Raw genomic sequence first — 57,671 nt, 5'->3', positions numbered from 1 at the left:
TAAATTTATGACCGCAGCTTATCTTAAGACAAAGTGAGCATTCATCAATAGCAGATTCTTACCCTACGTATCTCATCACTAACTATCTTTGTCATTAATGAGCATAAAACCAACTTGGCGAAAACTCTATGTAAGTGTTACCAACAAAAATCCCTCAGCATATAATGCTAAGGGATTTTGTTAATACGCAGCTATGAAGGTCACTGCTTTCAAGCAATACTAAAAAACAACTACTCGCCTAAGCGGCTGTCGCGGCAACTGCCAGCGCTACATTCACGCACACGATCATTTAAGAAGTTCACTCGCTCAGTTGTCACCCGAGTCGCACAGCCCATATTAACAAAAAATCCTTCATCATTATTATAACTACATTGGTCATTACGCTCGCGTATCCACGCCAGTTGTCCGCGCTTTAATTTGGATTTTTGCTGGCTATTTAACTGCTTAGCTAATTTTGCATAAGAATTATTCAGCTCTTTATCCGCTTCTAGATATACTTTCGTTAAACAATATAAACCATCGAAATCATTGTTGGGTTTATCACAGTTTTGCGCGCCCCATGACAGCATAGGAAACATAAAAGCCGCAGACGTTAGCAGCGCTAGAGCTGTTTTGCCTATAGAGTGCTTGATAATAGTCGCTTTCATCACGTTTTCCTTTTTATATATTGATAAAATTACATGCATTTATGACATAATATACCAATTAAACCAGAATAATGTTAGCAATTCTCTCTTTTATACTATTTTTTCTTATCTCAATTTATTCAATTGCCAGATATCTTGATTTTTTATCGTTAGAGATTAATAGTGATTAACACTTTTTATCACTTGGCATTAATAATAGTTAGCATAATAAAAAATGATGAGAATTTACTTATAAGACATTACTCACAAGATAATACTCATAAAAAAATCCCAATGCTCAGCACTGGGATTTTTTATGAACGCTTAAACTAATTAAGTTTTATGATAAGAAACTAAGCATCATACGGGTCGCGCAATACAATCGTCTCTTCGCGGTCTGGACCGGTTGAGATAATATCAACTGGGCAACCAATCAACGCTTCGATACGTTTGATATATTTTTTCGCATTTTCTGGAAGTTCATCATAGTTAGTGATACCAACGGTTGACTCACTCCACCCTTGCATCGTCTCATATTTAGGCGTGACTGACTCATAGAATTCAGCATCATGTGCACCTGCACACTCAGTCTCAGGCAGGTTATAACCCACACCAATTAGTAGCTCTTCAAGACCATCTAATACGTCAAGCTTAGTTAAGCAGATACCTGACATAGAGTTCAGTACCACTGCACGGCGTAACGCTTCAGCATCGAACCAACCACAGCGACGCGCTCGACCAGTAGTCGCACCAAATTCATGACCGACTTTAGCCAAATGCGCACCAACATCATCAAATAGCTCGGTTGGGAATGGACCACTACCGACACGGGTAGTATAAGCTTTAGTGATACCAAGTACGTAATCTAAGTACAATGGACCGATACCTGTACCAGTCGATACGCCACCAGCGGTCACGCTTGAGCTAGTAACAAACGGATAAGTACCATGGTCGATATCAAGCAATGTACCTTGCGCACCTTCAAACATCAGATTCTTGCCAGCCAGACGCAATTGATTAAGGTCTTCGGTCACATCAGTAACCATGCCTTTAATCTCTTCTTTCCACTCTTGGCAAAGCTTAAGTGTCTCATCAAAATCAATCGCTTCAACTTTATAATACTGAGTCAGTTGGAAGTTATGATATTCAATTAAGTTGCGTAGTTTTTCTTCTAAATCATCACGGAACAAGTCAGCAAGCTTGATGGCACGGCGGGCTACTTTATCTTCATAAGCAGGTCCAATACCGCGACCCGTCGTACCGATTTTGCCAGTACCGCGTTTTGCTTCGCGTGCTTGGTCAAGTGCCACATGATACGGCATGATAAGTGGGCAGTTCGGTGATATGCGCAGACGCTCACGTACCGGCACGTTGTTGTCTTCTAGCTCTTTCATCTCTTTTAATAATGCGTCAGGTGCTAACACCACGCCGTTACCGATGAAGCAGGTAACGCCTTCACGTAAAATACCTGATGGGATTAAATGTAGGATGGTGGTTTTACCATCGACAACTAACGTGTGACCAGCGTTATGTCCGCCTTGAAAACGTGCAACTGCTGAAGCTTTTTCGGTTAGTAAATCGACGATTTTACCTTTACCTTCATCGCCCCATTGGCTACCCAAAACTACGACATTCTTACCCATGATCAATCCTTACCTTTATGTATTGAGGTGTGTGCAATAACGGTTTAAAACCTGTGATAACTTTCGTTATCTTGATTTTAAAGACGTTAAAAAATGGTAATACTATTTAAATTAATGCTTAAATACTCTGTAACTGCCAATGATTATCTATAAAGCTCAAAAGATGCGTCATATCAGAGGGACAATCTTCTGCGTTCAATGGCATGGTGACGCGATAGCCTTGCTCACGTAAACTCTCAACCTGCTGTAGCAGTATCTGTCTCTGTTCTTGGTTCGCACTGCTCAATGCTTCATAGTCGACCAATACGATGATTGGTGCCTCAAGCTGCGTGTGTGCAAGCAAACGACTGACATCCATACTAAAACCAGTGGCTTCACGTGGCTGATTGATTGCTAACTGATTGCCGCTTTGCATACCATCGAAACGACCGCCACGTACCAGAGGTTGCGTCTCACTATTGATATAGCCGTTGAACACAATACCCGTGTGGTAATGATAGCCTGATAATTCCGTCACATCGATACTCACAGGGCATTGCCACTGGTCTTGTAGATGTGTTTTTAGGCGTTGTAATTCATTGATAGCAGTCGCGATTTGCGTGTCCTGCTGTGCAGTCTCTGACAATCTCGCCAATAGATTGGTAATATCATGACCAAAACGTGCCAAAGCATAAAAATCATCACCCATTGGCAATAACTGGCAGATACGCTTTAGCTCTGGTAGATTCTTATTGGCATATAAATGCATGAGTTGCTCAGTGTCATTATCAGACAACGCTGCCAACTCAGCCAAGCGTTTGAATATCGCCACATGACCCAAGTCTATATGCAGCGTCGCACTCATATTTAGCTTATTTATCATACCAAACAACACATCTATCAGCTCAATATCTGCGGCAAGTGAAGCACAGCCAAATATTTCAGCGCCGAGCTGCAAAGGCGTACGTGAGCCAAACAGCCCTAATGGCAAGGTATGAATTACATCACCTGCATAGCAATAACGCGCAATACCTGTGCCGCCCCAATGCGCATCAATACGCAAAATCTGCGGGGTAATATCCGCACGCAGACCCATCAAGCGACCCGTTAGCTGATCGATAATCTTGAAAGTTTGACGCTTTAAATCTTCTGAGGCGCCACTCAACAATGACTCAGTAAATTCAATCATTGGTGGATTAACCAACTGATAACCATGACCAATAAGCTGCTGAGTCAGCTGATACCTAAGCACTTCTTGCTTACGCGCATCTTCGAACAGCACATCCACCACCCCATCAGGCAACAACCAGCTATTGGCAACGTCGCTGGCAAAGTTGTTCAAATATGGCATGCTAGTAGAGGTAGCAGTGTTTTCAGCAGGCTGAGCCGCCGCTTCATTAGTCGTATTTAACTGGGCAAGTTTTGCAGAATCAGAACTGACAGACACAATAAATCCTTGTTTGGCGTATCGCTTACCAAAAACGCGGTACTGATGCGGTACTTAAAGGTTATATTTACAATTGCATTGACGCCATGCATTTTTATTTTTAACGCGCAACATCATTGACCCAATTATTTATAAACAAACTAGGTAGCCGCAAAAGGGTGAGTAATAAGTATAATTTAGAATGATAAGACGAGTATCTTTATGCGCTAATAAACGGCGTTAAATAATCAAGGCACTTTATGCTTTAGTTTAGCATAGCAGCCAAGGTTCGCCTAGTGACAATTAGCCACAATTACTATCTAATTACGTCTTATCAGCACTTAATCTATGAAGGTTATCTGTAGACTATATAAGTAATCGTTGACTCAAAAATGGTTACCATCATTTTATATCATAAAGAAAATAATGAGCAAAGTGAGAACAACGCCTTCGATACCGACTCATGGTACACTAAGCCATATTTTTATCTCGGAAGCCTTATGTCATCTGATTACCACCCAAACCCTGCCAACAATCAAGCCAATGTCTTAGGTACGGCACTTGCCAGCTGCTGCTTTGACCCTATTACCGGTTATTACCGCAACGGCTTTTGTCATACTGGCAACCATGACGTCGGTCAGCACACCGTATGCGCCAAGATGACCAGCGAGTTTTTGAACTTTTCTGCCAGTCGCGGCAATGATTTGATTACGCCGCTACCTGAGTATGGATTTTCTGGTCTCAAGCCTGGTGATTATTGGTGCATTTGCGCGTTACGCTGGGTTGAAGCTTTGGACTTTGATATTGCCCCGCAAATCAAACTAGAAGCTTGCCACGAAAGCTTATTGAGCTTGGTCGATATTGATACTTTGAAAAGTTACGCCCTTTAATAACGATCATTATTAACAACAATCATTATAAGTTCTGATTGTGACACGTTTTTTACTTTATAAAGGGAGGGTGTATGGAAAACAATAACGACCAGTTGATCAAAAAAACCGCGCGTATTGCACCTAACTCTAATATCAATCGTATTTACGCCGATATGAATGAGGAACATCTCTATCTAGACAATGACGACAGCTATATCTATGGCGATGCTGATACCACCACTGAGGACACCATCGAGACCATGACGGTCTACGATCCTGACTCTGAACGCTATGAGGATATTGACTCTTCCAGTGCCGATGAAGTCGTCAATTGCTATGCTTATTCACGTAAGACCGGTGAAAATCTCGATAAATTAGCGCTAAACGATGTTAGTCGTGCCTTAAATAATAATGGTCAGTTTATTTGGCTTGGTCTCTATGATCCAAGCCTAGAAACCATGGTCAAAGTCAAAGAAGCCTTTGGACTACATGAACTGGCAATCGAAGATGCATTTGCCGATCACCAGCGTGCCAAAGTCGAGAACTATGACAATGACATGGTGTTTGTGGTATTGCGTACCGCTAAGCTTGAGGACAATGTCATTCGCTATGGCACCACCGCGATATTTATGGGCAAAAACTACCTGATTACCATCCGTAATGGTCCATCAAACTCCTACGCACCTGTCCGTGAGCATTGTCATCGTCGCCCTGAAAAGCTGCGTATGGGGCCGATATTTGTACTGCATGCTATTCTCGATTTTATCGTGGATAATTATATGCCGATTACCGATCGTTTAGGTCGCTATTTGCGTGAGCAAGAACGTTACGTGTTTACCTATGAGTTTGATAAAGGTACATTAAAAAACCTTTATGAGCTCAAATCGCAACTCGTACATATGCGGGCGATTATTTTACCAGTACAGGATATCTGTAGTTTTTTTATCAATCATAAAAAAAGCGAGATGGTCTCTGGGTTTTCTCAGGCCGCTAAGCCCTACTTCCGCGACGTCAATGACCATTTGCTACACTCATTAGACGCCATTAACGGTCTAAACGAGATGCTGAGTGTGGTCATGAATACCTATATGGCCATGGTTAATATGGGACAGAACGAGGTGGTGCGTAAGCTTGCTGCTTGGGCAGGTATTTTAGCTGTACCGACGGCCATTGCAGGTATCTATGGGATGAACTTTGATTTCATGCCCGAGCTGCATTGGCAATATTCCTACTTTGTCATCATGCTCATCATTGGATCATTATGTGGCTATTTATATTACAATTTTAAAAGGCTTAAATGGTTATAACTAAAATTTATAGTTAATGTTTCATTGATAGTCAGCGTTCAGCTTTTAAAAACAGCATCCTTCATGGTGCTGTTTTTTCACTTTATTATTGATAATAATTCTTATTTGTAATACTATTCACATTTATTCTTGCTAAACTCTTGCCGCCATTTCTACTATTCCAACGCCATCATATACGATTGACTCGGTCAATAGCACAAATCCTACAACCGTCGGATTTGTATGGGACGGTTTTGTTATTTTACGGCTGGCTATAGCGCGGTTGCAGCGGTATTTGTCTCAGGACAAGTACAAGATAGCAGCGGCGTCAAATCATTGACTTATATGCATAATAACGAATCAGCCCAAGCGCTAACGCTAGATACTGACGGTTATTTTGATGATCGTATTTTATTAACGCTAGGTAGCAATACCCTTGTCTTAGAAGCCACAGACAATGCCGGTAATATCATACGCTCAACCAAAACCATCTACGTAGGCGATACGATAGCGGCAGGTGGTTCGCATACCGCTGCCCTGCGTGATGGTCAGCTATATGGTTGGGGTCGCAACAACTATGGTCAGACAGGACTCGGTCTGACCACAAAAATCAGCGATATTATGGGACATCCAGACACGCCGATGCTAATGAACAGCGCACCAAAAGACCTGATATCTATTGGCTTTAATCAAAATCATTCACTCGCTATTGCTCAAAATGGTCAAGTTTATAGTTGGGGCGAAGACAAATACGGGCAGCTGGGTCGCGGTGACGGAGGTCGTAATGACTGTAGCAAAACTGCAGACTGTCGTTTGGATATCAGCGCGATCGAAGGTATCGAAAATGCCGTCATGGTCGCACCCGGCTATAGCCATAACTTGGTATTGACCGAAGAGGGTACGGTTTGGGCCTTTGGTGCCAATGGACACGGTCAGCTTGGTAATAATACCAGCACCGATAGCAGCACCCCTGTCAAAGTTGACTTCTCAGCAGCCACAGAGGCAGGACATATCGTGCAGGTGGTTGTTAGTGGCAATAGCTCTTATGCCTTAGATGACAAAGGTCAGGTTTGGGGTTGGGGCAGCGATGCTTACGCCAACCTTGGCAAAGGCAAAGTCTGTAACACTACAACCAACTGTATCAACGTCAATGCAACCCCTGTACGTATTCATGTCATTAATGAAACGATTAATAACGCCATTAATGCTAAGACAGATGACGCCACTCAAAAAGCTGACGACCAACCCGCTATAGATGTAGAAAAAGTGACCCAATTGACGGCTGGCAAAGACCATATCTTAGCATTGACCAATAAAGACGCAGTGTATGGCTGGGGGTTAAATGCCACTAGTCAATTGGGCTACAATGGTGAGACATTTAATGGCAGCGAAAAGGCATGGGCAGATGTCATTACCTCACCGACCAAACTACCTTGGTTTACAGATAAAGAAGTTCGCCGCGTCTATGCCAATGGCAATGCTAGCTATGCGTTACTGGACAATGTCGCCACTAATAATGGCTCATCAAAAACGGATGGTATTCTCTATGCATGGGGCATGTTTGGGGAGACAAACGGCGCAGGCAAGACCATTTACAACGACCTAGATGAACCAACCAATAAGCTGCCGAATCTAAAGAATATCGATAATATGGCCATGGGTGCCATGCATCTAATTGCTCATGAAAAATCGTTTGACCAAGATAATAATACGCTGAAAACTGGTCATTTATTTACGTGGGGCTGGAGCTTTGAAGGCTCACTCGGCAACAAAGACACCACTCATATTTGGATGTATAACAACCCTATCCCAGTTGCTTTACCTAGTCAGCTATAAGTGCTTTAAGCATGACGAAGTAAACAGTGCATAGTTGGTTGAATTTCCTATCATAAAATTCTCAAACAAGCAGCCTCGTTTATGCTGCTTGTTTGAGTTAATACGCCTAACTATTGCGTGGTAGCTTATCGCATACTCCTCAGGATATCCTCAATTAAATCGACAGCCCTCTAAATAGGCTGACGATGAAGATACACCCTAACCCCTTATATTCCAGCCATTTCAGGTCAGCCCATGTTTTTACGATCAAACTCGTCAACCATATCAAATTCTTCATTGTATACATTACCTCCCATCATACGTAACACACTACTCAGTGTAAGTATCGCGCTGCTGCTCACTGCTTGTGGCGGTTCAGATGATTCAAATAATTCCAGTAATGATGGCAATACTAACGCACCCAACCCACCCACTACTCCTGACACTCCAGAAATCGATACCAACTGGCAGCCAGCAGGTGGCAGTGCTACGATTGCCGCCAATGGATCACAGCCTTTTTTGCAAATCATGCCCAATCTACCGAGCAGCTCTTTAGGCGGGGTATCGCCTGGACGTGAGTTATTTATCACCGAGTGGACACCAGCAAATGAGGGTCGCGTACTGTTCGATGGTGTGGGGCCACTGTTAAATGCCAATGCCTGTACCCAATGCCATAGCGCTGAAGGTCGCAAACCCATTTATGCAGTCAATGGTCAGCTGAGTGATGCGATTTTATTCCGGTTGGGTAATAAGCAAGGCCTGCCACATGCTTATTACGGTGAACAAATGCAGCATCAAAGTATTGCCACAAGTATCAATCCCGAAGGGAGCATGCGCTACGCAGCGATGCCCAGTCAAAATGATAAACCTGCTGGCATACAGTTTAGCTTTACTCCAACTGACCCTAATCAACCCTTAGGGAATACAGCGATTAGCGGACGTATCTCACCGCAATTGGTCGGTATGGGCTTGCTCGACCTGATTCCTGAAGCGAATATCATTGCGGCAGCTGACCCTGATGATAACAATCAAGACGGTATCAGTGGCCGCGTACATTGGGTACAAGATGGCAAACAGCAGCGCATTGGCCGCTTTGGATGGAAGGCGATTAACTCAAGCCTGCGTACCCAAAATGCCAATGCCATGTCGCAAGATATGGGTTTGACCACCTCGGTATTTATGGATCCTAACTGTACGGTAAATCAGCCTATTTGCTGGACAGCAGCGAATGGCGGCTCTCCAGAAGTTTCAGACAGCAGTCTAGATGCCGTGACCGATTTTATGACCGCTCTTGCCGTACCTGAAAGGCGAATAGACGATTTATCAGATTTTAATAAAGGAGCGCAACTGTTTGCACAAGTCGGCTGTGCTGGCTGTCATACACCCAAGCAAAAAACAGGCAATAGTGATCGCTTCCCGCTCCTATCACAGCAAAACATTTATCCTTATACTGATTTATTACTGCATGATATGGGCGCTGGACTAGATGACAGCGTAAAAGAGAAAAATGCAGAAAGCTTTGAGTGGCGTACACCGCCATTGTGGGGAATTGGCATTGTGGCACGTGATCCAGAAGCGCGGTTTTTGCATGATGGTCGTGCCAGCAGCTTGACTGAAGCGATACTCTGGCATGGTGGTGAAGCAGAAGGTGCAAAGACGCGCTTTACACAGTTATCCGCCACGCAAAAACAAACATTAATGACCTTCTTAAAGGGCATTTAACGCTCAAACAATAAAATGTGAGATTTAAGAAGGCAAAAAAGGGCTACCAGTGGTAACCCTTTTTTATGCTGCTATTTAATAGTTATTCACGGCGATGCTTGGTATGACTATCAGGCGCTTGAGCATTATCAGGTAACAGCGCTTTAATCGTTAAGTTTGCATGCTGTTTATCTAGATTGTCCTCTGGACGGCCAAACGTTTTTGCTGTCCAAGTTAATACTACGATAGAACCACTCAATAGCATAATGGCCACAGAAATTGTCGCCAGCAGCCATAAATGGAAATAGTCTGAGACTGCCTGTACATCAACCACCAAATGTCGTGACAATGCAGTAATCGCGATAAATATCAAAAACTGTACCGGCAGACGATGGGTTTTAAAATAAATACCTATCATGGCGAGCAGCTCAAGATAAATAAACAACATCAATATGTCTTTTAAATCCGCTGAGCCTTTTTGAACAATACCAACGAACTCTTTACCGGCGGTCCAAACGACAACCACACTGATTAGAAATAAAATAACGTAATGACAGACATCGACAAACTCTCTACCGATACCTTGTAGTCGCTCATGAACACCTACGTTTTTTTTAGCCATGTTTAGGTCCTATCAACTGAGATGTGGTTGATTTAGCCTGAGTATATATTACCTCAGGCCCCTTATTTATCGGCAATCAGTATTCGTATGACTCTCTTTTTAGCCGATATTCAAACCGGCAGATTTTTCAGCAGCATCAACCGTTTGGCGAATAAGGGTATTAATGGTCATTGGACCCACGCCGCCCGGTACAGGCGTATAAGCACTGGCGATGTTTTCAACACCTTGCAACTCAATATCACCGACGCCGCCATTATCCGTTGGATGAAAGCCTGCATCGATAACCACAGCGCCCGCTTTGATCCACTCCGCTTTAATCAATTCTGGCACGCCCACTGCCCCAACCACGATATCCGCACGCTTAATATGAGACTCTAAATCTTGCGTTCTTGAATGGCAAATCGTTACGGTGCAGTTGGCATTCAATAGCATCATCGCCATTGGTTTACCCAAGATGGCACTGCGACCTACAACTACGGCTTCCTTACCAGCAAGCTCGATATTATGATGCTCTAATAAGTGCATGATGCCTTGCGGGGTACATGAACCATAAGCGCTCTGCTGCATCGCCATACGACCAAAGCCAAGACAGGTCACACCATCGACGTCTTTTGCCAAGTTAATCTGCTCAAAGCAAGCACGCTCATCGATATGTGCAGGCACTGGATGTTGTAGCAAGATACCATGGACGTCTGGATTGCTATTAAGCTCATCTATTTTTGCCATCAGCTCTTCAGTGGTTGTCGCACTTGGCATCTCAACGCGTATAGAATCCATGCCGACACGTTTACAAGCATTACCTTTCATACGTACATAAGTCGCAGAAGCGGGATCGTCGCCGACCAATATCGTCGCTAAGCTTGGGGTACGTCCTGTTTTAGCTTTAATAGCGTCTACACGCGTACTCAGTTGCTGTTCTATTTGTTTAGCAAGTGCTTTACCGTCCAAAACGGTAGCAGATCCTTGGGCAGTTGACATAGTAACTCCAATAGAGGGTGCGATAAAAAAAAGAAAGACAGCGCCCGCAACTACTTGCATGCCTGTCTTATGCTTGATCAATGTATGATTAAGACTGATATTGTACCTGTCTGGGCTAAAAAATCCTAGCGTGAGATAAGACTTGGATACTTATAAATTTCTATCGCTCGCCAATCTAGCAATATCATGTCATTACCGATGCAACCTTGACAACCTTTACCGTTTTATAAGAAAGTCTACTCACAAATAAAAGCTAATAGCCGCAACACCTTATAAATAATCAACACGCCTTAATAAGCGATATTCTCACATTACTGAATCATTGAAACAAACACGCGATCGATTGCATCTACCGTTTGCGCGATTTCGGCAGTGGTTAAGGTAGGATGAACCAAAAACATTAAGCTGGTCTCTCCCAATTGTTTTGCTATTGGCAGTCTGTTTTCTGGACGCAAGCCTGTATCATCGAATGCTTTTTCTAAATATACCTCTGAGGCAGACCCTGAATAGCAAGGCACGCCTAGCGCATTTATTTCTTCAATGATGCGATCACGTGTCCAGCCCTCAGCTAGGTTATTTGGTTGCACATAAACATACAATTTATAATAGGCATGGGTAGAGTTTGGAAACTGATAATCTTGCTCTAATGTCGGCACCGATAGATAGCCTTTTTCTTCCCATTTAGCACATGCCTCTAATATCACTTGAGCATTAGCACTGCGCTTCGCTATCCAGTCACTCATATGTGCCAATTGAATACGCCCAATCACGCCTTGAATCTCGGTCATGCGCCAATTGGTGCCAAAGCTCTCATGTAGCCAATTATAGCCGGGCTGCTGCTCGGTCTCATAGACCGCCGCATAGCTTTTGCCATGGTCTTTATACGCCCACATTTTTCGCCATAGTTGCTCGTCATCAGTGGTGACCATACCGCCCTCGCCGCCTGTGGTCATGATCTTATCTTGGCAAAAACTCCACGCGCCAATATGACCGATACTGCCAACGCTACGACCTTTGTAGCGTGCACCATGAGCTTGTGCGCAGTCTTCAATGACATATAAGTTATGCCGATCTGCCAGTGCCATGATGCCATCCATATCACAGGGCCAACCTGCCAAATGCACACAGACGATGCCTTTGGTTTTGTCCGTCAATACCGCCGCTATCGACTCTGGAGTGATATTCCCTGTGGACTCATCAACATCCGCAAAAATGGGCGTCGCGCCTGCATTAACCACTGAGGAGATACTGGCAATAAAAGTACGCGGCGTCACGATAACTTCATCACCCACACCTATACCAAGTGCCTGCAATGCCGCGTCCAATGCCAAAGTTCCGTTACCCAATGCAATCGCGTATTTGCTACCCGCCCAATCAGCGAATTCCTCTTCAAACTGACGGCATTCTTGCCCTGTCCAATAATTGACCTTGTTGGATAACAATACTTGACTGACCGCATCCGCTTCTTGCTGAGTAAAACTAGGCCAAGGTGAAAAAGGAGTATTTAGCATGCGTTCCTCATCAAAGCGTGTTTTTATCGACGCTATTACCTGTGAATTTACTCATGGTCGCTTCACCATCAGCACTAATGCCATCTTTGATAATGACTTTTTTTACTGTTTTAACCAAGATCATAATGTCTAACCATAATGACTGATGATCGACATACCATGTATCGAGCGTAAATTTTTCATGCCAACCAATCGTATTGCGACCATTAACTTGTGCGTATCCCGTAATACCCGGACGTACACGGTGGCGACGCGCTTGCTCATCATTATATAGCGGCAGATATTCCATCAATAATGGTCGCGGCCCCACCAAACTCATATCGCCTTTAATCACATTCCATAGTTCAGGCAGCTCATCGAGACTGCTATTACGCAAGGTCTTACCAAATGCCGTCAAACGCTCATCATCCTCTAAAGGATTACCCTCTGCATCGATCGCATCTTTCATCGAGCGAAACTTAATCATCTCAAACGGCTTGCCATTTAGACCAGGGCGAGTTTGTTTAAATATCACTGGTGATCCTAAGTTTTTTTTGACTTTATAAGCCGTAATAGCATAAACAGGAGATAATATTACCAAGGCCGCCGTGGCCGCCGTGATGTCAAATAGTCGCTTTATCATTTTTCAGCCCGCCTTTTGTCGTTTACGCGGTCATCCCTATTACGTAAATAAAAACTTAAATAACTTTGCCACAATTGCTTGCGTTCAAAATTTGCAATGGCCCAGTCTCTTGCCTCAGGATATCTCTTTTCAAATTCCTTATCAGTAGCAGCAGCACTGATCGCTTCGGCGACAGACGACATATCCTTAAAATTGAATTTTCGACCACTGATACCTTCTTTGACACTATCCTTTACACCAACGACATCATAGGCAAAGGTTGGAACGGCGCAACTTGCTGCTTCAATAGCGACACTGCCAAACCCTTCACGATAGCTCAAAAACAAATGTAAATCAGCACACTGAAAAATCTCGTGTACATTTGGATTGGCTGGTATATACACACCTCTATTATCTTTGACAACTTTCTCAACGACTACTTTTCCTACGTCGTCTTCACAGTCTCCTATGAACATAAAGTAGACGTTTTCTGCTCTTAGTTTTTCGGATATATACTCAATATCTTTGAAGCCTTTATCATCACAAACTCGTCCTACCACGCAAATCACAAAGGTATTTTCAGGTATCTTGTACTTCTTTCTTAATACCTCTTTTTCTAGCTGAGCCATAGGTTGCAGCAAATCAGTATCGATGCCGTTAAATGAGCCATTATCAATGACAGTTGCCTTGCTTTTTTTGAGGATATTTTCTGCTAAGCATACGCTGAGCAAAGATTCAGAAACAAATAAAACCTCGTGAGATAAGCCAAAACTTAATATATCCAGACCCTGAAACACCCTCTTTTTTAAACCTGAAAAATTCTCATAGGCTCTACCCACGCTAAAAGCAATTCGTCTCTTTTGCAATGTAACAGCACTTGCGATACTCCCTAACAACAAGGCTTTAGGCGTTAAATAAACCACCACATCAAAACGATTCGATAGCATATAACGGGTTAAAAGCGCGAGTGACTGAGTATCTTTAAGCAAAGAAGGCTTACGCTGAAAATTTAAATTAATTACCTTGCCTATTTTGCGCTCACGTAAAATATCTAACTGCTGTTTATCGCCACCGCAGATTAAGGTGATATCAACATCCGCATGGTCTCTAATGTATTCAAGCTGATCGCGATATAGCACATTAAATGACACCGCATCTGTCATTAGAAAGCATATCTTTAATGTCATTTCAGCACCTCAATATTTTTTTATATTATTTTATCAGTGACATTTTATAAATAATATTATTTAGCACAAATACCATTTACCACTGACTGATGATGATTTCTTAGCGTATCAGATATTGTTAATTTATTTCTTTTATTGGCTATTTTTTGTAATAATCCTATCGAATCTAAAAAAGTGACTGTTGTCAGTTTTGCTGATAATTTCAAAGAACCTAAATAACTGTTTCCCTTATATTCACAGTACGTTTTAAAACTGTCTTTATAGGATCTGGTTATTTTAGATAATGATAAATTCCCTGCTTCTCTATAATAGTATAGTAAATCGGGCAATACCGCTAAATTTAAATCTTGATTTGAGATAGCTCTACACCACAAATCATAATCTTCAGACCTTGGATAATTTTCATTATATTTATTTCGTTCATACCAACTCTTTTTTGCCAAAACAGCAGCATGTACAATAGGATAAGCCGCGGCTATTTCTTTAAATTCCGTGTAAATTTCATCGACATGACGACAACCATAAACTTTATTAAAATTATCAATAGACACGACACCTGTAGAAACCAAATCATAATTTGGATTTTTTTCTAAAAAACTTAATTGAATCGCTAGTCTATCTGGATGAATGAGATCATCGGCATCCATGCGCGCTATATAATCATAATTAGCTTCTTCAATAAGCTGATTTAATCGAGCAGGCAGTTTTTTATTTATGCCATCAGCAATGACCCTTATTCTATGATCAGCCTCTTCAAAACGCTTGGCGATGGCCAATGACGCATCAGTAGAGCCATCATCAATTAATATAAGCTCCCATAACTCATGCGTTTGAGCCAATATAGATTTGATAGCGTCTTCTAAGTACGCTTCAGCATTATAAATGGGAATACCAATAGATATATATGTCTGATTTTTCATTAGAAAACCTCAAATATCGGATTGATAATATACGGACTCAAGTTACTAAATCTCGATGTCGTCAAGACAAAATACATGAGAAAAATAACGATACTCGCTATATATAAATAAATATTATTAATTCTTTTTAAAATCATAGGCAGTATCAAAACCAATGTCCATGTAAAATACGCAAGCAGCCTTTGAGGACCTGAAGGACTGGTACCCAACATCGCTAACGGTATGATAAAAACCACGCCTGATGCATAAAACGTTATGAGTTTTTGAAAATCTTTGTCTTTAATTTTATACAGATAACTGACCAAGATAATTAAAATCATGATAGCCGTGTAAAAACCAAGCGTTAAAAACCCGCCTGCTTCATCGGATGCTTTCGCATAGCCCTCATATCTATCGTTAGTAGAAGAAATATAAGCGACCAATACCCCACTTACTAATAGCGATCCTAAGAATGTTGCCAAAATCTTATATAAGGGTTTTATTCTTAAATTGACGATAAAATAAAATGGAATCATAAATAACGCGGTTACATGGAACAATGAAGCAATTGCACAAATCAGCAGGTATGAAATAAATCGTTTTTCTAACAGATAAGGAATGGCCAAGGTAAAGATCGCCATTGCCAATCCTTGACGCAGTCCATTAAAAGAAAAAGTATAAACGCCCAGCGTAATAAATAAAAATACGGAGAACCAATAATTTACGCTGTATTTTTTAATCACTCTAAGATAGCAATAGACAATAATTAAACTGGTAATAACAAGCAGCCAAAAATAATGAGTGGTCATACGTAATAACGCATACTCTAATAACTGATAACCAAACTCAATATCTTCATTGAACCTAAAGTACTCGGCATTCAATTGACTGTTGAAATTTCTCGTATAGTTTCCTGTATCCGTACCGACTCGGTAGCTACGAAGACCTGCAAACAATGTCAATATAATTAGCGGCAGCCAAAAAGACGTACGATTGAGAGATTTTTTCTCCAGTACGACCCAAAAAACAACAAGGCTAAGAACCAGCAGATATGGAAGCATTTAACCCTCTATAAAAGTAGATGTCGTCAATCTTATATAAATCGGATATGGTGGCAGGTTTACACCGTCTAGTATCTTTTGTACCGTCCAATACCTATATAACTATAGCCTTCCTATCCACCTCGATTTTTTTCTCATTCCGTCCAAACTACCTTGAAACAACTATAAATAAGAAGCAACTACTCTGTCACATACTCAAGTACTTTTGCATTAGTGTTTGCGCGTTGGTAGCAGCACTAAATCCATATAAATTCAGCGCTGCGGTTATGTCTTTTTCATTGGGCTTTGGCTGTTTAGACGCTAATAAGCAATCAACCCAATCCTTGGCTGAGTGAATCGGTAAAAACTGTACTAATCCAAGTCCTAAATCTACTTCAGGTGATACTTGGTCAGAAACTAACGCCTTTAACCCAACTGTTTGGCTCTCGACCAAGACGACAGGGAAACCCTCGTGCAACGAAGGCATAATCATATAGTCGGCGCTGGCCATTAATTCTGTGATATCCGTACGCATCCCCAAAAACTTGACCGTATCTAGGAGTGACTTATCTGCTACTTGTTGCCTGAGCCTCATATCCAATGAACCTTGTCCAACAATGTATAAGGTAAAAGCGATTTGACGTTTTTTTAACTGCTCAGCGATCTCTAAAGAAAACTGATGGTTTTTAACCTCATTTAGACGACCAACTTGGATGATTTTTAGCCCCTCATTGTCAAATTCTTGGTCGATATACTGTCTTGATTGGTTAGCGACTGTCATCATCTGCTGTATATCAACAGCATTGGGCAGTAGCCACACGTCTTTTATGCTGCCAAATAGGTAATTTGCCGCTTGTTCACCGCAACTCATTTTATCCGTGGCCAATTTACGATTGGTAATGAACGCCCATTGTTCATATATTTTTTTAACAATATTGGTTTTACCATTACTGGTACTATGAGAATGTGAAATGCGATGCGGCACGCCAGCACTTTTGGCAGCCAGCAGATGAAAAGCATTGTTTAATAGCATATGAGCATGAATGATTTGATAGTCAGGATGTTGTTTAAGGTAGTTTTTAAGCTTCCACATACGCGCTAATGAATGATCCGCTAAAATCGGTATAATCCTACCGCCCAGCGCTATTATCTCAGCATCATAGTCACCGACCTCGGCAGTAAAAGTGATAAAATCAAACTGAATCTGGCTATGATCTATATGACGATATAGATTCATAAGCATGGTCTCTGCCCCAGCCCGATCCATTTTTCCCACGATGTGCAGCACTCTCTGAATAGTCATCTCTTTACCTATTAAGAAGCCATAAAACCAAACGTATTTTTCAAAACTATTCTGAATCTGTCATCCCTTGACCTTTAACCTTTGCTCTTTTGTCTAGCGCTTGACGAAGCACCTGTAACATCAGCAAGGCAACTTGAGTCGGCATACGTACGATATTACTAATCATCATATTTCTTACGGTCAAATCGCTGTTATAACCTTTTAGTCGTAACGTTTTATCTGCTTTTTTAGCTTGTGCCAATGCAGCTGCTAAATAGTCATTATCTATACGAGTAAGGATACTCCAATGACTTTGTTTAATTTTATTGGCGAGTGTTTTTTTAGCCTCATCCGCTTGATATTCCTCTACTAAACTGATGACTTCTGCGTGGATAACGAAAAGGTCTAATAGTTTTTTATCTGTTGACCCTGTGATCGACGTGCCACGCTGTCTGTATAGATAAAAATCAATGGGCAGGTGATACTTAATATTAGTAGCTAAGCCAAGATGCCAATGAAAAGGCCAGTCTTCGTAGTACAGACCCACTGGGAACTGTAACGAGGCAGACCGCACTGCGCTAGATTTAATAAATTTGAGCCATGCAAAATGCGGTAAGCTAAAATATAAGCCGTCTATTTTGGTTGCCTCGAATGCTAAATTGCTAGCCGGATACGGTAGATCTGTCTCTGTAATGCCCTCTTTGAACGGTGTAAAGCCATATGTTACAACCTCTGCATTCGTGGTGAGCGCACAATCCACACACGCTGCCACCAAGCGAGTGTCTATAATGTCATCAGAATCAACGAACATTATGTATTTGCCTATCGCAGACTTGATACCAGTATTACGAGCCGCAGAAAGACCGCTGTTTTCATGATGCTGAATGACTTTGATGCGCTCATCTATGAGATGTGACGCAAGTGCTTGTTTTGAATCATCAGTGGAGCAATCTTCTACAACGATAATTTCAATATTCTGATAAGTCTGCTGCTTAATGGATGCCAAGCAAGCATCGATATATGACGCAACGTTATACACTGGTACGATGACACTCACTAATGGCGTTTCGATAGTCGTCATATCGCTACTAGCGCTTTTTTTAGGTCATCATACTCAGATATATCAACTGGCGACTCATCCATCGTACCGTGAGGCAGGGACAGAAGGCTATCGATGAATGTTGCAATATCAGCAATCTCATCCAACTCTAAAAACACCAGCCTTGGATGACCGCCTAACCAGTCCAACTGCGTCTGTCTTATCTTATGATTGGAGTTCGGAAGTACCAAGCACGGCATACCCGATAGCAAACATAAAATCATGCCGTGCAGCCGGTCAGTCACGACCAATTTTGCAGCACGAAACTGACTAAGCTTGTCAGTCAGTAATTTTGTGCAATGTGCCTCATCGAGTTGCGAACCACCAGCATGTGTATCGGTCTTTTCAATCTGATAGCCAGTATCTGCTAAGGCTTTGTCTATCATGGCGTATTGCTCAGCTGATAATGCGGCTTCTTTGTCATCTCGTAAGCAGCGCAAAATACCTGAAGGCGCTAAGCAATCTGTCGTACCCAGCACTGTGGCATTAGCGCTCATCACAATATCTGGTACGAGACCAATATGCACATTACTGTACTCAGCAAAAAGCTCGATGAGTTTTGCCGCTGTTATCGACTCTCTGGCAAAAACATGTATATCTGGATGATTGGCGTAAACTTTCACAATACGCTGCAAGGCACGTTTAGATTGAATAGAATCATTCCAATCTAGTGTCTGAGGAAAACAAACGATTCGATTGGCAGGAAATGACTTGATGACTAATTGGCGCAGCTCCTCAATATCAGGATACGTGCCACCCATATTACCGCCGCCAATGATAGTAACGATATCCGTCTCTTTTATTTGCTGTTTAATGGAATTGAGCACGAATCTGGTTTGACTGATAGCCACACTAACAACATCATAATCCGTCAGCACACGTTGCAAATACTGCTTTTGCGCGTGAGAAATAGCAATATCACCAATATTGCCATAGTCGGCGGCAAGAAAAATAAAGCACCGTTTACCAGTTGGTAACGGTAAACCTCTCGCCCCCATATAAGCGGCCAAGTGTTTTTTTAATCTGAGCGGAATGAGCTTTTTTATAGCAGCAATATTCATTTTTAATGCTCCCTTATTCGTTTCTCATTAACAGCTTCTTAACCCACATACGACGCCTTGAGCCAACAGGAAACAATCTATTCAAGTTAGGAGGCGGTTTACGTTTGAGTGCTTTTTCAATGTATGGCAGCCATTCAAGACCTCTACCCGTTTTAATCATCTCATGACGAATTAACTTCCAATCTATGCTGACAGCCCTGCCCTTTAGAGCCATTGATTTAAAAAGTGATGAGTCCATGGGCTCGCTAAAACATTGAGGGTTATCTATACCTGCAACCAAAAAGTTGAGACGCGTCCTAACACATTTCTCACAGCGACCGCAGTTACTATCATGCTTATCTCCAGCCCAACAGACACGTAAATTCTCTATACCCAATGGCCATGCTGCAAGCGCTTGAATCTTCTCTGAACGACTAAAGCCTGCACCATCATGAATGAGTCTAAAGTCGCCAGAACTTAGCAGCGGGTCAGTGATTGGGTGTGAGCCCCAAGGACTAATTAATACATCATAAGAATCACCACTACCAATGAGCCCAATTCCTGCATATCGTTTCAAGCCGCATAATACTGAGGCAATAGCAGCAGCATGATAGTCTTCCCAGTTGATGTCCCAAAGTCCTCGAATATTTGTCTCAACTGGCAATAGCTCGATATTGATATCTGCAAGTACTTTTGTCGCTATTTTTGCTGCACTGGCAAAGCCTTTTGTATCCTCTAAAGGTATATCAAAACCATGCACAAAAACCCCTGCTTTAGTATTTCGTGTGGCGTATCCTGCTCTGCCTGTCGCATGACGATAAGCGGTAAACTGAGCATCAACGCCACCAGAAAATGCAGCAATCGCACCATCTACTTGTACGTCGCTCTCTCTAATACGATCAACTTGTATATCAATCAAAAAATAACGCTCTGGTAACCACTTATTCCAAACATACTGTAGCTCTGTCAGGTTGGCTAATAGCTCATGCGACACGCTACCATGCACATGAATGGCTGCTCGCATCTGCATCGCGGGCAACAATGTGGCCAGTAAATAAGCATCACAATCATCGTCTTCTGGCATTGGCAAGTTCGCTGGATATACAAACCACAATACCTTCTCAATCATTTGCCCGTTAGCTGTTGTCTGTTGCAGCAAACAACAGCGCTTTTGGCCTTTTTCATCACTACGTAAAGGCTGAGGCAACAAATCAATATTAAGCATATTTTTTCACCTTTTCTTTAGACCAAGACAGTTGAAGAAAAACCAGCGTCATAACATACCAACGCCGTGAAAAACATAAAATCAATACACGAATGCCGCGGGCTGGATGTCGTTGATAATAATGCGGCAAACAGTTCTGATAAACGAAAGACTGGCGTATTTTAACTAGCTCTGCACGACGCTTTTTCATATCGATATGCGCCAAATTATTAAGTAAATATGGCAGCATATGCTCGACATAACTACGAGCAAAGTCCGATAATAGCACTTGCTTTTCAGTAGCACTGATCGACCAATCATGTATCCTGACTCTGGCTGTATAGTCCGCTTCAATGGATTCCAAAAGCCCTGATTTGTATTGTGAGCTTGTTATTGAGGTCGCATTTTCATAGTAGTTGTATGGACAGTCTGGCAGCACCGATAAACGATTTGCTTTGCTTAGACATGCGATATTAAAAATACCATCCTCACCAAATTTGACGTCGCTATCGAAGCGCAGCTCTGCGATTAAGTTTTTGCTATACACCTTGGTGCAGGCGTACCAATATATATGTCTATTCTCTGTCACTCTCAGTTGTAGCATTTCGATATCTTGCCGTGAGTATTCTGCCGCACTATTAGGACGCTCAATAACAGAGCCATCCAGCATCATGCGTTTATGACCAAATGCCAACATCTCGACATCTCGATCTACAGCTTGATCAAAGACAAAATCAAAATACCAATCATCAATGGTGTCATCCGCGTCTATAAAAACGATGTAACTGCCGGTTGCGATATCGAGCCCAGTATTACGAGCCTCTGCCACGCCACCATTTTTTTGATATTTCACCGTAATCCATGACCTAGCATTTGCCCAGCTATGCAATAGGCTAGCAGTATGATCTTTAGAACCATCGTCAATGACTATCAGCTCAATGTCGTGACTCTTTTTCGCAACGTCAATACTGTTGATGCAACGATCAATAGTAGCAGCGGCATTAAATGCAGCGATAATGACTGAAATCATAGTGAGCCTCTCAAGTTGAGACTTCTCATACATATCCTTTGTGACATTCAAAGCAGTCAAAAAACGTACCTACTGCTTCACTTCATCGATATGAACAAGACGCCGAAAAGCGACATAAATGATAGATAAACTGAGCAAAACCCCAACAAATGAGAAAAGGGCAATGGCTATCATATCTGACTCAAAAACGTAAAAACCTACATACAGCGCTGCAGCACGAAATACCACTGCAAACACTTCTCGAATCAAAAGGAATCGCTGTAAACGTAATGCTGGCAATGCCGCAGTACTCGCACCAGACACTAAGCTGGTCAAAAGCCAAATAGACAGCCACTGCGAATAACTACCTGCTAATGCCCACTCTGCACCGAACACTAAAGAAAAAAGATAATCACCAAAAACGAACACCGTACCGAATGGCACAATACCAACCACCAATAGAATCAACGTTACTTTTAATAAAAATTGATAAGCCTCAGATGAATTTGCTGTGATGGCACGCGTAATTTTAGGATAGAAAACCTCTCCAACCGCCTGACCTAACAGCATCGCGGGTGCACCAAGCACAAGAACAGCTAATGAATACTGCCCTGCAGAAGAGGCACTAAATAATGACGCTAACAAGATAGTTGGCAACCCTACTGAAGCCGCATTCAGGATACTTTGTGGCATACGATATATCGCAAAATCACGCTGCGATATGGCGGCATGTCGAACACCCTTAGTACCAAACCAATGACGGACATTTAATACACCTACTCTAGGTACACGAAGCATCTGCATAATAAAGTTTGTGAGCTGCCCTGCTATCGTCAATAAAATAAGTAACATCCCTGAAGGTGCTAGCATACCGCCTATCAGCTTACTACTATCTGTCACAAACTTGCTTTCCACATAAGCCCGAGCTTTCGCTTTAAATAAGCCCACTCTAATAGCAGACTGATCAGCGACAGAAAGAAAAGCACCGACTAATAGCGTTAATGGTATGAGATATAGCATGTTTGGCGTACTTTCCATACCCATCCAACTTGCCAAATGAAACTTACCGACATAGACAACAATGAATGAGAGGACAGCTATAACCACACTGAGCAATATAGACAGTCGGGCAACTGCCGCAGCATCCTCGTCACTGTCTGGCATCACGATTGCATTTGCATAGCCCATAGTGGCAATCGGAGTAATAATACTGACGATAGCAGTAAAGGCAGCAGCGATACCGAAATCCTCAGGTCTATATAGTCTGGTGAGAAATGGCATAAAAATCATAGCGATGGCCTGTCCAGCAGCAATCCCGCCACCGACCATGACCACATCTCGCACAAAGTGACTGGTTTTCAACCTGTTTATTATGCTCTGTATCGATGAAAATACTCCAGAGCTCATGACATATTGTCCAATTTAGTGACTCACAGAACTTGTAAGGAATTTATGACAGCGCGCCTCTCTCTATTAACCCATTTCATCTGTCAGTGTGGTATCTACTTTCTCTACCTCGACATCTTTATCAGATCCTTCTCGGTAACCTTCAACAAAAAACTTAAACTGGGTTTTCAGCCAGACCACATCCTGCTGCTTTGCTTTTTCTGCAAATTCAAATAAAATATTTTCGATATCTTGCAAAGGAAAGCTGTGCTCCATTGCTTGCATAATCAATGGATGAAAAGTAGGTTCGATATTGTCTTCACCAATGATTAACTCCTCGTAAAGCTTTTCACCCGGTCTCAAGCCAGTAAATACGATTTCGATATCGCCATTGGGATTGCTATCATCTTTTAGCTCACAACCTGTCAAACGAATCATACGTTTTGCCAGATCAACAATTTTGACGGGCGCGCCCATATCAAGCACAAACACTTCACCACCGAATGCCATCGCACCTGCCTGAATAACCAAACTGGCCGCTTCTGGAATCGTCATAAAATAGCGTGTGATGTCTGGATGAGTGATGGTGATCGGACCTCCTTGCTCAATCTGTTTGGTAAATAACGGCACCACAGAGCCTGATGACCCTAAAACATTGCCAAAACGCACCATGCTAAAACAAGTCTGACTGTTACTTTGGCTCAATCCTTGGCAGACCAACTCAGCCAAGCGTTTGGACGCTCCCATGACATTGGTAGGTCGCACGGCTTTGTCAGTAGAAATCAGTACAAAAGTCTCAACGCGAGCCTGTATCGCAGCACGGGCACAATGGTAGGTGCCTTTGGTATTATTGATGGTGCCCTCAAAGGGATTGGACTCAACAATAGGCACATGCTTATAGGCGGCAGCGTGATAAATCGTTTTTATATGGTTTTTTTCGAATATATTGATTAATTTTTTTTCGTTACTGACACTGCCGATGATGCTAATAATCTCAATATTTTGATAATCAGCATCCACTGTTTTTAAATTAACAAGTTCTTGATCTATGGTGTATAAAGCATACTCAGACTGTTCATATAGCACCAAGCATTTAGGCTTATTTTTGATGATTTGCCGACACAGCTCACTACCGATTGAACCACCTGCCCCAGTAACGAGAACGTTTTTACCCGTGATGTTTTTTTGTAGCAACTCCGCAACAGGTTCGACTGTTTCTCGTTCGAGCACATCTAATATGTCAACGGGTCGTATATGACTGACAGTTACTATCTCATCAGCAAGCTCACGTAAGCTTGGCAAGTCTTTTATCTTAACGGAGATACCTGACAGACTGTCCATAATCTGTTTTTTACGACCACGGCTCATAGAGGGCATGGCCAAAATCACCTGCGCCACATTGAGTTTTTCTATCAACCACGGAAGCGCGTGAGCTGCATATATTTGTTTGCCATGTAAATAAGCCCCAGTAAGCTGCGGGTCATCATCGATATACGCCACTACATTGTACTGATAAGAATGTCTCAAACTTTCTAGCAACTCTCTACCAGCTTCTCCTGCACCATAGATAATCACATTGTCACAACAGGCATTTGGACGACGGTTTTGACCTGTACCCTGTAGACGTTTCAGTAACGCGCGGATCATGAGCCTACTATTCCACAGCCAAATAAAAAATAGAAATAAAAATATAACGGGGGCTGAGCGCGGTATTGTCGCTGATGGGCTCAAATAAATGATGACTTGATAAACAATAATAAGTAAAAAAAACAGTTGCAGCACACGACCCATCACTGCATCAAAAAACCCTCGAGAGGCGCTGCGATAAAAACCAATAAGATATAAGCTAGCAACCGGCACGAATGCATAAAAAGCCAATGCTGCAAGACTGATATGAGAAGCCACATATCCTTGTCGTAGCATCAATGCCAATAATAGGCAAAAGATCGACATGGCAAAATCTATACTAAATAAGAGGGTGCTTTTAGTCAGGCGTGGTAATGACAATAAATACAGAGCCACACGCTTCGACCATTGATTAAAACCACTGGACGATTGATAAGCATTGTTTGACTCTGTTTTTATCAACATAATATCCACCCAATTAAGTTGGTTTGCTTATAAGCGACTACCACGCAAACTAGTGGTTATCTCCGTAGGCATAATGATAGTGATAGCTATATTTATCCATAAGACCCTGCTGTACATCATTGAGAATAATGCCATCTACTTGTACATTGGCTTTATTCATTTGCTTGATCGCATAAACCAGTTGCCCTTCTATTGAATGATTAAACTTCGTAACGATGAGTACTTTGTCTGCATGTTGCGCAAGTACCATAGCATCTGACGCCGCCAATATCGGGGGTGAGTCGATGACAATATAATCGTATTGAGTTTTTAATTCTGCCATCAAATGATTGAATTTTTCGCCCATCAATAAGGAGGTAGGATTATGCGGCTGCCGTCCGCGCGGTATGAAATCGATCAACTCCATACCAGTGGGATGAATAAAGCTTTCGACCCCTAAGCTAGAAACCTCACTGTCTAATCGAGTACCATCAATCGGAGAAAAATGCTTTTTATCCTGCAACAAATAATCGGCAAGACCATCATGTTGGCTCATATTAAACATTTTATGCAGCTCACCTAAGCGCATGTCACCATCGATGACCAAGACTTTTTTGTTGAGCTGGGCAAATACCTCTGATAAATTAGCAGCGATAAACGACTTGCCCACACCAGGGCTCTCCCCAGTAATCAATATGACTTGCGCGGGCTGCCCCACCGCTGTCCCCATTGGCATACCAAACATCAAATTGGTTCTTAAGCTTTTGATCGCTTCATAACTCAAACTACTGTGATCAACATGAGCGAGCATGCGAGGGGTGGTATTCTTCTTTTTACTCAACCTCGACAGTAAGGGTGAGCGTGGAATCGTTGCAATGACAGGGATGCCCGTAGTGGTCTCTAAATGCTCTGGATCTTTGACGACATTTCTAACAAGGTTCTTCAAGAGCACCAGCATCACCCCAAACATCATGCCTATCAATGTGGTCAGCATCAGGATTTGTAGTTTATTTGGTGCAATGGCATTAAAGGTACTGGTCGGTGAATCGATAATACGGGCATAGCCGATTTGACCAGCCTTGACGATTTTAAGTTGCTCATAATTTTTGAGCAGCGTCAGATAGATTTCTCGATTGATTGCCGTATCTTCTGATAGCTTCAGAAACTCTCGCTGTATTTCAGGTAGACCTGCAATGGTATTATCTATCTCTCTTGTTCTATTATTGAGCACTTTGAGCTGTTCATTAATTTGGATGACCAGTGGATGTTCTTCGGTATAATAAGTGGTCAGGTCTGCTTTTTTGAGTTTAAGCTCATTGAGCTGCTCATCGATGCGAGACTTCTCATTCAATAACAACTCGGCTTCTTTACCCACATCAATCGTGCCATATTTTTTACGAAAGTCATTAAACAATGCTTCAGAAGTCTCTAATTTTTCTTTTAATAGAGGTATCTGCGTTTCCATAAAGGCAAGTGTTTTGGTCGTTTCTTCAGAACCGCGAGATTGGTTTTGATCGACGTAAGATCGGACGATCTGATTGAGTATAGTCGTGATTTGCTCTTGGTTGGGACCCGTCATCGACAGCTGAATAATCCCCGTTTTTTGACCTTTTTCTTCAACGGATAAGGCGCCGTTGATAGCGTCAGTCGCAGCCTTTATCGTCTGCTTACTAATATTAATTGGGTAACCATCAGCAGGTAACTCTGTGACAGTAATATTAATCTGACCGTCCAACCCTTTGAACTGATGCGCCTGACCAAGCTGACCTTTGAATTCATCAAACCCATTGCTCAAAACAAACCCTGTAGCAGATTTTGTTAGTGTAAAAGGTTGGTTTAAGTACGCTGGTGATACATCAAATTGGCGGACTTTTACTATGCCATTTTCGGTATCAAGAGACACATCATCCGGTGTGTTTAATTGCGTGTAAGTACGATTGCTTTTTATTCTATCAAGATGACCAATATTGGGATCTGTTAGTTTAATGCGCAGGTGCAATAGCTCAACCACTGGCTCCAATATCATACGTGATCTTATCAGCTCTGCTTCTGTCTCCGCTTTGCTGACTTCTGCACCAACCAGCTCTGAGATACTCTCGCCAAGCGCCTCTATTCCTTGAGTATTTTCTTCAATCTGTATCAGCGCATCTGATTTATAGATGGGATTCACATAGCGGGTATACAAAAGCCCTAGTAAAAGCCCCAATATCGCCATGAGAGCGATAATTTTCCAACCACGCAACAATACTAAAACCAGCGCCATTAAATCGATGTCGTCATTGTTTTTTTCGCTCGTAGACGTTGATAGGTCTTTTGAATCCATATTATTCATAACCATATGCTCATCGCTCAATGTTGATCGTTTAATAGCATTCGCTGAACTTCAACGCTCTAATTGATGTCGCGTCGCTAATCTTGTCAGTCCATTGTTCAAGACTATCGATAATATTTTGTCTACTCTTTTCAAATGCTGAGTCATCCTGCTGATAAGGGTCAGCAATATCTTTATCAAGCCAATGCCCAATTCGAAAGATTTTTCCGCGACAGTGCGGCCACTGACTTTCAATCCATTTGGTTTGGCTGGTTGTCATAGTCAAAATTAAATCTGCCTGACTGACTAATGCTTCATCAATTTGCTTGGCGATATGAGCACTGATGTCTATATTATGAGTGGCCATCAATGCAACCGCTTTGGCATCAGCTGCGTGACCTACGAGCGCTGACAGACCAGCAGAGTCAATGTGCTTTTCTGGGTAATATGCCGTTAATATGGCAGCGGCCATCGGGCTGCGGCATATATTGCCAACACAAACGACCAATATCTGATCAAACGCTCGCATGACTGACTCCTATATCCCTGAAATCACATTGATTGCTGATGTTGAAGGCAGTATGGCGCTGATAATACGGTTCCAGCGCGCCAAGCCAGTTGGATCAACATAAAGGATGTCATTGGCTTGCATGTCAAAACGACTGGCCAAAGCAAAACTTGTGATGCTCTGCATGTCGACATAATAAATATTGGTGTATTGATACTTTGGATTATCCCGAACGATATATACTTTGGCCGCATTGGCCGTATTAGAATTCAATCCATTTGACTCACCTAATACATGCGCTAGGCTCAGCCCTTGCTCAGGAATAGCAACGGGCTCAATTTTGCCAAATTCTCCCAATACATAGACCTTATTGCGGCTTTGGCTATTGACATGAATAGCATCGCCGTCTTGTAAGTATATTTGATTGGCAGACAGCCCCATTTGATTTAATGATTGGATACCGAGCTTGTAACTTTTGCCTTGACGATTTAATACGATATGGTTTGAATCACCCGTATCAGTCGTACCACCCGCCATAGAAATAGCACCATATACTGAGATGGGCACATCTGCGATAGCAAACTCACCAGACTGCTTGACCTCACCATCCACAAAAAACTTACTACCACGGTAGTTGATGATTTTGACCTGAGGATCTGAGTATTTGAGATAGCGTTGAAGCTTGCTTTGCAAAGTGGCAGTGAACTGCGGCACACTGAGACCGCTGGCTTTGACTCTCCCTATTAAGGGGAATTGTATAAACCCTTGCTGGTCAACAGTCAGACTAGACGTTGAAGCATTAATATCTGGATAATTGGTCAGGATAATATTGAGAACATCCCCTTTAGCAATGCCATAGCTGACACGCCCAGATGTTTTTACTAAATGATATAAATCTCGATCAAGGATGACGGCTTCTTTAGGTGGTAGATTAGCCAAACTCAAAGGTTGAATATAGAATTGTAGACCGTTTTCTGCAGTGAATGTCCCTGACTCAGGTAATTTTCCAGACTGAAGTCCTGAATTTATTGTGCAACTGCTGAGCAATGCTGTCAGCAATAAGCAAGACGCACTCGCTATTAAGGAGCGCTTTTGTACAGAAATGAAATATTTATAAACCATAACAGTTACTCATATTTATATTCGTGAATCAAAAATAAGTGTCTTGCTGCTATCAATATATTCATAAAAAAGGATGTATTTATTGAATATACACCTAAACTATACATAACGCAATATTTATAAACATTGATGTAAGAACAATTTTCTTAGTTAATTTATTTTACGTAAACCCTTTTCAAAAAAGGTGTATAGCGCATATCGATAAAAACAAAAAGACAGAAAAATCTAAATAGGAAGACATATTCAAACGCGTTAGCAGTATTTCTTAGGGTTCATGCTGCCGAAAATAGAAATTTAGTATTGGTTATGTTGCTTAACTAATCTTAATAATATTCAAAAAAACCACTGTTTTATTAAAAAATAAATATAAGCATTTGTTTGCAAATATCTTAGTTTCGCAACACCCTAATCAAATTTTATTTTAAAAATCTCTTTTAACTTAGCAAACTTTCTTTTATTAATATAAAACGATAAATTGATACCGTTTGTAGATACTGGTTTGCGTGCTAAAGTCATCAAAATAGCGTAGAATAGTCAATCCAATTTTTTACATTGAGAAATGTAAACCCACCGACTCAAGGACATGATTATGAAAGATGAAAAATTACAGAAAGCCCTCGCCCGTATGGGTCTCGGCTCACGCCGTCAAATGGAAGAAGTCATAAAATCAGGGCGTGTTACTGTTAATAACGGACCTGCGACCATTGGTGATCGCGTCGAGCAAGGCGATGAGATTCGTGTTGACGGTCGTCAGATTAAATACACCTCTGAAAACGAGAAGCGTCGCCGTGTTATCGCTTACTACAAACCTGAAGGCGAAGTCTGCTCTGCTAAAGATCCAGAAGGTCGTCCAACCGTTTTTGAGCGTTTACCAAAACTGACTCATGATCGCTGGGTGATGGTTGGTCGCTTGGACATCAATTCAACCGGGCTATTATTGTTTACCAATGATGGTGAGATGGCGCATCGCTTGATGCATCCGTCTGGCGAAGTCACTCGTGAATATGCGGTACGTGTATTGGGTGAAGTCACGCCTGATATCGCTCGTGCGCTAACGGCTGGCGTTATGCTAGAAGACGGTCTTGCAAAGTTCGAAGATATCAAAGAAGGCGGTGGTGAAGGCGTCAACAAGTGGTATCACGTCCAGTTAAAAGAAGGTCGTAATCGCGAAGTGCGTCGTTTGTTTGAGTCACAAGGCCTAAAAGTTAGCCGTCTACTGCGCACGCGCTATGGTACGATTGCTCTACCAAAAGAGCTACGTACTGGTCGTTTCTTAGAACTCGACAGAAAAGACATCAATACCTTGACCGATCTAGTGAGCTTGCGTCCTCGTTATGGTACCGGTCTACATGGCGCAGCGAAAGAGAAGCAAGAGCGTATCAGAAGCAAGCCGCTTAAAGCGCGTCGCGCTACTGACAGTCGTAGCGATAGCCGCAGTGGTAGCGACAATCGTAACAGCAGCGCGAAGCCTAAAAGTAGTGCTAGCCCTGCCAGCCGTGGTACGCGCAATACTCGTGACCGCAACGACAAGCGTTAATCGCCTGAATCTAAAATGTAGTGTGACTTTGAATCTTCAATAGTTTTAAAGTAGACCACAAAAAAGCTGCCAATGATGAGTAATCATTGGCAGCTTTTTTATATAAGTTTTACAAAGAGTCGTTGTCAACCTGACGACTTATATTTAGCTATCGTGGCTATTAATATAATTCCTCATTACTCGTAGCTCTTGCAACTGCTGACTTTCCATTTGTTCTAATAATCTATCTAGACGCTGCTCAATATTATTAAAGACTTGCTGTAATAACTCACTGGCTTCAATCCTTTTATCATCACCAACATGATTGGTGCTTGTATTGATTTGTGCCAAATGATGATGCCTGATTAGCATTTCAGGTAGCCGAGTTTGCAACATCTTGTTTAATACAAACTGCTGCTCTGTTACCACAGGCGTTTTATGCTGAGCTTGTAGTACTGTTTGATACGCTTGATAGTGAGTCACTTTTTCATCGATACGTTTTAATTGGCGCAGCTGTGGCTCTGACAAATTTTTCAGGTGTTTTTTATTTAAATTTAGTTGCTGCCAACTGAGTTTGGACAATGACAACGGTGCATCATAATCCTGATAAGTGAGTACACCTGGCGAAATACCGACCGCTTTGTGCAGCGCATGCCAGCCTTTTTTACCCAAATAAAAGGTGGTGACGGTCGTCACAATGCCAATGCCTATTAAGATGCTCATATACCCTTACTCTTCATAGTTCAATCAAACCACTTTGCCTTTACAGTTTAATATTCTCAGCACTCACATTCTTACCAGTTGCGCCAGTTGGATTTTCAATCGCTTTAATTTCTATATCGGTATTAGCACTATTGACACTACTAACATTGCTATCGAGCTTTTCAATATCTGTCGTAGTAGCGGGATTATTAAAGCGTTTTTGTAGATAGCGGTTGGTCGCGAGCAGTTTTTGACCATCTTGGTGATAAGAGGCATTCAGTAAATCATCAAACTGAGTATTAATGGTACGCAATACATCTAATAGCGCTTCTTTTCCAGTCACATTAGAGTGCTTAATTTTGGTCGTGTCAGCGCGCGCGCCATCCCCCACATCTAAGTCGTGCAAGCGGCGATAGTCAGTTACAGCAAGTGGCACATGTCTGTCCATTAAATTTTGAATCATAATGTAGGTTTCATTGACCGTGTCTTTATCGTCTATCTTGCCATCATTATTGGTATCGCCATAAATGACCCGCAGCTTCTCCCCTTTTTCATTGATTTGGTCGAGTGCTGTTTTGACTTCAACGGGCAAGCTTTTTTCTGGGATGTAACCCAATTGCGGCATCGATTTGTACTCAAGCATTTTAGGCGCAGTCATTTTTTTAATACCACGATACCCCAGATATAACCCAGCTACTGGTAACACTCCATATAAAATGAACATGACAAACATCGCAGTAACTTGAGTCATTAGAGTATCCTAATTGTTGAATAAAATGGCTTGGCTAAATAGCTTGGTAAACTTCTTCTTATTTTAAATAGCTTATTATTCTAAATAAGATAGATGGTTATTATTAAACAAAAAAATAAGGCTCTATTAAAGCCCTATATTGTTATGCATTGCGTCGCTTGTGTGAAAACCGTGTTAGAGCGTGTCCTCAATTCAATCACAGCTCTGGATTATGTTAATTTCATAATGCCAATTAACAGCCATTAACTATTAGTAATTAACTTTTTGTCCGGCTTTTGACATAACGGTGCGTTGAAGCCAAACGATTCATCACTGTTTGGTGCAGCTCATCTAACAATTCATCAAGCTCATAATCAATCTCTAAAAACAAATCCGTCAGCATGTCACCTGCCGTCATTTTTCCTTGCACCATATTGTTTTTGGTACGATGGGGACTAAAGCGCTGTAGCTGCTCATAATGATGGAGGGCTTCTGGAATGCTCTCTGACACCAGCTTATCGATGACAAATTGGCGTTCATTATGTTGCTGTTGTTGCTGCTCATTGAGCTCACTGCTCCACTCACGATAGCGTTTCAACTTACCATTGATACGGTCTAGTATCGCAACCGCCTCGATGGGCATGGCATTTAGGGTGGCTTCATCGACCACATCAACAAGCTCAGTCATAATCGGGCAGCGTCCATGTTTGAGATACCATAAAGTATCGGGGTCAAAAGGCGGTCTATTGGTCGGGCGCATCTGAGCGCGATTGGACAGGTAGCGATCAGTCAAAGGTGTCGGCGTTCTGATATCACTCACTTGCGCCAAAGCATCACAAATACGTTCGCTGCGCTCAGGCGGCGTCAGTACAGAACGCTGACTGACAGCTTGATCGTTTTTATCATTGTTTATACTATTATTATCAGTCACCTCTATATCTTGACTGATAGCCATCTCCTGAGCATTTTGGGCTGCTAGCGTTGGCAGGTCATCTTGAGCTTGCCCAAATGACTTTAGCATTCTTGTCAGACTTACCACCATGACCTACCTTGCCCCTCGTCCCGTGCACGCTTATTGCGCTCGTATTGCATAGATTTATCCAATAGCGTATCTTAACAGCTTTTTACCGCGCTGCCAGTAAGCAAAATGTCAACACCTCTCATCCGCCCCCTGCTAAGCACACTATTATGAATGCGACCGACTACACCTCTGGATTCTTACTTGGGCTATCGCTCATCATCGCGATTGGCTCACAAAACGCCTTTGTACTCAAACAAGGACTCAAACGCGAGCACATATTTTTTGTCTGTTTATTTTGCGCGGTCAGTGATGCGCTGTTAATCTCTGCTGGCGTTGGCGGTTTTGGCGCGGTCACGACGCAATATCCGCAAGTGGTCAATATCGCAAAATTCGCTGGCGTTGTATTCTTACTAGGCTATGGATTGCAGAGCTTATATGCCAGTGTGCGCGTCACACATGCACTCACCGTCGAGGGACAAGTCGTCACCAGCTTAAAAAAAGCCCTGTTATTATGTTTTGGCTTTACTTGGCTCAACCCACACGTCTACTTAGATACATTGGTACTCGTTGGCATGGTTTCAACGGGTGCTAGTAGTAAGCTGGCATTTGCAGTCGGTGCAGTCAGCGCCTCATTCTTTTTCTTTTTTGCGTTGGGTTATGGGGCGCGATTACTCAAACCATTATTTGCCAAACCAAAAGCATGGAATATACTCGATGCTTTGGTAGGGATACTCATGTTGTATTTGGCGTGGCATCTGTACCGAAGTTAAAAACAGCGATAAAGGCAAAAGTAGGTGATAGGCTAAACCATTAACACAGCTCCTAAATATAAGTATAAGTACAAAAAAAGCCAAACACCTTGTATAAATGTGTTTGGCTTTTTGGAATCTGACACTTTTACTATTTACGATACTTTTTTACGCTTTTTAGGCTTAACGAAGGTTAAGTTCAAAAAATGCTCAAGCGAGTCATCAAGGACATCCAACCAAGGCTCTGGCAACTCAGGCGATAGCGTGCCTGTTAACGTAGAGCGATACGCCCTTTCTCTAAAGGTCATAATATTATCAGCTTTGTCTTTTTGCCACTCTTTTAAGATTTCACCCTGTTTTTCAACCGCAAATTCTGGATAATCGGTCGCATTGGTTAAATCACGAATATAAGCGGCTTGAAAGTCGATTGAGTCACTGACCGTCACGCACTTCGCGTAAGTTGCCAACCACTTTTTCTCATCTGCTTCACGGTGTACCAATTCAGGCAATTCGATATCGCCCATCATCACATCGCGTGCATACCATGCTTGAGCGTCAAACATATTAAAGGTGAAATACTGATCCTGCATACCTAAATAAATGAGCTTTGGGTTTGGCTGCCAAAAAATCCCTTTGTGCAAGTTGGCTGGATATAAGCAGTTATGCGTTTGCAGACGTAATTCATCGGGCATAAAGGGGAAATGAAACAGGTAACCAGTACACATAATAACGGCATCAAATTTTTGGCTGCTACCATCGGCAAAGTGCGCTACATCTCCTTCAAAATGGGTGACCAAAGGCACTTCTTTGATGCCCTCTGGCCAATCATAGCCGAGTGCTTGCGTGCGATAGCTGATAGTGACTGATTTGGTACCATACTTATAGCACTGCGTGCCAATGTCTTCGGCTGAATAACTACTGCCGATGAGCAAAATATCTTCGTCTTTGAACTCTAAGGCGTCACGAAAATCATGCGCGTGCAGAATGCGGCCGGGGAAAGCTTCTAACCCTTCAAAGTAAGGCATGTTTGGCGTGGAAAAATGACCCGTCGCTACCACGACATAATCAAATTCTTCCACTTCTTGCTCATTGGTTTTATGATTCATCACCGTCACGGTGAATTTTTGCGTGTCATCATCAAATGACACCCAACGTACTGGGCATTCAAAGCGAATGTATTTTTGGATATCTTGTTTATCGATACGCCCCATAATGTAGTCTTTTAGGACTTCACGCGGTGGGTATGAGGGAATCGCTTCACCAAAATGCTCGTCAAACGAATAATCAGCAAACTCTAAGCACTCTTTGGGACCATTGGACCATAAATAACGGTACATACTACCGTGAACAGGCTCACCATTTCTGTCTAATCCTGTGCGCCAGCTATAGTTCCACATGCCACCAATAGCGTTTTGCTTTTCATAACAAACTATCTCAGGTAAGTTTTTTGCGCCAGCCAAACGAGCTGCTTCAAAAGCGCGTAATTGTGCTAAACCACTTGGACCTGCACCTAAAATAGCAATTCTTTTATTACTCAAGACTAACTCCTATGATAATAGTTGTCTCTCCACTGTAACATATTTTTATGAATGGTGTTTTTTCGAATACTTTTGGTGATTAATTGGCCATAGCTTAAGACATGACTATTCTCCAAAAATGGCTTCTAACCGAATCTTTGGTTTTTAAATTTGATATGAGTTAACACGTGCTTTTCATTAGGGCGTATTAAATATGCATAAATCGGCACTGTCAGTGCTAGGGTTGAATACTGAACACGCCCATTAAGGAATAAATCAAAAAATTGACGGACAAACATAACGTAGCAGCGTCATTACACTAAATCAGGAAATAAAGTGCGTAAGCCATTAACGATAATTTCGATAGAAACTGCCGCCAATAACATCCCCATAATTCGGCTCATGATGTTCAATCCAGTATCACCCAGCAAGCGACTGATACGACCTGCCGCCATCAGTGCTAGATAACAAAACAGACTGATAAATAAACCAGCAATCAATATGGCAGATACTTGCAAAATACCAGAGACTTGTGAAGAATAAATAATCACCGTCGAGATACCACCTGGTCCAATCATCATTGGAATAGCGATAGGCACAACTGCTGCAGCCATGGTGGGCGGCGCGTCTTGTACATGGTCAACATCGAAGTTTTCTTGATCGGGCTTCACGGGATTACCGTCGCCATTCATCATATTAAGAGCAATCAAAAACACCAAGATACCACCTGCCAGCTGAAACGAGCCGATAGAAATACCAAGTGCTTTTAGTAATGTCTCGCCTGCTACCGTAAAGAAACTAATAGTGATAAAAATCGTCAAACAAGCAACACGCGCCACTTTGCGTCGATTATTCATTGAATAACCACGGGTCAAATCCAAAAATAACGTCAAAGCGCTAAAGGGATTAATCAGCACCATAAAGGCTAAGATTATCTTGATGATTTCAGTATTCACTGAGCGCTCGCTTGTCTATTAGTCAAATCGGGCAAAAAGATAAGGTCATCGTGCGAGTGCAACGATGACCCAATAGATGGTTAACAATAACTTTGTAGCTTATATTGTATCATAGGCAGATAAGCTAATTAAATCATTAACTTTGCTTACCTTTCTGGCAGCAGACTATCAACGAAAATAGAGGCTCAACATTGACCTATCAGCCACTATTTGGTGGGTAAACAACCTCATAAAGCCTAATCGCTAAAACAGGTATGTGGAGACAGGCATGTTGAAAATCATGCGCTAAAATCAAGACCGATATCTAATGCCGTGGTACTGTGCGTCAAATAACCCATGGCAATAAAATCAACACCCGTTTTTGCTGCTGCTTGCACCGTTTCAGGAGTAATACCACCTGAAGCTTCTGTTCTAGCACAACCTTTACACATCGTTACTGCCTGCGCTAGTATTCCAGGGGACATATTATCTAATAGCACCAAGCTCACACCAGCATCTAATGCTTGCGCTAGCTGCTCTAAAGTATCCACTTCTACTTCGATGGGAATTAAATGCCCAGCGAAGTTTTGCGCTTGTTTAATCGCAGTCTTGATATCACCAGCGATAGCAATATGATTGTCTTTGATTAAAATAGCATCATCCAGTCCCAGACGATGGTTGCGCCCGCCGCCGCAGCGTACCGCGTACTTTTGTACAATGCGCAAGCCTGGAATGGTCTTACGTGTACAAGTAATTTGCGCAGGATACTCTGCCACACTATCTACAATTTTTCTCGTATCTGTCGCAATACCACTCAAGTGGGTCATGAAATTGAGCGCGGTACGTTCTGCTGTCAGCAAATGGCGGGCATTACCACGAACACTAGCCAAGACTGTGCCCGCGTCAACCCATTCACCATCAGCAACGTGAGCCACAAACTCAATCTGAGAATCAACCATCGCAAACGATAAACGTGCCAAATCCATACCACATATCACGCCTGCTTGCCGCGCTTTAATCTCTAGCTTTGCTTGCATATCGGCTGGAATGGTGGCTTGTGATGTGACATCTCCGCGTCTGCCCAAATCCTCAGTTAGCGCAGCTTCAACCAAAGGTCTAAGCAATACCTCATCCAATGCTGGTTCTTTTTTAACTATCATCTTTAACCCTTAAATAAACGTGGCGTTGATATATGCTTATGCAATTAAACTCAAAATGAGCATAAATATAGCGTAAAGTTAACAGCCTCGCAAGGAACCGTCATCATTTTGTGCAGCCGACAGGGTTTTATAATCATCAAAATAAAGATAGCAAGGTAGTCTATCGACGCCTATTTACGCTTAGGCAACTTACTATCCATCAATAAGCTTTGTAGTTCAATATCATGACGAAAGCAATAAAGCTTGGCAGGGCGACCACGCTGGGCGCTACTACTCTGTCCTGTTTCCATCACAAGTTTTTGTGAATCTAGCAAACGACGGAAATTTTGCTTGTGCAAGCGCACTCCTGAGAGCGCTTCTACGCTTTGTTGTAATTGTGACAAGGTAAATACATCTGGCATCAAGCCAAAAATAAGCGGTCGGTATTCAATTTTGGCACGCAGCCGTGAAATAGCCGTTGCAATCACTCGGCGATGATCATAATACATCGGCACGCCAATGAGCTGTGACCAGTTTTCAGGTAGCTTATTCTGATGGCTCGGTTGGTGAGCACTTTGATGAACGCTTTGATGATTCATTGAATAGCTGGGTGGATAGTTTGGTGCTTCCGGTATCAGCCCCGCTTCATACAGCATCTCATAGCGCAGTAACACATGCTCAGCGACCCACTCTCTATTTTCATAATGCTCATAGGCTATGTATTCATTATCCGCATTTTCACTTGTGGGCATATCACCCACTAAGAGCGCTTCACTTACACCCCAACATAGACCAATACGCTGACGGCGGCGCTGCTGAATGCCTGAATCTTTAGCGCTATCTGCCCAACTCAATAATGCTGGCACAATATTATTCATAATGATGCTAGGTATGCCATCCAAATGATTTTCCCAAGGAAAGTAATCATACCAATCGCGCCACAATGCTTGGCTTTGTAGCTGCGGCGTTTGTGTCTCTTGCACCAGTCCCAAATAGCTCACGTAGACCAGTGCGTGACCATCAACATTGCGCCTATTGGTATCGACAAAGGTATAGAGTTGCTCCAAATAACCAAGTGGTTGCTGTGTTTGCTCCTCAACCCATTGGCGCACACCCGCTTGCAATGAGCGATGCAACGGCATCAATGGACCATTGGGTAACAGCTTTCCTTGATCAACGGTTAAGACCCGAGCGGTATGCTCAGTAATGGCGACTAGCACAGCCACGACTTCTGTGGTGCCACTACCTTGCTGATGCGCGTGTGAATAAGACAACGTCATGACTTTAGTGATTACCTTTTATTTTAATTATTAAATAAAGCTCAACTGCTAAGCTGTTGACCATTTGCTCAGTATAGCTTGAATCAACGATTATCATAGTTCGTGGTTGTAATTATATAAAATGAGTCTTTATAAATCATAAATGTACAAATCATAAATGTATAAAAAATACTTGTATTTATGCTCAAAATGAGCATAATTAAAACATCTGACTAGCCAGCGATATTAATTGACTGATTTTTAGCGGCATATTGATTGTCGTTACTGCCTAAAAGGTTTGCATCTATGAAAACTTATCCTTACGACGCGCCCATCATGAGTAATGACAATCGCATTGCCACTCAAATGAATATTGAATATGCCAAAGCTAAAATGCCAGCAGACTTGCCGCGTGCTGAACGTCTCATAGTCGAGGAAAACATTAAACAGCTATTAAATGCGCATAATGCAGTATTGGTCGCCCATTATTATGTCGACCCCTTTATTCAGGATTTGGCATTGGCAACGGGCGGTTGCGTGGGTGATTCGCTGGAGATGGCACGCTTTGGGCAAGCGCATAGCGCCCAGACGTTAGTGGTCGCTGGCGTCCGCTTTATGGGCGAATCCGCAAAAATCTTAAGTATGGAAAAAACCGTACTGATGCCAGACCTAGAAGCCGAGTGTTCGCTTGATTTGGGCTGCCCTGCTGACGAGTTTTCCGCATTTTGTGATGCTCACCCTGAGCGTACAGTCGTGGTTTACGCCAATACTAGCGCCGCCGTCAAAGCCCGTGCCGATTGGGTGGTGACGTCATCGGTTGGCATCGACATCATTCGCCATTTGCATGCGAATGGTGAAAAAATTATTTGGGGTCCTGATCGCCATTTAGGTAAATATATTGCTGCTGAGACTGGCGCAGATATGCTGCTTTGGCAAGGCTCTTGTCTGGTACATAATGAGTTTAAAGCGACCGAGCTGATGCAATTAAAAGAGGAGCATCCAAACGCTAGGGTATTGGTGCATCCTGAATCCCCTGATAGCGTGGTGGCGCTCGCCGATGTGGTCGGCTCGACCAGTAAGCTGTTGCAATCGACTTATGAGATGGATGCCGATACCTTTATTGTCGCCACCGATTTGGGTATTTTGCACGAAATGCAAAAGCGCTCACCACATAAGCATTTCTTGGCTGCGCCTACTGCGGGTGAAAGCGCCAGTTGTAAGAGTTGCGCATTTTGTCCATGGATGGCAATGAATGGTCTAAAAGGTATTGAACAGTGCTTGATGCAGCGCAGTGGTGAAGTTTTGATGACGCCTGAGCTGGCAGTCGCGGCTAAAAAGCCTTTGCAACGTATGCTTGATTTTGCCGAATCACAAAAACAACGTGTGGCAACGAGCGGCGATATTGTCAAAGACCGTGAGTTATTTGCCAATGTCGGGGCTGCCTAATATGAGCACGGCATTGACAGCGGAATCATTAGGTCTCGATAGCCCTGCTGCTATGGTACAAACTGACGTACTTATCATTGGCGCGGGATTAGCGGGCTTAAGCACAGCTCTAGCATTACCAAAATCGCTGAATATTACTGTATTGAGCAAAGCCGCCTTAGAGATTTGCTCCAGTCATTATGCCCAAGGTGGCATCGCGGCAAGCTTGGATAAAGAGGACTCTGTCGCTGACCATATTGCCGATACCCTAATCGCTGGCGCAGGGTTATGCGATGCTAATAATACCAGCAGCATTTTAAGTGCCGGGCAACAGGCAGTGCAATGGCTGTGTGAGCAAGGTGTGCCTTTTACCCAAATACCGCAAGAAGATAATACAAAACCTTTCACCGAGCTACAGACTGAACTACAAACTGCCGACTTACATTTAACCAAAGAAGGCGGGCATGGTTGCAGGCGGGTCGCACATGCGGATGATGCGACTGGTCGACACATTATGGAAGCCTTGACTATAAAGGCGAAAAACGCTGCCAATATCACTATTTCACCTTATCATGAAGCGCTGAGCCTTTTAACAAACAGTGCCAATCCAAATAAGCAATGCCAAGGGGCACAAGTTTTCGATCATAATAATCAACGACAACTGACTTTTTATAGTCGCGCAGTCGTACTGGCTAGTGGTGGCATGGGTCAATTATTTAAGCGTGCCAGTGCACCAAATGTCTGTGTCGGCGATGGGGTTATGATGGCATGGCAAGCGGGCTGCCGCTTAGCAAATTTAGAATTTATCCAATTTCATCCGACGGGCTTAGCAATGGCAGACAGCAGTTTTTTAATATCTGAAGCACTACGCGGCGAAGGTGGACGGCTGACCTGTCCGCAATCTGGCAAGCGCTTTATGTTAGAAATTGATGAGCGAGCAGAATTGGCACCACGCGATATAGTCGCTCGCGCCATCGCTGAGCAGATCAGTAATAACGGACTTGGCTACGTACATTTAGATGTCAGTCATTTGCCAGACCAATTTTTACGGGAGCATTTCCCACAGATTTATCAAACATTATTCAACCTCGGCATTGATATGACTAGGGAACCTATCCCCGTTGCCCCGACTGCGCATTATAGTTGCGGTGGCGTGGTTACTGACGCCAATGGTGTAACCGATGTGACAGGGCTTTATGCAGCTGGCGAAGTTGCCTATACAGGTTTGCATGGTGCGAATCGCTTAGCAAGTAATTCACTTTTAGAATGCGTAGTCGTTGGGCGCAATATCGCTGCTGACTTACCGCGATATTTAAAAGCATTAGAAAATCTAAATCACGTTACCAGTTATGATCACTCAGATTTATTAGCAACTGCCATTTGGACAGCACCAACGCTCAAAGATATTCAAACTATTAAGCTTCCTTCTTCTCCTACCATTCTATTTAATTTATCTCATTGTGATGACACTGATATCATTACCCATGATTATGCTGGCAAAATAGTCACAGAATTGAAAGTTTTAATGACTTCCTATATGGGTATCACCCGAAATGCCGAATCATTAGAGCAAATGTTAATACAGATACAGCAATGGCTTGAAAAAACTAGGTTAAATCAGTCCAGTATGAGTACTTTAGATAGTACTATCACTGCTAATGAGCTGACACTATTTCAATTAGCACGACAATTACAATTAGCCACATTGGTTATTCAGTCAGCTTATCAGCGTTATGAGAGTCGCGGTGGTCACTATCGTCAAGACTATCCACATTTGGCATCCACACCTCAAACCAGTGTGATTGCGCCATTATCGAAGTTGAGAGAAGCTGACAAAACAGGTAGCAAAGAGGGTGGCATTGATTGGCTGCTTCAGCCTATAATCGATGACACAGAGGCTAGAGTGGTAAATACAGTTGCTAACATCTAACAGCAATTGGAAGCTGCCACTCTAGCCATGACAAAACGGTAATCCACCGTTTTCTATTGACCTCAAAGTGCTAAAAACATGGCTTCTGATTTACGATTTGTGATCGTTCTAATGTTAGTCGTCAGTTCGGTTTGGGCGATACTTGCCCTACCTCGCTTACGTCAGCGCTTACCGAAAATCTATTTAATCGCACGCTCATGGTGGCTCATGTTAGCGGCGCTTTGCGCGTGTTATGTTATCGCTAAGGTAACGGATCATAGCCAACCCTTACAGGCTCACACATACCCTTACCAGTGGCTGCTCATCGCTTTTTTCGTTTTAATTGGTCTGCGTGGCGGCTATGAGATCAAACGCTTATGGTGTCTGCGCAACAAAGCTGTGCTGATTGAGAAACTGCAAGCGCGCGGTCTACAACCCAAGATATTGCCTTTTAGCCAAACCTCTTCCCATTCTACTCCAGCTTATACGCGTCTAAATCGGTTAGACCTAATCTTTAGCTTTGCTGTTATCACAATGATTGTCAGTCTCATTGCTTTACAACAATTAATCTGGCAGCGCGAGCAGTATGGCGTTTTATTTTTTGTGTTATTCGCCAGTCAATTTAATGATATTGCCCAGTATTTATGCGGACGATTGCTTGGTCACAAGCTGTTTAGGCGTGGTCTTGCCCCAACCATTAGCCCGAATAAAAGTATCGAAGGCGCTCTTTTCGGCAGTATGCTAGCAGCGATATTGGCAACGCTATTAGGCATTTGGCTCACGCCTTTTAACTGGTGGATTTGCTTATTAGCCGCTTACGGCTTAGCGGTCAGTGGTATCGCTGGAGATTTATTAGAGTCCGCCTTTAAACGTCAGCATGGGGTTAAAGACACGGGTACGATGCTCGCCGGACATGGCGGCGTATTAGACAGAGTAGATAGCTTGCTCATTGGCGTGCCGCTATTTACCTTGTTTTATTGGCTGCTTGGGTAACCTGTTATCAAGTAATTTTATCCAATTTACTGCGCAATATCCAGTTAAGCATAGGCTTAGGTAAATGATTCAGCGCCCGTGTGATATAGCGCATGGAGCATGGAAATATGGCCAGCTCAATATTTTTATCAATGGCTTGCATAACATGCTTCACCGCCGTTTGCGTATTCATTATGAATGGCTTATGACTGGCATCGCCGTCATTCAAATCGCGTAATGCTTGAGTATCGATATAACCTGAGGCGATGCAGTTGACTTGAATATGATACGGCGCAAGTGCCGCTCGATAAGCGCTGGCAGTCGCAATCATGGCACGTTTGCTTTTGGCGTAAAGGCTGGCATAAGGATAATCCATAGTACCGGCGATAGACGCGATACAAATCAAGCTTAGTCTGTTATTTTCGTTGAAATCTGATGAATATCTTTGTTGCTTTAACTGCTCGCTTGCCCACCTAAAAACCTGCTCAAAGGCTTGAAAATTAATCGCGAGCATTTTATCGCTGTCCGCTTGATTGAGACGATGGACACGCTCGTTAGTGTAACTACCAGCGCTATAAATCACTCTTTGAAAGCTGATATCTGACAGGCTCTCTAACAAACTTTGTGTTTGCACACTATCCATCAAATCACAGCAATAAGTGACAATATTAGGATACTGACTATTGATATTATCTATCTTCTCCATACTATGACCAACCACGCTTACTTGCCAGCCAAGCGCCTGATGATGCAGCGCCAACGCCAAGCCAAGTCCACTCGTACCGCCAAAAACGATAAGATGCGATGGCTTATGAGTGGAAGTAGATTGTGTAATATTTTTCATTTGTGCGTTCATAGACCCTGCTGCCGTATATAGTCAGCTGTACGCTGATAGCCATACTGCCACTGCGCCTGTATTTGCTGCACAAAGCCATCATAGTCACTGTGAATAAGCTCAACTGTCATTTGTCTGATATTAAAACGCTTTTGTACATGCTGTCCTGCCAACTGCTGACCGTTATCTGCAAAGGGCAACCAATGCAATTGACGGCTATTTCTTTCTGACTTCACAAGTGATGACGTTTTCATTGGCTGATAACCATGCACCTGTGCCAAACGCTCATTGGGGTCAAAACCAAAAACGCGCTGAATCGCTGGTGCCGCCAGCCATGAATCATAACCTGCCTTGGTCTCTGCAAATACCGTCTGTCCCAGTTGACACGCCAGCTCAATCGGTGTCAGATTAATCACTCCGCCCAAGCACCAACCAAGCGTTTCAATATGCGTTGGCGGTAGATAATACATATCTGCCATAGAAGCACGAACCGCTGGATTGAATTCCCACTGCTTTACGATATTTACTGACTGATGGATACGCCTATCGGCAAACGTATGCACTGGTGAGTTAAGTATTTGCTCAAAGTGCTCTGATGCTGCCAATCGCGGCGGGGCAAATAATAACTCTTGTAGTTTAAACTCATCGTAAACAGAACTATCAGCAGTAGGCATCTGATTAAAGGATTGATTGGGTACTTGATAGAGTCGACTGGCGATAATAGCTATCTCTGGCACGGTAGGATTATACAGATTATTGTGATTGGGAGAAAAATGAGACAATTCATCTAGCCATTGCCCCTCGTTATCTATCCGAAACATCGCCAACTGCTGCAACTCATTTAATAGTCGCTCATAGTTATCTGCTTGCTGCTGTTTTTGGCGGTTAGAAACCTGCCGTGACAAGTGCCAACGTTTAAGCGCCTGCATCATATAACGTATTTTTAAACGTTTATTGGCTTCGTCTGGCGCAACATGTCTGATTGCCGTAATGACATGATACAACTCACGACTGCACATGAGCGCCTGCAAATCCTTAGGATCAGGCGCTAGATTGACCAAATAAGCCGACAGACTGCCACCGCAAGTGCCGACGATGACATCTGGCTTCAAATCATGAGCAACCAATGCCGCATAGCTGCCCAAATAATAGGCGAAACGTGAACCGCCCCCTGAAAAAAGTTGCACACGCTCATAAGGCTTGGCGCTTTGATTATTCATCTATCATTCATCAGTGGTCGGTACTGTTTTAATCGCTAGCGACACGGTAAAAATACCAAAGCGATCAATACGCATAGCGACTTTTTTAAAGCCAGCATTTTCAACCAATTGATCCATTTCCGCTTGCGAGCGACAGCGCATCACCCAACTACTACCGTGATGATTGTTTAAAGTTTTACTGATAAATTCCTGCTCAGGATGCCAAGGCTGATTGGTATAAAGTAAATAACCACTGGATTTTAAACTTTCATAAATACCTGCCAATGCCGTCGCTGGTAGTGTATTGTCAGAAAATAATTCAAAAACCCCAGAAGCAATGGCGATATCAAATTTTTTATCGTCAAGGCCTTTAGTATTGTCACTTTCCTTCTGTAAATAAGAATAACTGGCAGGGTCAAACGCATCTTTTTGACAAGTCATCACGCGATCAGTAATCTCTAACTGCTCCGCCTTTGCCTGTAACGCTTGGATATTATGCATCTCGTAATCACGTAGCTCAGCATGCAATTTGGTAAACTCTGTCAGTAAATCAAAGGCATAAAAGCCATGTCCACTAGCGATATCGAGTAGTTTTGGTTGGTATGGTTTAGTACTGCTCTGATTTTTGTCTTCAATATCTGCCAGAGCTTCACGTGCCAGCTCCAATATATGCTCACGGCGAATACGAATCCCTTGCCAACCGATATTGCTTAAATAAAACTTATCGACTGCCTGACCAAATTTATTCTGCCCACTCGGCTGATTATAGTACACGTGATCAAGCGAATGACCCGAGTCAAATCCATGCTCCAGTCCTGTGGCAATCGCATCGCTGACATGACCAAATTTTTGCATGGCGAATCGGGTAATGGCAAAGCTTGGGTTAAAGGGTTTAATCGCTAAGCGGTCAACTTTATCTTTACTGGCACTATTAAGATGAGCCGCGCTTAAATCAGGCGCTTTAACATCGGTACTGAATACCTGCTCAGCGAAATCGATACAATCCGCGAAGACGTCTGCCTTATTGGTCTCATGAAAGATCGCATGGTAGCTATCTGGATATAATTGCCAGCGTTTATCAGTGGTATTGATGGCCTCATAAAAATCGCGCTCTGCCTGTTTATCGACCACGTAATCCTTACCCGCACATAATATAAAGGTTGGCACGGTGATAGCACCCGCATCATCGAGCAAGCGTTGACCCGTTGCATGCGTATCGATGAGCAAGTCGGTCGAGATGCTATTCGATATCAGCGGATCGGCATTATAAGCTTGCTGTGCGTCTTTATCATGCGTTAAGACTTGCGCCTTGACGTAGCTGCTCACGCGTGACATCAGTCCAAGCGCGCGAGCTACCTTTAGCGATGGTATGGCAAATGGTATGTACAAGCGAATACTCAACGCTGGCGTACCCAATATCATCCCGCGAATATTGGGGGCATAATCATGTACCCATGCTGCGGCGAGTACCGCGCCGATACTGCTGGCGACGATTAATGTATCCTCAATAGCAATGCCCGTTTGCCCGATAACCAGTTGCACAAAACCGTCTAAATCGCGCTCCAGCTCGGTGACGCTTTCGGCATGATCCTTGATACCACCTGAGCGCCCATTACCACGCGCATCCCAAGCAAATACTTGATAGCCAGCTTTTGCAAATTGTTCCCCAAGTTTTGCTAAGCGTCCCGAATGCTCATGACCACGATGTAACAGAATGACTTGGCGCTGTTGTGTGTGTTGCTGACCGGCTTGTTTGACATTCTCTAAAGGCATCGTCAACCAATAGCGATAATAGATTGCCGTGCCATCATACGCGTTGTAGCAACTTTCACCGCTAATAACTTCAGACGATGATAGATGAAGGTCATCGCTAACCTTGTTTGGGGCAGCTTTGGCATTGGTAGACTGGGGATTTTTAGAAATAGCGGGCATTGTCTGGGACTCCAAAAGGGACGTTTTAGCAGCAGAGTTTGATAGATGGGCATTTAATAAAGGAAGATTTGACGAAAAGGTATTGGGAGATAGCGTATCAGGTTGATCAATAATCGCTTGGCAATCGATAAACGAAATAGATTGATACGATGATTCTGGTATTGACTCAAGACTGTCTAAACGGTTTGAGCGTAGCACAGGTGGTTTACGCATCAAGTATAAGTCTGCCATATAACGCAGTCGATTAAGGCAGGTTTTAAGTAGTAGCGCTTCTGTCACTATAAATAATTGTCCTACTCTCATATGAGATAGCGCGATCGGTGCTTTAATTGCCATAACAGTGCCAAGCACACCGAGCACAAAAGCACGATCACTTTTGCCTAACGGCCCTTGATTCGCCCGAACATTTAAGCTTTTATTACTAATTATCGCTAGCAATTCAGTGCCAATACTAAGCACGATTAGACCGACAATATGTGGCTGATGGATTGATATACGGTTTGGTAAATTGACTGTCGACGCTTGCGCATTATCATTCGCAACATGCGGGGCAAGACTTGCGATAAGCGCCGTATCAGCCACGATATCGCCCACTTCATTAAGCACTGCGCCAAGTTTAGAAGCTTGCCCGTGCTCGCGTGCCATCATGCCATCGATCGCATTGAGCGCCATGCGTACAAAGAGAGATGATGGCAACAGCAACCAGAGTCTAGGCTGATTTTGCGCAGGTTTAGCAATGACATACGCCGTACCAAGGCTCAATAAGATGGCTGATACGGTCACTTGGTTAGCGGTAACCTTTTGCTCAACCAATGCATCGCTAATGGGACGCAATTGATCTTGAAATTGAGACTTGAGCTGATAGAGCGACATAAGGCGAACCAAATATATTCAGTTCTTTAATGTAGCAACAAAAGTTGGTTAGGTAAATACGTAAACGTTGTTAGTAGTCAAATTATCATGAATAAAACCCTAACTTACGGCTTCGTGATTCAGTTGCTTACTTTAACGCCCAATATTTAGTCGTTAAACAGTCAGCTTTTACAAGGAATCTTAGTCGCTCATGTCAGTATTAATAGCTTGATATGATACAATCCCCAGCTTCCTAAAAATGCCTTCGAAAGCTGCGAGCACATCATCATGCAAAGCCTAGTTACCCTTGTTTTGGTATTAATGCCAATGTTTATTGGCTTTGCCATCCCCTCCAATCCTAAAATGACCAAGCTTGCTGATAAAGGCTTGTCTTATTTGGTATTTATTATCTTAGCGCTGATTGGGATTGAGCTGTCGCAAGTGGAAGGGCTTGGCAGTCAGATAGGCGAGATTGCCCTGTATGTGACCATATTATCAATATTGACGATTGGGTCGGGCTTATTTGCCTTGATGTTATTCGATCATTTGCGCCCGTGGCATGCCAAAAAACCCAGCGTAAAATCTAAAGAACACCGTGTCAGCATCCGTGGCAGCTTGGCACAAGTGATTTGTGTGGTGATTGGAATGGTGATTGGATACTTCCTGCCAGAAAATTATATGCCACCCGAAAATACGATGACGGTGATGTTAATGATATTAATTTTGCTAGTCGGTATTGGCTTAAAGGGCTCGGGTATTACTTTAAAAGAAGTACTGCTGAATAAACGCGGGGTGGAAATGAGCGTTATCTTTACGCTCTCGGTATTGGTTGGTGGTTTATTCTTTGCGCTGATGTTTAGCGATGTCTCTTGGACGAAGGGAATGGCATTGGCGTCAGGATTTGGTTGGTATTCGCTATCAGCAATCGTCATGACCGATGCTTATGGCGCGGTTTGGGGCAGTGTCGCGCTATTTAACGACTTGGTACGTGAGTTTTTTGCGCTGATATTTATTCCCGTGTTTATGCGTAAATATCCATCAGCAGCAGTTGGACTTGGCGGCGCGACGAGCTTGGATTTTACCCTGCCAATTATTCAGCAATCAGGTGGTCTAAAGGTCGTGCCATTGGCGATTAGTTTTGGCTTTATTATTAATATTGTCTCGCCAGTGCTGATGGTGGTATTCTCGACGTTGGGTTAAATATAAGGGCTCACGTTAAACTTTTTTAATAGAGTTTAACGTGAGCCCACTAGAGAGCTTTTATCCTGCGCTGCCAATTATATTAATATCCAATTATTAAACATCAATAGCAAAATAAACTTTATCCATAGAATAATCAAACGTCTCACTTAGCTTAGCCAAAGGTGCACGCCACACTTGAATAAACAAATCAGCTAATATATCTGCGCGCTCAAGGATTTTATCTTCATTCCATACACTTAAGTTATCCTCAGTTTCTGGTTGAAAATAACGGTTTAAATTAGATTTACTATACTTAAGTATCTCTGGGCGCTTTGTCTGCCATGAACCGTTAGAAATAGCAGGATTTAAGCTATTTGTGACTAGTGTTAAATTACCAATCGTATTTTTTAACGTATTCCTACGTGATTCTTGTTCTAGAATATCTTCTGCTGACTTACCTTCTTTTTCTAGTGGCCAGTGCTTTTCCCATTTCTCAGGTAAGATATGTTCAATAGTAAGGTTTTTCTGAATTGGCATGAATTCAGCTTTGGAATGATGTGAAGCACCATCTATTGCCTCCAATACCATCCTAAGTTTATATTGTGCGATACGGCCATACATTGGACGTTGTAACAACTGAGATTTCAGCTCGATATCATCAGGCATCCGCGAACTATCACTATCACTTTTAGATAAGATGGTATGTACATCTTTTGCGTTTATAGGAATATCAGACTCTTTTTTGGTTCGATATATATCTTTTATGACGTCTGTAAAGTAGCGGTTATAGTTCTTACTAGTCATCCCACAAACCATTCTTCTAACTAAGTATGATTCCAAAATGCTTAGAAAATTATGTAACTCATTAGGTTGACTCTGCCATAATGTCGTTGCCAATAACAATAATGGATAAACAGTCGCCGTATCTACGGCCTCTAATCGATATAAAAACAGAGCTACTCTTTCATCTTTAGGCTGAGTAATGGTTTGATAAAGCTTGGCGAACTGCTTCAGAGCAATTAGATGCTCAGTCGTATTCTTAGGATGCTTAAAAAATTGATTATTAAATTTATCATAATTATCTTCTGTATCGTTAACATAGGCCTTAAATGAATCAAATAGATGCGATACTTTAATGTCATCTTGTAGCATTAAGCTTAAGTAATTTTGTAAAAACCAATCTATTCGTGGACGTTTAGTTCGCCCTTGGCTTACCTCTTCACGCCAAAAATCGCTATCAAAAGCGAGCCAATACTCAGTATAGAGATGCTCTACTTCTTTATCTGATCCAACAACTTTGCGAAACAAAAAATTCTTAATCAAATCTGCGGGTAACAGCTGTGTACCACGGGCATTTAGTGTCTCAAAAATAACCTGCGCTTCATCTTGCGAATGCAAATCAATGACAACAATTTGTAAATACTCACGTACTACTTGCCATAGTGCATCTAAGCAATTTTCAACATTATCACGCTCTACAAACCATGCCTCTAAAACCTTAGTAAAATATTGATAAGCTTTAAATATTTGACTATTCTTAATCTTGTCATCGAGCTGTGCTAACTGTTCTACGTCATAATGACTCAGTTGATGTACAACCTCAAAAGCGGGACGATCACTGTTGGTAGGCCAAATTTTATAAGCTTCTTGATCCAAATCAACCTTGCTACGCTTATTACTCACTAAACCATCAAATCTGTCGTAAAGCTTAGTATTACTGTGCTTTTCACAAAGATCTCTAATAGCAATCATCATTATCTGTAAGGTAGTAAAGCGTTGTTGACCATCAATAACCTGTCTAGTCTCAATAGAACCAGTAGCATTGTTATCACGCTCTAATACTACTGCTCCTAAGAAATGGCTACGACAGTTCTCATTCGCTAGATAACGGTCGGCGACATCAACTATATCCTCCCATAAATGACACCAGTTTTTATCTTCTGTCCAAACGTAAGGACGTTGAAATAACGGTATTTGATAAGAGACAGTACTATCAAATATACGTTCTAGATTACGAGCATGTGCTTCCATTTATCGGTCTTTCCTCTAGTTGTTAATAATATAAAATAAATTTAAAACATTTTCGAAAATAAATTAGAATTAAACTTCCTATCAAGCCATCTCTAGATTTTTTTCCACCTGACACGCCTTATCATGCCACTCGATAAAAGCATCAATAGCTTGCGTAGCTGCTGTATTTCTATCAACAGTTTCTTTACCAGAAAAACCCTCAACATAATGGCATGCTCGATAGTTTTTGGCATACTTATCATAATCAGCCACCCATTGTTTACGCGCTTTTAACTCATCTTGACGTTGCTCAATGCTATTATCCACATCGGTATTATCAGAGCCAAACCAAAAGTCCTTAGCAGGGATATCTTTAGCCAACTTATTATTTTCAACCTCACTCAGACGCCACGGCTTGGCAGTGAGCCGCGCACGAAAGCACTGCTGCACCTGACATAGACGCACATAATTGGTATCCGCATGGAAATACGCAAACCATTCCGCGACTAACCTATCACTTGGCAATACAACATCGTGAGTGGCGATAATACGAAAACCTGCGGGCGTCTGATATAAACGAAAGGACTCGGTAGGATGATTAGCAATACGTTTTTTGATTAAATCTGTCATATAAGGCAGTAACGAGGCGGCGTCATCGGCATATTTTTGCGCGCGGGCCTTGTCTTTAACACTGGCTTGTTGCCACAAATAAGCAGTGGCACCAAACATAACTACTAACAGCCATAACCATGACAACCCCAACCAAGCGATAACACTGGCGATGAGTATAAAAACAACAACAAAAAACCAAATTTTAATTTTGCTGGCGGGATTGCTTTGATTAATGAGAAAGGCAGGCATAAAGCCATGATGGTTATAATCATCAGGATAGATATGACGCAATAAATCTTCATTATCAACATCAATAATAGCGATGTTATCAACGTTGGCGACTTGTGCACCGTAGCTGTTACGCGTAACGATAAGCTTCGTTACTGCTGCACTATTATTAGATAATTCATTTTCTGGAAAATCATGCTTATCAATAATCTCTTCACGAATAGGAATGCTATTGCCTTCGTTATACTCTTCCTTGCGCTCACGACGTAAGATATCTTCACCTGCCAGCCAGCGATGATGCGCCTCATTGACTCGTGATTTAGCATGGGATAGCGCTTCCATTTGGCTGATATCTGACCAACCATAACGTTTAATGGTCACTTGTCTAGCAGGCTTGTTAGGCGTCTCGCGCAATTCAAAGCGCTGCTTGTGTTGCGCCCAGTATTTGGGGATGAGCATGGTGTTTTGCCTTGGAGTATTTGGATTGAACGACTGGTCAATAATTGATAAAAACTTGATTTAAAATTTAACGCAGATGCCGTTTTTTAAATTGATAGGATACTCATTATCAGGTTCAGTTAATAAACCATAGACCCGACGATTAAAAGACCTCCCCTCATCCGTATCATTGGGTGCGATAGGCGCTCTAGCCTCACAATTTAAAGGCGTTAAACGACTAGGCTCTATATTATGTTTTAATAAAAGATAGTTTTTGACCATCAGCGCCCTATTTTTAGGTAATGAGGGTAACCTTTTATTAATTTCATCTTCTGAAGCATGGGCTTCAATTTTAAAGATAGCGATATCATACTCTTTCATTCTTGCCGCTACTTTATCCAGCTCAACATGATATTTAGATGTTAATTCACTGCTGCCCTTAGCAAAAAAGGCACGGTATTCCATTTTTAGGCCTATCCCTGGCATCGTAAAAGGACAACCTCTTTCATCTGTTACCATATTTCTTGGAGTGGCTGGACATTGATCCAAATCATCAGGCACGCCGTCATTGTCTGTATCTGCAAGTAGCTCTATCAATACTTTAGGTGTGTTGTCTGCCTTTTTATCTATTGTATTATTTTTAGGTGTAGATTGGCAGGAGGCTAAAATAAAACTAGCTATTACGATGGCTATCGCCATCCATGACTGAGTCTTCATACGCCATCCTTAGTTTAGTTAAAAAGTTCAATTAATAATTTTAGTCAAAACCCTAAACCCCACTCGCCTGCTTAGCAAACAGTCTCATCAATGGCTTAATTTTGCTAACGCGGTACATACCTTCGCTACGGATTTTTTGAATAGGACGCGATTGTGCAAGTGACCCTGCAAATAGCCAATTAAGCGCGGAAAAGCTGTGCATCATTAGACTGTTATGCGGACGGCGCAAACGCTCGTAGCTACGCAACGTTTGATTGCTGCCCCAACTGGTTCTACCACTACGTTCAAAATCATGTGCCAATTGCTCGCTTAAAGTCTGTACATCGAGCATGCCCAGATTCAACCCTTGACCCGCCAGTGGATGGACGCCATGCGCTGCATCACCGATCAAGACTAAATTGTCCGCGACGTAGCTTTTTGCTTGTTGCGCGGTCAGTGGAAAGCTAGCGATTGACTCAATCTGAGTGATAGCACCTAGCTCATAGTTACTGGCAGCAGCCAATTTATCAGCAATGACGCGCGCGTCCTCCTCTATCAACGCCAATGCTTGATTGCGCGGCAATGTCCACACGATCGACTGCCAGTGCTCTGGGTTGGCTTTATCTGCATCAGTAATATCAGCAAGCGGTAATAGTGCCAGCGTACCTGTAGGCAGCATTGCTTGGCGCGCAGTCGCTTGATGCGGTTTTTCGGTGTGAATCGCACAGCAAATAGCGGTTTGCTTATAATCAAGTGTATCGAGCCCAATCGCCGCTTGCTGACGCACAAATGAGCCACGACCATCGGCACCAACCAGCAGAGCCGCTGCTATAGCAGTATGATCATCTAAAGTCACACGGTAGCCTTGCTCTGCACCCAGCCAATCCATATTGATAACTTTATGTCCAGCGATGACGGTTAAATAGTCACTGACATCATCTTCATACAGGCATTGCCATAACGCATGCTCAATGACAGCAGGCTCGACCATGCTACCGAGCATTTGCGGTAAATGATTGTTAGGATGATTATCGCCGCTATCGCCAAATAATAGCTCACCCATACCGTTTAGTTGCCATACCTGCATTTGCGAATAATCGGCTTTGCGCTCTGATGCTGCTATCTTTTGCCATGCGCCCACGCCTTTAAGTAAGTTAATACTGGCAAGACTCAAGGCATAAACGCGCGCATCCCGCTTGCCAAGCACCTGTTGCCATTCTGAGTCATCACGTGCAGGGCGAGCATCAATTAACGTCACAGGCATTTTTGCTTGTGCCAACTGTAAAGCAAGCGTTGCCCCAACAATACCGCTACCGATAATCAGCGTATGATTATTCTTCATAAGTTATTCCTACAGTTAAGTGCAATCGTATAGAACATTGGTCTAGACCGTTAATATACCGTGATATGGCAAACTAAGACTTTAACCCCATAGCATAGTTAGCGACTAGTGGCTTAATATTTGGCAGCTTGTCAAAGGCAACCAAGGCCACATTCCTTGCCAACTTGATGGCTGGATTAGGATGGGTAAAACCATGTACCACGGCATCACAGAAGCGAATGACGCGTTTTTGATCGCTTAGACGTGCTTTCTCATAGCGTTTTAACAGTTGCGTATCGCCGATGTCTTCGCCCTTTAGCACTTGCGCGCTCATCATTTGTGCCAGTACATGGGCATCGCGCATACAGAGGTTAAAACCTTGACCAGCGACAGGGTGCAAGGTATGAGCAGCATTGCCCATGATGACACAGCGATCCGCTACTTGTTTGTCTGCCAACACGCGTGTCAGTGGATAAGCGCCGCGGCGACCAGCAGCGACAAACGTGCCCGCACGCTCACCAAAGGCTTGCTGCAATGTCGCTAAGAAATGCGCATCATCTTCTAAGTATTTATTTTCTTCCCCTTTTGGGCAGACCCAAACCACAGAGCGTCTATAGCCATTTTGATAGTCGTCATTGCCGTCACCTTCTGGATCGGTCAGTGGCAACACCGCCAGTGGCCCTGCTGGACTAAAACGCTCTATCGCCACATGTGCGTGTGGCTTGTCAGTTTCTACCACACCGACGATAGCGGTTTGCTGATAATCATAAATCGTCGTGCCAATATTTAATAATTGGCGTACCGTCGAATCGCGACCATCGCAAGCGACTAAAACACTGGCCTGCAATTGCTGCTCATGTTCCTCTTCACCATAATAGTTAAAGCTGAGCGTCACCCCATCCGCTTGTTGGGTCACGGCGCTGACACTGGCATTATCGATCAAAGTGATTAATGGCTCTTGCTGCGCGGCTAATAAAAGCTTACGTCCGAGCCACGCATTTTCCATCACTTGTCCAAATGACTCGACCCGCTCTTCAGCTTTATTTAATTGTGCACGCCCAAAGCTGCCTTGCTCACTAATCTGCACCGCATCGATACGACAAGCATGACTTTGCAACTCATCCCATAACCCAATCTCTTGATAAATCTGTACCGTACGACGTGACAGTGCTGTATTGCGGCTGTCTAAATAATGGCTGCGATTGCTGTCATCATTTGGGCTGATGGTTGGGTAGCTATTTTTTTCTAATAACGTGCTAGCAATACCATGATGTGCTAGTAACAGTGCAAATGACAATCCCACATGACCACCACCAGCGATGAGGACTTGCTGCTCAGTAGCTGCCTTTTTATGTTCAAACTTTTTTTTAGCATTCGATAAATTTACATCAGTATTTTGCATTATTATTCCTAATTTTCATGTCTATTTTACGCTGTTGGGCGCACGCACTATAAGCGATGAATGATCGCTAGAATTCTTTTAATTTTTTAGGGAATATTTAACATTCACACATCGGCATAGCCTTAGTCGAATGCGTAATAGGTCCTAACCTTCGTCAGCTTTCATCAGCCTTCATCATTTTATTCATATTTTAAACTCTGCGATAAAGCACTACGACATCATCCATAGATTACCACAGATCGCCTCCAACTCTGTCGCCTTAACAGTAGCCAAAACGTATACCTGAAACGCTTGATTTCGTCACGCTCTAAACGTGATTTACAATGCCGTAACCCGCTCAAAATTAGACATAAAAATATCAATGTCGATAAGCGGTTGCAATCGTCGTACAAAAACAGTGGCATCTGTTCGACGTATGGCTTGAAATTTAAAATCTATCGACCATAATAAAGGCAAGACCGTTACTTATCATCACTCCTAAAACGAATAATAATTCTACGTCATTTCTATCTCTATAACGTAAAGCCAAGACCATAACGACCGACCATTTTATCTCTTAAACCCGCAATGCCATCAAAACCAAATCATAGCATTGGGGTACATAATAAAAGGATAATCGCTTGACTGATTCCATGAGCCGCCGTATAAAGTTTGAATCATTGACACCCGCACAGCTCAAAACCGTGCTTGGTGAATACAACAATCACATGAAATATATCCAACAACGCCTCGATATCAAAATCATGCAGCGTCAAGGTGACTTCTGTTTGAGTGGCGACATATCGAATGTCGAGCGCGGTGAACGTATTATTTATAAACTGGTAGATGAGGCACAGAATACCAAGGACATTAGTGCAGCGGAGCTACATCTTATTATCCAATCGAGCATTTCTCGTGATGAAGATATGGAAGCGGATGAGCAAGAAGCCAAGGATAATGCAGACGCTGAGGCGGACTTAGAATCAGCTCACGAGTTTACGCCAGTTAGCTTACGCACGCGTAAAGGTCGTATCATTCCTCGCGGTGGCAATCAGCAGACCTACGTCCAAAACGTACTGAACTCTGATGTCTCATTCGGTATTGGCCCTGCTGGTACGGGTAAGACCTATTTAGCCGTGGCTTGCGCCGTGGATATGCTTGAGCGTAATGAGATTGAGCGGATTTTATTGGTGCGTCCGGCGGTAGAAGCTGGTGAAAAACTGGGCTTTCTGCCAGGTGACTTGACGCAAAAAATCGATCCCTACTTGCGTCCATTATATGATGCGCTATATGAGATGATCGGCGTTGAAAAAGTGGGCAAGCTGATTGAAAAACAAGTCATCGAAATCGCACCCCTTGCCTATATGCGCGGTCGTACGTTAAACAACTCGTTTGTCATCTTAGATGAAGCGCAAAACACCACGCCTGAACAGATGAAAATGTTTTTGACCCGTTTGGGTTTCGGTTCACGAGCAGTAATTACAGGTGATATTACACAGGTCGATTTGCCACGTGGTCATAAGTCAGGCTTAGCGCAAGCAATGGAAATCTTAAGTGGTATTGAAGAAATTCATATCACCAAGTTTGATTCAAAAGATGTGGTACGTCATCAATTGGTACAGAAAATTGTAGAAGCCTACGATGTTTATGATGAAGAACAAGTAGCGTTAGAAGAAAAGCGTAAGTTTGAGCGCAGAAAAGAGCAAGAGCGTAAACAAGTTATCGCTAATGCTGCAGCCAAGCTATAAACGGTCTAGCCTGCTATTTAATGTTATAAAAATGCAAAGCCGGATTACTGTCAGTAATCCGGCTTTTTACGACGAGAGCTTTTTAGCTTTAGTCATAACTTATATCAGACTTGGATTCAACATCGAAGTGCAACGCACCCGAATCT

Annotated in this window: 46 protein-coding genes; 11 read left to right on the top strand and 35 right to left on the bottom strand. The window is 42.7% G+C overall.

What is annotated here, in order from left to right:
* Positions 1-230 precede the first annotated feature (230 nt).
* From INT03_RS02940 to INT03_RS02930, 3 genes are all read right to left on the bottom strand, one after another.
* Positions 231-647 (bottom strand): lysozyme inhibitor LprI family protein, encoded by a 417-nt coding sequence (locus INT03_RS02940; protein ID WP_193007514.1) that lies wholly within the window; start codon positions 645-647, stop codon positions 231-233.
* A gap of 332 nt (positions 648-979) precedes the next feature.
* Positions 980-2,269: an adenylosuccinate synthase gene (locus INT03_RS02935; RefSeq protein WP_045444847.1), complete on the bottom strand. Its 1,290-nt coding sequence runs from the start codon at positions 2,267-2,269 to the stop codon at positions 980-982.
* Positions 2,270-2,387: 118 nt separating this feature from the next.
* Entirely contained in the window at positions 2,388-3,695 is a 1,308-nt protein-coding gene (locus INT03_RS02930) for an ATP phosphoribosyltransferase regulatory subunit (RefSeq protein WP_193007513.1), read from the bottom strand.
* A gap of 479 nt (positions 3,696-4,174) precedes the next feature.
* Between INT03_RS02930 and INT03_RS02925 the strand changes: the two genes are divergently transcribed.
* The 4 genes from INT03_RS02925 to INT03_RS02910 all read left to right on the top strand — a co-directional run bounded on the left by INT03_RS02925 (position 4,175) and on the right by INT03_RS02910 (position 9,369).
* On the top strand, positions 4,175-4,564 hold the full coding sequence (locus tag INT03_RS02925; protein ID WP_045451983.1) for a DUF2237 family protein: 390 nt from the start codon (positions 4,175-4,177) through the stop codon (positions 4,562-4,564).
* A 74-nt stretch (positions 4,565-4,638) separates the two neighbouring features.
* Positions 4,639-5,853, top strand: coding sequence for a magnesium/cobalt transporter CorA (corA, locus tag INT03_RS02920; protein WP_193007512.1), 1,215 nt, complete (start codon positions 4,639-4,641; stop codon positions 5,851-5,853).
* Positions 5,854-6,075: 222 nt separating this feature from the next.
* The gene (locus INT03_RS02915; protein ID WP_193007511.1) at positions 6,076-7,668 is read left to right on the top strand and encodes a chromosome condensation regulator RCC1; all 1,593 of its coding nucleotides are present in this window, start codon (positions 6,076-6,078) and stop codon (positions 7,666-7,668) included.
* Between the two features lie 234 nt (positions 7,669-7,902).
* Positions 7,903-9,369 carry a di-heme oxidoredictase family protein gene (locus INT03_RS02910; protein WP_193007510.1) on the top strand — a complete coding sequence of 489 codons (1,467 nt, stop codon included), beginning with the start codon at positions 7,903-7,905 and terminating at the stop codon, positions 9,367-9,369.
* A gap of 82 nt (positions 9,370-9,451) precedes the next feature.
* Here the strand turns inward: INT03_RS02910 and INT03_RS02905 are convergent, their stop codons facing one another.
* The 17 genes from INT03_RS02905 to INT03_RS02825 form a co-directional block, all read right to left on the bottom strand.
* Positions 9,452-9,970, bottom strand: coding sequence for a phosphate-starvation-inducible protein PsiE (locus tag INT03_RS02905; RefSeq protein ID WP_045451736.1), 519 nt, complete (start codon positions 9,968-9,970; stop codon positions 9,452-9,454).
* Positions 9,971-10,069: 99 nt separating this feature from the next.
* Positions 10,070-10,948: a bifunctional methylenetetrahydrofolate dehydrogenase/methenyltetrahydrofolate cyclohydrolase FolD gene (gene folD, locus INT03_RS02900; protein WP_193007509.1), complete on the bottom strand. Its 879-nt coding sequence runs from the start codon at positions 10,946-10,948 to the stop codon at positions 10,070-10,072.
* Positions 10,949-11,259: 311 nt separating this feature from the next.
* Positions 11,260-12,459 carry a DegT/DnrJ/EryC1/StrS family aminotransferase gene (locus INT03_RS02895; protein WP_193007508.1) on the bottom strand — a complete coding sequence of 400 codons (1,200 nt, stop codon included), beginning with the start codon at positions 12,457-12,459 and terminating at the stop codon, positions 11,260-11,262.
* 10 nt (positions 12,460-12,469) lie between these two features.
* Complete coding sequence (locus INT03_RS02890) at positions 12,470-13,081, bottom strand: sugar transferase (RefSeq protein WP_193007507.1); 612 nt, start codon at positions 13,079-13,081, stop codon at positions 12,470-12,472.
* A complete protein-coding gene (locus INT03_RS02885; protein WP_193007506.1) occupies positions 13,078-14,223 on the bottom strand; it encodes a glycosyltransferase in 1,146 nt (381 codons plus the stop codon). Before INT03_RS02885 ends, INT03_RS02890 begins: the two co-directional genes overlap by 4 nt.
* Positions 14,224-14,303: 80 nt before the next feature.
* Complete coding sequence (locus INT03_RS02880) at positions 14,304-15,167, bottom strand: glycosyltransferase family 2 protein (RefSeq protein WP_193007505.1); 864 nt, start codon at positions 15,165-15,167, stop codon at positions 14,304-14,306.
* Positions 15,167-16,207 carry an EpsG family protein gene (locus tag INT03_RS02875; RefSeq protein ID WP_193007504.1) on the bottom strand — a complete coding sequence of 347 codons (1,041 nt, stop codon included), beginning with the start codon at positions 16,205-16,207 and terminating at the stop codon, positions 15,167-15,169. Before INT03_RS02875 ends, INT03_RS02880 begins: the two co-directional genes overlap by 1 nt.
* A gap of 187 nt (positions 16,208-16,394) precedes the next feature.
* A complete protein-coding gene (locus INT03_RS02870) occupies positions 16,395-17,489 on the bottom strand; it encodes a glycosyltransferase (protein WP_226950257.1) in 1,095 nt (364 codons plus the stop codon).
* A gap of 46 nt (positions 17,490-17,535) precedes the next feature.
* A complete protein-coding gene (locus INT03_RS02865; RefSeq protein WP_193007503.1) occupies positions 17,536-18,549 on the bottom strand; it encodes a glycosyltransferase family 2 protein in 1,014 nt (337 codons plus the stop codon).
* Positions 18,546-19,628, bottom strand: coding sequence for a polysaccharide pyruvyl transferase family protein (locus INT03_RS02860; RefSeq protein ID WP_193007502.1), 1,083 nt, complete (start codon positions 19,626-19,628; stop codon positions 18,546-18,548). The genes INT03_RS02865 and INT03_RS02860 overlap by 4 nt, the downstream gene beginning before the upstream one ends.
* A gap of 13 nt (positions 19,629-19,641) precedes the next feature.
* Positions 19,642-20,832 (bottom strand): hypothetical protein, encoded by a 1,191-nt coding sequence (locus INT03_RS02855; RefSeq protein WP_193007501.1) that lies wholly within the window; start codon positions 20,830-20,832, stop codon positions 19,642-19,644.
* Positions 20,825-21,841 (bottom strand): glycosyltransferase family 2 protein, encoded by a 1,017-nt coding sequence (locus INT03_RS02850; RefSeq protein ID WP_193007500.1) that lies wholly within the window; start codon positions 21,839-21,841, stop codon positions 20,825-20,827. Before INT03_RS02850 ends, INT03_RS02855 begins: the two co-directional genes overlap by 8 nt.
* 69 nt (positions 21,842-21,910) lie before the next feature.
* Positions 21,911-23,182: an oligosaccharide flippase family protein gene (locus INT03_RS02845; RefSeq protein WP_193007499.1), complete on the bottom strand. Its 1,272-nt coding sequence runs from the start codon at positions 23,180-23,182 to the stop codon at positions 21,911-21,913.
* Positions 23,183-23,293: 111 nt separating this feature from the next.
* A complete protein-coding gene (locus tag INT03_RS02840; protein ID WP_193007498.1) occupies positions 23,294-25,297 on the bottom strand; it encodes a nucleoside-diphosphate sugar epimerase/dehydratase in 2,004 nt (667 codons plus the stop codon).
* Positions 25,298-25,346: 49 nt separating this feature from the next.
* Entirely contained in the window at positions 25,347-27,608 is a 2,262-nt protein-coding gene (locus INT03_RS02835; RefSeq protein ID WP_226950256.1) for a polysaccharide biosynthesis tyrosine autokinase, read from the bottom strand.
* A gap of 31 nt (positions 27,609-27,639) precedes the next feature.
* Positions 27,640-28,116, bottom strand: coding sequence for a low molecular weight protein-tyrosine-phosphatase (locus INT03_RS02830; RefSeq protein WP_193007496.1), 477 nt, complete (start codon positions 28,114-28,116; stop codon positions 27,640-27,642).
* Between the two features lie 9 nt (positions 28,117-28,125).
* A complete protein-coding gene (locus tag INT03_RS02825; protein WP_193007495.1) occupies positions 28,126-29,217 on the bottom strand; it encodes a polysaccharide biosynthesis/export family protein in 1,092 nt (363 codons plus the stop codon).
* Positions 29,218-29,806: 589 nt separating this feature from the next.
* On the opposite strand from INT03_RS02825, the gene rluB reads away from it, so the two are divergent.
* The gene (gene rluB, locus INT03_RS02820; RefSeq protein ID WP_060490601.1) at positions 29,807-30,754 is read left to right on the top strand and encodes a 23S rRNA pseudouridine(2605) synthase RluB; all 948 of its coding nucleotides are present in this window, start codon (positions 29,807-29,809) and stop codon (positions 30,752-30,754) included.
* 144 nt (positions 30,755-30,898) lie between these two features.
* On the opposite strand, the gene INT03_RS02815 is transcribed toward rluB, so the two are convergent.
* The 3 genes from INT03_RS02815 to INT03_RS02805 all read right to left on the bottom strand — a co-directional run bounded on the left by INT03_RS02815 (position 30,899) and on the right by INT03_RS02805 (position 33,186).
* The gene (locus tag INT03_RS02815; RefSeq protein WP_193007494.1) at positions 30,899-31,456 is read right to left on the bottom strand and encodes a hypothetical protein; all 558 of its coding nucleotides are present in this window, start codon (positions 31,454-31,456) and stop codon (positions 30,899-30,901) included.
* Positions 31,457-31,496: 40 nt separating this feature from the next.
* Entirely contained in the window at positions 31,497-32,186 is a 690-nt protein-coding gene (locus INT03_RS02810) for a hypothetical protein (RefSeq protein WP_193007493.1), read from the bottom strand.
* 256 nt (positions 32,187-32,442) lie between these two features.
* Complete coding sequence (locus INT03_RS02805) at positions 32,443-33,186, bottom strand: hypothetical protein (RefSeq protein WP_193007492.1); 744 nt, start codon at positions 33,184-33,186, stop codon at positions 32,443-32,445.
* Positions 33,187-33,353: 167 nt separating this feature from the next.
* Between INT03_RS02805 and INT03_RS02800 the strand changes: the two genes are divergently transcribed.
* Positions 33,354-33,956, top strand: a complete 603-nt coding sequence (locus tag INT03_RS02800; protein WP_193007491.1) for a LysE/ArgO family amino acid transporter — start codon at positions 33,354-33,356, stop codon at positions 33,954-33,956.
* Between the two features lie 134 nt (positions 33,957-34,090).
* On the opposite strand, the gene INT03_RS02795 is transcribed toward INT03_RS02800, so the two are convergent.
* The 4 genes from INT03_RS02795 to INT03_RS14895 form a co-directional block, all read right to left on the bottom strand.
* Positions 34,091-35,473: an NAD(P)-binding domain-containing protein gene (locus INT03_RS02795; RefSeq protein ID WP_193007490.1), complete on the bottom strand. Its 1,383-nt coding sequence runs from the start codon at positions 35,471-35,473 to the stop codon at positions 34,091-34,093.
* A 293-nt stretch (positions 35,474-35,766) separates the two neighbouring features.
* Positions 35,767-36,408, bottom strand: coding sequence for a MarC family protein (locus INT03_RS02790; protein WP_083475671.1), 642 nt, complete (start codon positions 36,406-36,408; stop codon positions 35,767-35,769).
* 278 nt (positions 36,409-36,686) lie between these two features.
* Positions 36,687-37,547 (bottom strand): carboxylating nicotinate-nucleotide diphosphorylase, encoded by an 861-nt coding sequence (gene nadC, locus INT03_RS02785; RefSeq protein ID WP_193007489.1) that lies wholly within the window; start codon positions 37,545-37,547, stop codon positions 36,687-36,689.
* A gap of 170 nt (positions 37,548-37,717) precedes the next feature.
* Positions 37,718-38,806, bottom strand: a complete 1,089-nt coding sequence (locus INT03_RS14895) for an NUDIX hydrolase (protein WP_226950255.1) — start codon at positions 38,804-38,806, stop codon at positions 37,718-37,720.
* A 285-nt stretch (positions 38,807-39,091) separates the two neighbouring features.
* Between INT03_RS14895 and nadA the strand changes: the two genes are divergently transcribed.
* The 3 genes from nadA (at position 39,092) to INT03_RS02765 (ending at position 43,112) form a co-directional block, all read left to right on the top strand.
* The gene (gene nadA / locus INT03_RS02775) at positions 39,092-40,231 is read left to right on the top strand and encodes a quinolinate synthase NadA (RefSeq protein ID WP_193007488.1); all 1,140 of its coding nucleotides are present in this window, start codon (positions 39,092-39,094) and stop codon (positions 40,229-40,231) included.
* A 1-nt stretch (position 40,232) separates the two neighbouring features.
* Entirely contained in the window at positions 40,233-42,140 is a 1,908-nt protein-coding gene (gene nadB / locus INT03_RS02770; protein WP_193007526.1) for an L-aspartate oxidase, read from the top strand.
* Between the two features lie 78 nt (positions 42,141-42,218).
* On the top strand, positions 42,219-43,112 hold the full coding sequence (locus INT03_RS02765; protein ID WP_193007487.1) for a phosphatidate cytidylyltransferase: 894 nt from the start codon (positions 42,219-42,221) through the stop codon (positions 43,110-43,112).
* A 7-nt stretch (positions 43,113-43,119) separates the two neighbouring features.
* Here INT03_RS02765 and INT03_RS02760 read toward each other — a convergent pair whose 3' ends face one another.
* From INT03_RS02760 to INT03_RS02750, 3 genes are read right to left on the bottom strand one after another with little or no spacing between them, the layout of a single operon-like run.
* Complete coding sequence (locus INT03_RS02760; RefSeq protein WP_193007486.1) at positions 43,120-43,935, bottom strand: SDR family NAD(P)-dependent oxidoreductase; 816 nt, start codon at positions 43,933-43,935, stop codon at positions 43,120-43,122.
* Between the two features lie 8 nt (positions 43,936-43,943).
* On the bottom strand, positions 43,944-45,146 hold the full coding sequence (locus INT03_RS02755; protein ID WP_193007485.1) for a patatin-like phospholipase family protein: 1,203 nt from the start codon (positions 45,144-45,146) through the stop codon (positions 43,944-43,946).
* A gap of 3 nt (positions 45,147-45,149) precedes the next feature.
* Positions 45,150-47,930, bottom strand: a complete 2,781-nt coding sequence (locus tag INT03_RS02750; protein ID WP_193007484.1) for an alpha/beta fold hydrolase — start codon at positions 47,928-47,930, stop codon at positions 45,150-45,152.
* Positions 47,931-48,197: 267 nt separating this feature from the next.
* On the opposite strand from INT03_RS02750, the gene INT03_RS02745 reads away from it, so the two are divergent.
* Complete coding sequence (locus tag INT03_RS02745; protein WP_193007483.1) at positions 48,198-49,109, top strand: lysine exporter LysO family protein; 912 nt, start codon at positions 48,198-48,200, stop codon at positions 49,107-49,109.
* Positions 49,110-49,205: 96 nt separating this feature from the next.
* Here INT03_RS02745 and INT03_RS02740 read toward each other — a convergent pair whose 3' ends face one another.
* From INT03_RS02740 to INT03_RS02720, 5 genes are all read right to left on the bottom strand, one after another.
* Positions 49,206-51,122 (bottom strand): DUF262 domain-containing protein, encoded by a 1,917-nt coding sequence (locus tag INT03_RS02740; protein ID WP_193007482.1) that lies wholly within the window; start codon positions 51,120-51,122, stop codon positions 49,206-49,208.
* Between the two features lie 81 nt (positions 51,123-51,203).
* The gene (locus INT03_RS02735) at positions 51,204-52,400 is read right to left on the bottom strand and encodes a hypothetical protein (protein ID WP_193007481.1); all 1,197 of its coding nucleotides are present in this window, start codon (positions 52,398-52,400) and stop codon (positions 51,204-51,206) included.
* A 60-nt stretch (positions 52,401-52,460) separates the two neighbouring features.
* Complete coding sequence (locus tag INT03_RS02730) at positions 52,461-53,096, bottom strand: OmpA family protein (protein WP_226950254.1); 636 nt, start codon at positions 53,094-53,096, stop codon at positions 52,461-52,463.
* A gap of 52 nt (positions 53,097-53,148) precedes the next feature.
* Positions 53,149-54,417: an FAD-dependent monooxygenase gene (locus tag INT03_RS02725; RefSeq protein ID WP_193007480.1), complete on the bottom strand. Its 1,269-nt coding sequence runs from the start codon at positions 54,415-54,417 to the stop codon at positions 53,149-53,151.
* 73 nt (positions 54,418-54,490) lie between these two features.
* The gene (locus tag INT03_RS02720) at positions 54,491-55,798 is read right to left on the bottom strand and encodes an FAD-dependent monooxygenase (protein ID WP_226950253.1); all 1,308 of its coding nucleotides are present in this window, start codon (positions 55,796-55,798) and stop codon (positions 54,491-54,493) included.
* 632 nt (positions 55,799-56,430) lie between these two features.
* On the opposite strand from INT03_RS02720, the gene INT03_RS02715 reads away from it, so the two are divergent.
* The gene (locus tag INT03_RS02715; RefSeq protein ID WP_045451672.1) at positions 56,431-57,525 is read left to right on the top strand and encodes a PhoH family protein; all 1,095 of its coding nucleotides are present in this window, start codon (positions 56,431-56,433) and stop codon (positions 57,523-57,525) included.
* The last annotated feature ends 146 nt before the right edge of the window (positions 57,526-57,671 follow it).

Source organism: Psychrobacter sp. PG1 (assembly GCF_014897815.1).
GTDB lineage: Bacteria > Pseudomonadota > Gammaproteobacteria > Pseudomonadales > Moraxellaceae > Psychrobacter.
Note: the sequence above shows the minus strand (reverse complement) of the source record. Positions and strands in the feature narration are given on the sequence as shown.

What these genes read in the sequence shown, in the direction of transcription:
- INT03_RS02870 (WP_226950257.1), bottom strand. Translation starts at nt 17,489, where the DNA reads ATGACTATTCAGAGAGTGCTGCACATCGTGGGAAAAATGGATCGGGCT.
- INT03_RS02755 (WP_193007485.1), bottom strand. Translation starts at nt 45,146, where the DNA reads ATGAATAATCAAAGCGCCAAGCCTTATGAGCGTGTGCAACTTTTTTCA.
- INT03_RS02910 (WP_193007510.1), top strand. Translation starts at nt 7,903, where the DNA reads ATGTTTTTACGATCAAACTCGTCAACCATATCAAATTCTTCATTGTAT.
- INT03_RS02940 (WP_193007514.1), bottom strand. Translation starts at nt 647, where the DNA reads ATGAAAGCGACTATTATCAAGCACTCTATAGGCAAAACAGCTCTAGCG.
- corA (WP_193007512.1), top strand. Translation starts at nt 4,639, where the DNA reads ATGGAAAACAATAACGACCAGTTGATCAAAAAAACCGCGCGTATTGCA.
- INT03_RS02715 (WP_045451672.1), top strand. Translation starts at nt 56,431, where the DNA reads ATGAGCCGCCGTATAAAGTTTGAATCATTGACACCCGCACAGCTCAAA.
- INT03_RS02800 (WP_193007491.1), top strand. Translation starts at nt 33,354, where the DNA reads ATGAATGCGACCGACTACACCTCTGGATTCTTACTTGGGCTATCGCTC.
- INT03_RS02840 (WP_193007498.1), bottom strand. Translation starts at nt 25,297, where the DNA reads ATGTTGATAAAAACAGAGTCAAACAATGCTTATCAATCGTCCAGTGGT.
- INT03_RS02835 (WP_226950256.1), bottom strand. Translation starts at nt 27,608, where the DNA reads ATGAATAATATGGATTCAAAAGACCTATCAACGTCTACGAGCGAAAAA.
- INT03_RS02925 (WP_045451983.1), top strand. Translation starts at nt 4,175, where the DNA reads ATGTCATCTGATTACCACCCAAACCCTGCCAACAATCAAGCCAATGTC.
- INT03_RS02805 (WP_193007492.1), bottom strand. Translation starts at nt 33,186, where the DNA reads ATGCTAAAGTCATTTGGGCAAGCTCAAGATGACCTGCCAACGCTAGCA.
- INT03_RS02830 (WP_193007496.1), bottom strand. Translation starts at nt 28,116, where the DNA reads ATGCGAGCGTTTGATCAGATATTGGTCGTTTGTGTTGGCAATATATGC.
- INT03_RS02875 (WP_193007504.1), bottom strand. Translation starts at nt 16,207, where the DNA reads ATGCTTCCATATCTGCTGGTTCTTAGCCTTGTTGTTTTTTGGGTCGTA.
- INT03_RS02850 (WP_193007500.1), bottom strand. Translation starts at nt 21,841, where the DNA reads ATGATTTCAGTCATTATCGCTGCATTTAATGCCGCTGCTACTATTGAT.
- INT03_RS02905 (WP_045451736.1), bottom strand. Translation starts at nt 9,970, where the DNA reads ATGGCTAAAAAAAACGTAGGTGTTCATGAGCGACTACAAGGTATCGGT.
- INT03_RS02750 (WP_193007484.1), bottom strand. Translation starts at nt 47,930, where the DNA reads ATGTCGCTCTATCAGCTCAAGTCTCAATTTCAAGATCAATTGCGTCCC.
- INT03_RS02725 (WP_193007480.1), bottom strand. Translation starts at nt 54,417, where the DNA reads ATGAAGAATAATCATACGCTGATTATCGGTAGCGGTATTGTTGGGGCA.
- INT03_RS02935 (WP_045444847.1), bottom strand. Translation starts at nt 2,269, where the DNA reads ATGGGTAAGAATGTCGTAGTTTTGGGTAGCCAATGGGGCGATGAAGGT.
- INT03_RS02890 (WP_193007507.1), bottom strand. Translation starts at nt 13,081, where the DNA reads ATGATAAAGCGACTATTTGACATCACGGCGGCCACGGCGGCCTTGGTA.
- nadC (WP_193007489.1), bottom strand. Translation starts at nt 37,547, where the DNA reads ATGATAGTTAAAAAAGAACCAGCATTGGATGAGGTATTGCTTAGACCT.
- nadA (WP_193007488.1), top strand. Translation starts at nt 39,092, where the DNA reads ATGAAAACTTATCCTTACGACGCGCCCATCATGAGTAATGACAATCGC.
- INT03_RS02915 (WP_193007511.1), top strand. Translation starts at nt 6,076, where the DNA reads ATGGGACGGTTTTGTTATTTTACGGCTGGCTATAGCGCGGTTGCAGCG.
- INT03_RS02825 (WP_193007495.1), bottom strand. Translation starts at nt 29,217, where the DNA reads ATGGTTTATAAATATTTCATTTCTGTACAAAAGCGCTCCTTAATAGCG.
- rluB (WP_060490601.1), top strand. Translation starts at nt 29,807, where the DNA reads ATGAAAGATGAAAAATTACAGAAAGCCCTCGCCCGTATGGGTCTCGGC.
- INT03_RS02855 (WP_193007501.1), bottom strand. Translation starts at nt 20,832, where the DNA reads ATGCTTAATATTGATTTGTTGCCTCAGCCTTTACGTAGTGATGAAAAA.
- INT03_RS02765 (WP_193007487.1), top strand. Translation starts at nt 42,219, where the DNA reads ATGGCTTCTGATTTACGATTTGTGATCGTTCTAATGTTAGTCGTCAGT.
- INT03_RS02740 (WP_193007482.1), bottom strand. Translation starts at nt 51,122, where the DNA reads ATGGAAGCACATGCTCGTAATCTAGAACGTATATTTGATAGTACTGTC.
- INT03_RS14895 (WP_226950255.1), bottom strand. Translation starts at nt 38,806, where the DNA reads ATGACGTTGTCTTATTCACACGCGCATCAGCAAGGTAGTGGCACCACA.
- INT03_RS02815 (WP_193007494.1), bottom strand. Translation starts at nt 31,456, where the DNA reads ATGAGCATCTTAATAGGCATTGGCATTGTGACGACCGTCACCACCTTT.
- INT03_RS02865 (WP_193007503.1), bottom strand. Translation starts at nt 18,549, where the DNA reads ATGACGACTATCGAAACGCCATTAGTGAGTGTCATCGTACCAGTGTAT.
- INT03_RS02885 (WP_193007506.1), bottom strand. Translation starts at nt 14,223, where the DNA reads ATGACAGATGCGGTGTCATTTAATGTGCTATATCGCGATCAGCTTGAA.
- INT03_RS02860 (WP_193007502.1), bottom strand. Translation starts at nt 19,628, where the DNA reads ATGAATATTGCTGCTATAAAAAAGCTCATTCCGCTCAGATTAAAAAAA.
- INT03_RS02810 (WP_193007493.1), bottom strand. Translation starts at nt 32,186, where the DNA reads ATGACTCAAGTTACTGCGATGTTTGTCATGTTCATTTTATATGGAGTG.
- INT03_RS02760 (WP_193007486.1), bottom strand. Translation starts at nt 43,935, where the DNA reads ATGAAAAATATTACACAATCTACTTCCACTCATAAGCCATCGCATCTT.
- INT03_RS02720 (WP_226950253.1), bottom strand. Translation starts at nt 55,798, where the DNA reads ATGCAAAATACTGATGTAAATTTATCGAATGCTAAAAAAAAGTTTGAA.
- INT03_RS02745 (WP_193007483.1), top strand. Translation starts at nt 48,198, where the DNA reads ATGCAAAGCCTAGTTACCCTTGTTTTGGTATTAATGCCAATGTTTATT.
- INT03_RS02895 (WP_193007508.1), bottom strand. Translation starts at nt 12,459, where the DNA reads ATGCTAAATACTCCTTTTTCACCTTGGCCTAGTTTTACTCAGCAAGAA.
- INT03_RS02735 (WP_193007481.1), bottom strand. Translation starts at nt 52,400, where the DNA reads ATGCTCATCCCCAAATACTGGGCGCAACACAAGCAGCGCTTTGAATTG.
- folD (WP_193007509.1), bottom strand. Translation starts at nt 10,948, where the DNA reads ATGTCAACTGCCCAAGGATCTGCTACCGTTTTGGACGGTAAAGCACTT.
- INT03_RS02880 (WP_193007505.1), bottom strand. Translation starts at nt 15,167, where the DNA reads ATGAAAAATCAGACATATATATCTATTGGTATTCCCATTTATAATGCT.
- nadB (WP_193007526.1), top strand. Translation starts at nt 40,233, where the DNA reads ATGAGCACGGCATTGACAGCGGAATCATTAGGTCTCGATAGCCCTGCT.
- INT03_RS02730 (WP_226950254.1), bottom strand. Translation starts at nt 53,096, where the DNA reads ATGAAGACTCAGTCATGGATGGCGATAGCCATCGTAATAGCTAGTTTT.